At 33.7% G+C, this 57,671-nt stretch carries 47 protein-coding genes, 1 tRNA gene and 1 pseudogene (2 of these 49 only partly in view); 30 read left to right on the top strand and 19 right to left on the bottom strand.

Features of this window, described 5'->3' with window-relative positions; all coding sequences use genetic code 11:
* Nucleotides 1-345, top strand: the 3' portion of a protein-coding gene (locus tag LPC23_RS06750; protein WP_229329050.1) for a hypothetical protein. 495 nt of this gene lie to the left of the window's left edge; the window shows 345 of its 840 coding nt (coding positions 496-840); the start codon falls outside the window, past its left edge; its stop codon occupies nucleotides 343-345.
* A gap of 47 nt (nucleotides 346-392) precedes the next feature.
* Here the strand turns inward: LPC23_RS06750 and LPC23_RS06745 are convergent, their stop codons facing one another.
* The 3 genes from LPC23_RS06745 to corA form a co-directional block, all read right to left on the bottom strand.
* Nucleotides 393-1,769, bottom strand: coding sequence for a M20/M25/M40 family metallo-hydrolase (locus LPC23_RS06745; RefSeq protein ID WP_229329048.1), 1,377 nt, complete (start codon nucleotides 1,767-1,769; stop codon nucleotides 393-395).
* Between the two features lie 103 nt (nucleotides 1,770-1,872).
* Entirely contained in the window at nucleotides 1,873-3,969 is a 2,097-nt protein-coding gene (locus tag LPC23_RS06740) for a glycoside hydrolase family 97 protein (protein WP_229329046.1), read from the bottom strand.
* A gap of 53 nt (nucleotides 3,970-4,022) precedes the next feature.
* Nucleotides 4,023-5,093, bottom strand: coding sequence for a magnesium/cobalt transporter CorA (gene corA / locus LPC23_RS06735; protein ID WP_229329043.1), 1,071 nt, complete (start codon nucleotides 5,091-5,093; stop codon nucleotides 4,023-4,025).
* Between the two features lie 238 nt (nucleotides 5,094-5,331).
* Between corA and LPC23_RS06730 the strand changes: the two genes are divergently transcribed.
* Nucleotides 5,332-7,893 (top strand): zinc-dependent metalloprotease, encoded by a 2,562-nt coding sequence (locus LPC23_RS06730; RefSeq protein WP_229329040.1) that lies wholly within the window; start codon nucleotides 5,332-5,334, stop codon nucleotides 7,891-7,893.
* A gap of 88 nt (nucleotides 7,894-7,981) precedes the next feature.
* On the opposite strand, the gene dnaK is transcribed toward LPC23_RS06730, so the two are convergent.
* Complete coding sequence (dnaK, locus tag LPC23_RS06725) at nucleotides 7,982-9,868, bottom strand: molecular chaperone DnaK (RefSeq protein ID WP_229329039.1); 1,887 nt, start codon at nucleotides 9,866-9,868, stop codon at nucleotides 7,982-7,984.
* Between the two features lie 422 nt (nucleotides 9,869-10,290).
* Between dnaK and LPC23_RS06720 the strand changes: the two genes are divergently transcribed.
* Nucleotides 10,291-11,268, top strand: coding sequence for a phytanoyl-CoA dioxygenase family protein (locus tag LPC23_RS06720; protein WP_229329038.1), 978 nt, complete (start codon nucleotides 10,291-10,293; stop codon nucleotides 11,266-11,268).
* A gap of 91 nt (nucleotides 11,269-11,359) precedes the next feature.
* On the opposite strand, the gene rocD is transcribed toward LPC23_RS06720, so the two are convergent.
* Complete coding sequence (rocD, locus tag LPC23_RS06715; protein WP_229329037.1) at nucleotides 11,360-12,643, bottom strand: ornithine--oxo-acid transaminase; 1,284 nt, start codon at nucleotides 12,641-12,643, stop codon at nucleotides 11,360-11,362.
* A gap of 235 nt (nucleotides 12,644-12,878) precedes the next feature.
* On the opposite strand from rocD, the gene LPC23_RS06710 reads away from it, so the two are divergent.
* From LPC23_RS06710 to LPC23_RS06690, 5 genes are read left to right on the top strand one after another with little or no spacing between them, the layout of a single operon-like run.
* On the top strand, nucleotides 12,879-13,331 hold the full coding sequence (locus tag LPC23_RS06710; protein ID WP_229329036.1) for an Lrp/AsnC family transcriptional regulator: 453 nt from the start codon (nucleotides 12,879-12,881) through the stop codon (nucleotides 13,329-13,331).
* Between the two features lie 10 nt (nucleotides 13,332-13,341).
* Nucleotides 13,342-14,217: a cyanophycinase gene (locus LPC23_RS06705; protein ID WP_229329035.1), complete on the top strand. Its 876-nt coding sequence runs from the start codon at nucleotides 13,342-13,344 to the stop codon at nucleotides 14,215-14,217.
* The gene (locus tag LPC23_RS06700) at nucleotides 14,214-16,409 is read left to right on the top strand and encodes a penicillin acylase family protein (RefSeq protein WP_229329034.1); all 2,196 of its coding nucleotides are present in this window, start codon (nucleotides 14,214-14,216) and stop codon (nucleotides 16,407-16,409) included. The genes LPC23_RS06705 and LPC23_RS06700 overlap by 4 nt, the downstream gene beginning before the upstream one ends.
* A gap of 47 nt (nucleotides 16,410-16,456) precedes the next feature.
* Entirely contained in the window at nucleotides 16,457-17,230 is a 774-nt protein-coding gene (locus tag LPC23_RS06695; protein WP_229329033.1) for a dienelactone hydrolase family protein, read from the top strand.
* Between the two features lie 22 nt (nucleotides 17,231-17,252).
* Complete coding sequence (locus LPC23_RS06690; RefSeq protein ID WP_229329031.1) at nucleotides 17,253-18,275, top strand: M28 family peptidase; 1,023 nt, start codon at nucleotides 17,253-17,255, stop codon at nucleotides 18,273-18,275.
* Nucleotides 18,276-18,638: 363 nt separating this feature from the next.
* Here the strand turns inward: LPC23_RS06690 and LPC23_RS06685 are convergent, their stop codons facing one another.
* The 6 genes and pseudogenes from LPC23_RS06685 to tnpA form a co-directional block, all read right to left on the bottom strand.
* Complete coding sequence (locus LPC23_RS06685; protein WP_229329029.1) at nucleotides 18,639-19,478, bottom strand: sulfurtransferase; 840 nt, start codon at nucleotides 19,476-19,478, stop codon at nucleotides 18,639-18,641.
* Between the two features lie 94 nt (nucleotides 19,479-19,572).
* Nucleotides 19,573-19,646, bottom strand: a tRNA-His gene (locus tag LPC23_RS06680).
* Nucleotides 19,647-19,720: 74 nt separating this feature from the next.
* The gene (bshB1, locus tag LPC23_RS06675; protein ID WP_229329027.1) at nucleotides 19,721-20,437 is read right to left on the bottom strand and encodes a bacillithiol biosynthesis deacetylase BshB1; all 717 of its coding nucleotides are present in this window, start codon (nucleotides 20,435-20,437) and stop codon (nucleotides 19,721-19,723) included.
* 38 nt (nucleotides 20,438-20,475) lie between these two features.
* Nucleotides 20,476-21,522 (bottom strand): isochorismate synthase, encoded by a 1,047-nt coding sequence (locus LPC23_RS06670; RefSeq protein ID WP_229329025.1) that lies wholly within the window; start codon nucleotides 21,520-21,522, stop codon nucleotides 20,476-20,478.
* 15 nt (nucleotides 21,523-21,537) lie between these two features.
* Nucleotides 21,538-21,969 carry a PaaI family thioesterase gene (locus tag LPC23_RS06665; RefSeq protein WP_229329023.1) on the bottom strand — a complete coding sequence of 144 codons (432 nt, stop codon included), beginning with the start codon at nucleotides 21,967-21,969 and terminating at the stop codon, nucleotides 21,538-21,540.
* A gap of 399 nt (nucleotides 21,970-22,368) precedes the next feature.
* Nucleotides 22,369-22,830: pseudogene (gene tnpA / locus LPC23_RS06660) on the bottom strand (IS200/IS605 family transposase).
* Between the two features lie 49 nt (nucleotides 22,831-22,879).
* Between tnpA and LPC23_RS06655 the strand changes: the two are divergent.
* The 3 genes from LPC23_RS06655 (at nucleotide 22,880) to LPC23_RS06645 (ending at nucleotide 29,032) form a co-directional block, all read left to right on the top strand.
* Complete coding sequence (locus tag LPC23_RS06655; RefSeq protein ID WP_229329021.1) at nucleotides 22,880-24,427, top strand: right-handed parallel beta-helix repeat-containing protein; 1,548 nt, start codon at nucleotides 22,880-22,882, stop codon at nucleotides 24,425-24,427.
* An 83-nt stretch (nucleotides 24,428-24,510) separates the two neighbouring features.
* Nucleotides 24,511-28,197: a phosphoribosylformylglycinamidine synthase gene (purL, locus tag LPC23_RS06650; protein ID WP_229329019.1), complete on the top strand. Its 3,687-nt coding sequence runs from the start codon at nucleotides 24,511-24,513 to the stop codon at nucleotides 28,195-28,197.
* Between the two features lie 61 nt (nucleotides 28,198-28,258).
* Nucleotides 28,259-29,032, top strand: a complete 774-nt coding sequence (locus LPC23_RS06645) for a DUF3667 domain-containing protein (protein ID WP_229329017.1) — start codon at nucleotides 28,259-28,261, stop codon at nucleotides 29,030-29,032.
* Nucleotides 29,033-29,041: 9 nt separating this feature from the next.
* Here LPC23_RS06645 and LPC23_RS06640 read toward each other — a convergent pair whose 3' ends face one another.
* The gene (locus tag LPC23_RS06640) at nucleotides 29,042-30,964 is read right to left on the bottom strand and encodes an LTA synthase family protein (protein ID WP_229329015.1); all 1,923 of its coding nucleotides are present in this window, start codon (nucleotides 30,962-30,964) and stop codon (nucleotides 29,042-29,044) included.
* Between the two features lie 117 nt (nucleotides 30,965-31,081).
* On the opposite strand from LPC23_RS06640, the gene LPC23_RS06635 reads away from it, so the two are divergent.
* The 7 genes from LPC23_RS06635 (at nucleotide 31,082) to LPC23_RS06605 (ending at nucleotide 40,863) form a co-directional block, all read left to right on the top strand.
* The gene (locus LPC23_RS06635) at nucleotides 31,082-32,854 is read left to right on the top strand and encodes an AMP-dependent synthetase/ligase (protein WP_229329013.1); all 1,773 of its coding nucleotides are present in this window, start codon (nucleotides 31,082-31,084) and stop codon (nucleotides 32,852-32,854) included.
* Between the two features lie 125 nt (nucleotides 32,855-32,979).
* Nucleotides 32,980-33,447, top strand: a complete 468-nt coding sequence (locus LPC23_RS06630) for a MarR family winged helix-turn-helix transcriptional regulator (RefSeq protein WP_229329011.1) — start codon at nucleotides 32,980-32,982, stop codon at nucleotides 33,445-33,447.
* Nucleotides 33,431-35,821, top strand: a complete 2,391-nt coding sequence (locus tag LPC23_RS06625; protein ID WP_229329009.1) for a 3-hydroxyacyl-CoA dehydrogenase/enoyl-CoA hydratase family protein — start codon at nucleotides 33,431-33,433, stop codon at nucleotides 35,819-35,821. Before LPC23_RS06630 ends, LPC23_RS06625 begins: the two co-directional genes overlap by 17 nt.
* A 53-nt stretch (nucleotides 35,822-35,874) precedes the next feature.
* Nucleotides 35,875-37,056: an acetyl-CoA C-acyltransferase gene (locus LPC23_RS06620; protein WP_229329007.1), complete on the top strand. Its 1,182-nt coding sequence runs from the start codon at nucleotides 35,875-35,877 to the stop codon at nucleotides 37,054-37,056.
* A gap of 43 nt (nucleotides 37,057-37,099) precedes the next feature.
* Nucleotides 37,100-38,890, top strand: a complete 1,791-nt coding sequence (locus tag LPC23_RS06615) for an acyl-CoA dehydrogenase family protein (protein WP_229329005.1) — start codon at nucleotides 37,100-37,102, stop codon at nucleotides 38,888-38,890.
* Nucleotides 38,891-39,027: 137 nt separating this feature from the next.
* Nucleotides 39,028-39,549, top strand: coding sequence for a superoxide dismutase family protein (locus LPC23_RS06610; protein ID WP_229329004.1), 522 nt, complete (start codon nucleotides 39,028-39,030; stop codon nucleotides 39,547-39,549).
* A gap of 117 nt (nucleotides 39,550-39,666) precedes the next feature.
* The gene (locus LPC23_RS06605; protein WP_229329001.1) at nucleotides 39,667-40,863 is read left to right on the top strand and encodes an LETM1-related biofilm-associated protein; all 1,197 of its coding nucleotides are present in this window, start codon (nucleotides 39,667-39,669) and stop codon (nucleotides 40,861-40,863) included.
* Here LPC23_RS06605 and LPC23_RS06600 read toward each other — a convergent pair.
* Nucleotides 40,860-41,783, bottom strand: a complete 924-nt coding sequence (locus LPC23_RS06600) for a LysR family transcriptional regulator (RefSeq protein WP_229323816.1) — start codon at nucleotides 41,781-41,783, stop codon at nucleotides 40,860-40,862. The genes LPC23_RS06605 and LPC23_RS06600 overlap by 4 nt on opposite strands.
* Before the next feature lie 295 nt (nucleotides 41,784-42,078).
* On the opposite strand from LPC23_RS06600, the gene LPC23_RS06595 reads away from it, so the two are divergent.
* From LPC23_RS06595 to LPC23_RS06570, 6 genes are all read left to right on the top strand, one after another.
* Entirely contained in the window at nucleotides 42,079-42,354 is a 276-nt protein-coding gene (locus LPC23_RS06595; RefSeq protein ID WP_229329000.1) for a hypothetical protein, read from the top strand.
* Nucleotides 42,355-42,356: 2 nt separating this feature from the next.
* On the top strand, nucleotides 42,357-43,193 hold the full coding sequence (locus tag LPC23_RS06590) for a DUF6671 family protein (protein WP_229328999.1): 837 nt from the start codon (nucleotides 42,357-42,359) through the stop codon (nucleotides 43,191-43,193).
* Between the two features lie 6 nt (nucleotides 43,194-43,199).
* Nucleotides 43,200-44,162, top strand: a complete 963-nt coding sequence (locus LPC23_RS06585; RefSeq protein WP_229328998.1) for an L-threonylcarbamoyladenylate synthase — start codon at nucleotides 43,200-43,202, stop codon at nucleotides 44,160-44,162.
* Nucleotides 44,159-45,511, top strand: a complete 1,353-nt coding sequence (locus LPC23_RS06580) for a dihydroorotase (protein ID WP_229328997.1) — start codon at nucleotides 44,159-44,161, stop codon at nucleotides 45,509-45,511. Before LPC23_RS06585 ends, LPC23_RS06580 begins: the two co-directional genes overlap by 4 nt.
* Nucleotides 45,512-45,532: 21 nt before the next feature.
* The gene (locus LPC23_RS06575) at nucleotides 45,533-46,498 is read left to right on the top strand and encodes a sodium-dependent bicarbonate transport family permease (protein WP_229323805.1); all 966 of its coding nucleotides are present in this window, start codon (nucleotides 45,533-45,535) and stop codon (nucleotides 46,496-46,498) included.
* Nucleotides 46,499-46,637: 139 nt separating this feature from the next.
* The gene (locus tag LPC23_RS06570; protein ID WP_229323803.1) at nucleotides 46,638-47,579 is read left to right on the top strand and encodes a LysR substrate-binding domain-containing protein; all 942 of its coding nucleotides are present in this window, start codon (nucleotides 46,638-46,640) and stop codon (nucleotides 47,577-47,579) included.
* Between the two features lie 23 nt (nucleotides 47,580-47,602).
* On the opposite strand, the gene LPC23_RS06565 is transcribed toward LPC23_RS06570, so the two are convergent.
* Together LPC23_RS06565 and mnmC2 are read right to left on the bottom strand one after the other, a co-directional pair.
* Nucleotides 47,603-47,797: a hypothetical protein gene (locus LPC23_RS06565; protein WP_229323801.1), complete on the bottom strand. Its 195-nt coding sequence runs from the start codon at nucleotides 47,795-47,797 to the stop codon at nucleotides 47,603-47,605.
* A 106-nt stretch (nucleotides 47,798-47,903) separates the two neighbouring features.
* On the bottom strand, nucleotides 47,904-48,569 hold the full coding sequence (gene mnmC2, locus LPC23_RS06560) for a tRNA (5-methylaminomethyl-2-thiouridine)(34)-methyltransferase MnmC2 (RefSeq protein ID WP_229323799.1): 666 nt from the start codon (nucleotides 48,567-48,569) through the stop codon (nucleotides 47,904-47,906).
* A gap of 261 nt (nucleotides 48,570-48,830) precedes the next feature.
* On the opposite strand from mnmC2, the gene LPC23_RS06555 reads away from it, so the two are divergent.
* Nucleotides 48,831-49,874, top strand: coding sequence for a branched-chain amino acid aminotransferase (locus LPC23_RS06555; protein ID WP_229323797.1), 1,044 nt, complete (start codon nucleotides 48,831-48,833; stop codon nucleotides 49,872-49,874).
* Between the two features lie 55 nt (nucleotides 49,875-49,929).
* Here LPC23_RS06555 and LPC23_RS06550 read toward each other — a convergent pair whose 3' ends face one another.
* Nucleotides 49,930-50,316: a nucleoside triphosphate pyrophosphohydrolase family protein gene (locus LPC23_RS06550; protein ID WP_229323795.1), complete on the bottom strand. Its 387-nt coding sequence runs from the start codon at nucleotides 50,314-50,316 to the stop codon at nucleotides 49,930-49,932.
* 341 nt (nucleotides 50,317-50,657) lie between these two features.
* On the opposite strand from LPC23_RS06550, the gene LPC23_RS06540 reads away from it, so the two are divergent.
* The 4 genes from LPC23_RS06540 to LPC23_RS06525 are packed head-to-tail and all read left to right on the top strand — an operon-like array spanning nucleotide 50,658 to nucleotide 53,276.
* On the top strand, nucleotides 50,658-51,752 hold the full coding sequence (locus LPC23_RS06540) for a transcriptional regulator (protein WP_229328996.1): 1,095 nt from the start codon (nucleotides 50,658-50,660) through the stop codon (nucleotides 51,750-51,752).
* A gap of 54 nt (nucleotides 51,753-51,806) precedes the next feature.
* Entirely contained in the window at nucleotides 51,807-52,349 is a 543-nt protein-coding gene (locus LPC23_RS06535; protein ID WP_229323790.1) for an RNA polymerase sigma factor, read from the top strand.
* Nucleotides 52,350-52,382: 33 nt separating this feature from the next.
* Complete coding sequence (locus LPC23_RS06530) at nucleotides 52,383-52,796, top strand: hypothetical protein (protein ID WP_229328995.1); 414 nt, start codon at nucleotides 52,383-52,385, stop codon at nucleotides 52,794-52,796.
* An 18-nt stretch (nucleotides 52,797-52,814) separates the two neighbouring features.
* The gene (locus LPC23_RS06525) at nucleotides 52,815-53,276 is read left to right on the top strand and encodes a sensor of ECF-type sigma factor (RefSeq protein ID WP_229328993.1); all 462 of its coding nucleotides are present in this window, start codon (nucleotides 52,815-52,817) and stop codon (nucleotides 53,274-53,276) included.
* Between the two features lie 32 nt (nucleotides 53,277-53,308).
* On the opposite strand, the gene LPC23_RS06520 is transcribed toward LPC23_RS06525, so the two are convergent.
* The 3 genes from LPC23_RS06520 to LPC23_RS06510 all read right to left on the bottom strand — a co-directional run bounded on the left by LPC23_RS06520 (nucleotide 53,309) and on the right by LPC23_RS06510 (nucleotide 56,771).
* On the bottom strand, nucleotides 53,309-54,373 hold the full coding sequence (locus tag LPC23_RS06520; protein WP_229328991.1) for a WD40/YVTN/BNR-like repeat-containing protein: 1,065 nt from the start codon (nucleotides 54,371-54,373) through the stop codon (nucleotides 53,309-53,311).
* Between the two features lie 78 nt (nucleotides 54,374-54,451).
* Nucleotides 54,452-55,582: a 4-hydroxyphenylpyruvate dioxygenase gene (gene hppD, locus LPC23_RS06515; protein ID WP_229328989.1), complete on the bottom strand. Its 1,131-nt coding sequence runs from the start codon at nucleotides 55,580-55,582 to the stop codon at nucleotides 54,452-54,454.
* 31 nt (nucleotides 55,583-55,613) lie between these two features.
* Nucleotides 55,614-56,771 (bottom strand): homogentisate 1,2-dioxygenase, encoded by a 1,158-nt coding sequence (locus LPC23_RS06510; protein WP_229328987.1) that lies wholly within the window; start codon nucleotides 56,769-56,771, stop codon nucleotides 55,614-55,616.
* Nucleotides 56,772-57,010: 239 nt separating this feature from the next.
* Between LPC23_RS06510 and LPC23_RS06505 the strand changes: the two genes are divergently transcribed.
* On the top strand, nucleotides 57,011-57,671 hold the 5' portion of the coding sequence (locus tag LPC23_RS06505; protein WP_229328985.1) for a fumarylacetoacetate hydrolase family protein. Its footprint extends 338 nt past the window's final position; only the first 661 of its 999 coding nucleotides appear in the window; the start codon lies at nucleotides 57,011-57,013; its stop codon lies beyond the right edge, outside the window.

Genomic DNA, 57,671 nt, shown 5'->3' with positions numbered 1-57,671 from the left:
TCTCGACATGATGATATTTCAAAATTATTTAAAATTATTGATACCGATAAAATTCAAGTTAATGTAACAGAAGGAATTGGTTTAGGTGTACTGTATCCAAAAACAAATGCAAAAGTATTCAACAAGCAAAGACATGATGATTTCCATCTGTCTGGATATGGAGCATCAATCAAAGCAGGTTTAAATCTAACTTTTTTCAAACATTTTTATATTCAAACTGAAGTGAAAGGAGGCTATATCAATATGCCTGATATTCAAACTACTTTTAGCAATAGTGATTCGGCTTCACAAAAATTCTTTTTCTTCCAAAAAATTATTGCTTTTGGAGGTATATTCAGAGTTTAATACAAAATCTATAAATACAAAAAAGGCTTCTTACGAAGCCTTTTTTATTATTCCATAATTCCGTTTTGATCTATTAAATATAGTAATGAGGTCATTGTTGCAGCACCTAATTCTAACTCTCTTTTGTTGATTGCATCAAAATTATCATTTAATGCGTGATGGTAATCAAAATAGCGTTGTGAATCGGGTTTTAATCCCGCTTTGACAATTTTACCAGAACTAAGCGGATTAATATCTGCACCAGCACCTCCTTTTACAAAGCTATGAATCAGATACGGCTCAAATAGATTTTTCCAAGAGGAAATACGTTGAAAATTAGCATCATCAGCTTCTATAGAAAATCCTCTAGGGCTAAATCCACCCGAATCACTTTCTAATGCAAAAATATGGTTTTCGTTATTTGTTTTCGCTAATTCAGCATACTTTTTTCCTCCTCTACCTCCATTCTCTTCATTCATAAACAATACTACACGTATCGTGTTTTTTGGTTTATAACCTAACCTTTTAAAAATATGAAGTGCTTCCATACTTTGCACCACTCCTGCACCATCATCGTGGGAACCATCGGCTAAATCCCAAGAATCCAAATGACCTCCAACAACCATTATGTTATCCGGATGCTCTGTTCCCTTAATTTCGCCAACGACATTATACGACAAAACATCTTCCATTTGCTCACAGGATTGCTTAAAGTAGAATTTTAACCCAGGATTAGCTTTTAATTTTTGACTTAATAATTCAGCTCCATTAGTACTAATAGCTGCAGTTGGAATGTATTCAGAAGGTTGTAAATCACCATAACTTTGGGTTCCCGTATGCGGATAATCATCTAATCGCAAATTCATAGAACGTACAATTGTTCCTACTGCACCAAATTTAGCCGCTTCTTTAGCTCCAGCATAGCGTTGATCCACGCAACCTCCATACGACTTAAATGTTTCAATAAAAGTAGGATCCATAGGTCGGTTATAAAAAACGATTTTTCCTTTGATTTTGTCTCCCCATTTTTTTAGATCCTCAATTCCTTGCACTTCAATAACCTCAGCTGTCAAACCATTTTTAGGAGTGGCAACAGATCCACCTAATGCAGCAATTGGAACAGTAATTTTTGTCTTATTATCCAAAATATAAGCAGTCTCTTTTTCACCACGAACCCATTTTGGCACCATCACTTCTTGCAAATAAACTTTGTCTAAACCTAAAGCTTCAAGTTGTGCTTTGGTATATTGAACTGCTTTTTCCGCATTTTCAGAACCCGATAATCTTGACCCTATTTTATTGGATAAATGCTCTAACCAAGAGTAACATTTTCCATTAGTTAAACTTGAATTATAAATATCTTTCAACATTTTTTCGTCTGAAGTTTGAGCCAAAACACTCATTCCACTCAAGAAAAAAGCTCCTATAATTACTATTTTTTTCATTTTGAATTGATTTATTGATTGGGCAATTTCGGAATTCTTTTTTAAACTTGGTTAAACAAAGGGTATAAAAAAACCTGCTTATTCAGAAAGCAGGTTTTAAATTTTATTGAATTGGCTCAAAACTAATAGCGGTTCCTCCGCCAGGTGCTAAATTCAATTGTATTTTTGAAGCATTCGAAACTTCTATTGAACGAATTTTATAGGCTTTTGGATTGTTTTTCCAATCAGCGCCTTTTGCATCTTCATAAATCGTCGCTTTGTATTTTTTCCCTTTGGTTAAAAAGTCCAATTTGATTTGAGTTTTTCTTGCATTTTCATCTGTAATAGCGCCTAAAAACCAAGATTGTTTTCCTTTTGTTTTTCTTGCAACAGTTAAATAATCGCCAGGTTCAGCTTCTAAATACTTAGTTTCGTCCCAATCTACGGCAACATCTTTAATAAACTGAAAAGCGTCCGAATATTTCTCATAATTTTCAGGTAAGTCAGCTGCCATTTGAATTGGAGAATACATTGTCACATACAAAGCCAATTGTTTTGCCAAAGTAGTATGCACTTGCTCCGTTTTATTTTTGTCGTAATAACTCATTTTTATTTCAAAAATTCCTGGTGTGTAATCCATTGGTCCGCCTAACTGACGAGTAAAAGGCAAAATAGTTTCGTGCATTGGCGGATTACCAATACTCCAAGCGTTGAACTCGTTACCACGAGCAGCCTCTGCAGCCACGTAATTAGGATACGTTCTTCCAAGACCTGTCGGATGAGAGGATTCATGAGAATTGACCATCAATTTATAATCAGCAGCACGTTTAACTACATGTGCAAAATGATTCACCATGGTTTGTCCATCGTGCATTTCTCCACGCGGAATAATCTTCCCAACATAGCCTGTTTTCACAGCAGGATAATTGTATTTCACCATGTTTTCAAATGCACGATCCAAACGTCTTTCATAATTCGCCACCGATCCCGAAGTTTCGTGGTGCATAATCATTTTTACATTCTTCGCTTTGGCGTAGGCCGAAATTCCAGCAATATCAAAATCAGGATAAGGAGTAACAAAGTCAAATACTTCTTCTTTCCAATTGCCCGACCAGTCTTCCCAACCTTCGTTCCAACCTTCTACTAAAACGCCATCAAAACCATGTTTTGCAGCAAAATCAATATAACGCTTGGTGTTCTCAGTAGTCGCTCCGTGTCCCACGGATTTCTTCAATTCGGTTCCGAAATTAGTTGCATTTTGAGAACCTGCATAATCCCAAGTCGAATTTCCTACGTGCATTTCCCACCAAATTCCAACATATTTCATTGGTTTTATCCACGAAGTATCTTCTATTTTCGAAGGCTCATTCAAATTCAAAATCATTTTAGACCCCACGATATCACGAGCATCATCACTAATCATAATCGTTCTCCAAGGCGTCACGCAAGGTGTTTGCAAATAGGCTTTGTCTCCAATAGCATTTGGCACTAATTCTGATTTCAGTTTATAATTCGTCACATCTGCTTTTAAGTGCATCACTGGATAATTAATAACTGCCGCTTCAAAAATATTTACATACAAACCGGATGGAGACTTCATCATCAAAGGCGTTTGAATAGTATATTTTCCAGGAATGGACTTCACTCCAATTCCATTGTTCATATTGATTTTTGAATTGTCAATTTCAGAAAATTGGGTTTCGTTGTATTCGTATTCATTGCTATCAAAATCGCCTGGTAACCAGAATACTTTATTGTTTTCGTTCAAATTGAATTCTGTCAATTCATCCGAAATAATAAAATAATTTAGCTCTTTTTGCTTTGGGAAATCATATCGTAAAGCAACTCCTTCATCAAACGCTCTAAACACTAGATTCAGTTTTATATTCGTTCCTTTTTGAACTAAACTAACAACTAGTTCATTATAGTGATTTACAATCGAAGCTTGTTCACCTAAAACGGGATTCCACGATTCATTGAATGTGCTATTCTTTGAAGATTGGATTTCAAAATTGGCATCCAATCCAGGTTTGTCCTTTAGTTTAATTCCTAAATTACTTGTCGTTACCACTGTTTTTGCCTTATAATTGACTGCATAAGTTGGCTGTCCAGTTGAAGATAATGTAAATGTTAAAGCGATTTTTCCAGAAGGAGAATTGACTGTTTGCGCTTGTGTAAATCCAAAAGTAAACAAGGCAAAAAGAGAAAATAAATGTTTCATTATACTAAATTTAAGAATGCGAATATACTTGAATTTTTACTTACATTATACAATCAAAACCACCTTCTTTTTTTGAAATAAATCACCATAGCGATTCCTAAGAAAACCATACCTCCTATAACAGTATGATAACCATAAGGATATTTCAATTCAGGCATATTCTGAAAATTCATTCCATATACACCTGCAATAAACGTAAGCGGAATAAAAATGGAAGACACTATCGTTAGAGTTTTCATAATCTCATTCATTTTTTGAGTTTGAGCCGAAAAAAAGAAATTAGAAGCGCTATCTAAAGCAATCCTATCCGATTCAATTTGTTCCAATAATTCCAAACTTTTTTGGTATAATCTTGAAAAAAAACTAAAATTATCGTTTTCAATTAAATTAAACACATTGTCGTCTTTAATGGTTTTAATGTCATACAATGAATCACGTAAAGGAATGATGGAACGTTTTAAGAAATTATAATTATCACGATGTTTTTCAATTCGTTCTAAAATGATAGGATTATCACTATTCTTGGATAAATTAATCAATTCTTCTACTTTATGTTCCTCATGTTCTAAAGTAATGTAGAAGTTTTCCATAATTGCATCTAACAAAACGTACAATAAAAAATCGGCTTTTTTAGTTCTCACAATTCCAGAATGAGATCGAATTCGTTCTCTAATATGAGTAAAAAAATCACTTCGTTTTTCTTGGAAGGAAATTAAAACTCCTTCTTTAATTAAAAAACTGATTTGTTCCGTTTGAATATTATCTGAATTGTCTTTCGGTAAAAGCGATTTAATATTAAAAAACAAGACATCTTGTTGTTCTTCTAATTTAGTTCTTTTGGTAGTATTTAAAATATCGGCCAACATATAGGTATCTATTTCAAAATAATTACCTACTGATTGAAGTAATTCAATATTGTTCAAACCGTGAATATTTATCCAGTTCGTTTTTTGACGTATTAAAGATTGATCAAAATCAGCCACTTCAATTTTTTCATATTCTGTCAAATCAGTATCATTATAAACAAACAATTGCATTTCTGAATCGTTATTCTTATGTATACCAGTATACTCAAAATGCAAGGGTTGTACTTTTCTACCCTTCTTATAAACTATTTTTCTCATTTGCATAAACTAAAAATAAAAACTTGAAAATCCGTCTCGGCAATAAATGGAGAGAAGATTACTTTTCCAGTTAATTCAATTTAGTATAAAGATAAAAGAAAAAGTAGTTGTTGAATTTAAAAAAAATAAAATTCGCATTTGTATATAAATTAATATGTATAGATTTGATTTTCGTTTCCTAAACGAAAACTATTGCCTTATTCTATACTAACAATTATTAATTAAAAAGAGGAATGAAATGGTACAACTTAAATCAAGTTTAATTTTAGCAAGTTTGTTTTTGTGTTTTAGCCAAGGAGCTATAGGCCAAAACAAAAAAAAGAAAGATGCAGCAAAACCTGCTGTTACAGCTTCAGAGACCCCAAAACCTGATGCGAAAAAAGGTCCTAAACCCTACAATAAAGTAATTGATACCACAGCGGTTACACAAAAAGGATTGATAGATATTCATAAAATGGATGCTAAATACCTTTTTGAAATTCCAGCAACACTATTAGATACTGAAATCATGACCATTACCCGATTTTCTAAAACTCCTGCTGGAGGTGGAATTTTTGGTGGTGAAGAAGTTAACCGACAAGTGATTCAATTTGAAAAAGGATTGAACAACACGATGTTATTGCGATCTATCAGTTATGTTATCATGTCTCCAGATGGGGATAAGCCATTGGCTCAAGCTGTAAAAAACTCTTCAGCGAATCCAATTATTGGTAACTATGATATTCTAGCAATCAAGAAGGACAAGGATGGCAAAGAAGTAGCTTATGTTATTGACATGACACCAACCTTTGATGCGGATGTACAAACATTTTCACTGGATCCTGTAAAAAAACAAACATTGAGTATTCAGGCGTTTCAAAAGGAAAAATCATTTATTCAAAAAATAAGCAGTTTCCCTATCAATACTGAAATTAGAACGGTAAAAACCTATTCTACTGTTCCAGCTTTATTATCATTAAATCCTACGCCAAAAATTGGCACTAATTTACCTGCAGGATTGGATTCAGGATTTTTAACTGTGGAATTGAATACATCGATGATTGCTTTACCAAAAAATCCGATGCGCAAAAGAACATTTGATGCGCGTGTAGGTTATTTTGCTAATCAATATGGTGTTTTTGAAGAAGAATCACACAAATCTGACACAGAGGTTTTTGCTGTAAGATGGCGTTTAGAACCAAAATCAAAAGAAGATGCTGCAAAGCAAAAAAGAGGTGAATTGATCGAACCAGCTAAGCCTATTGTATATTACATTGACCCTGCAACACCAGACAAATGGAAAAAATACATCAAACAAGGTATTGACGATTGGCAAGTAGCTTTTGAACATGCAGGGTGGAAAAATGCCATTCGTGGAGAATATTGGCCAGAAAATGATCCAACAATGAGTTTGGAAGACGCTCGTTTTTCAGTATTGCGTTATTTTGCTGCTGAAATCCAAAATGCATACGGACCAAACGTTCACGATCCAAGAACAGGTGAGATTTTAGAAAGTCACATTGGTTGGTACCACAACATTATGAGTTTGTTGCGCAATTGGTACTTAATACAAACGGCTGCTGTAGATCCTGCTGCTAGAAAAAAACAATTTGATGACAATTTAATGGGCGAATTAATTCGTTTTGTATCTTCTCATGAAGTAGGTCATACTTTAGGATTGCGTCATAATATGGGAGCTAGTTCAGCTACTCCTGTGGAGAAATTGAGAGATCCTGCCTTCCAAGAGAAAAACGGACATACTTCTTCTATCATGGACTATGCTCGTTTCAATTATGTGGCACAACCTGAAGACGGTGTAAAACATTTGTTCCCAAAAATTGGGGATTATGACAAATGGGCAATCAAATGGGGGTATTCTTATTTTGATGATGCCAAAACTGACAAAGAAGAGAAAGCGATTCTGAACGAGATGACCAAAGAAGCTTACAAAAATCGTCGTCTTTGGTTTGGAACAGAAACCAGTCCGTATGATCCAAGATATCAGACTGAAGATATTGGAGACAATGCTATGAAAGCATCGGCTTACGGAATTAAAAACTTACAACGTATTCTTCCTAAATTAGTAGAATGGAGTGCTGAAAAAGGAGAAAGTTATGCTGAATTAGATGAATTATATTCAGCACTAACGGGTCAATTCAGACGTTATTTAGGACACGTAACCAAAAATGTTGGTGGTATTTATGATACACCAAAAACCTACGATATGGGTGGAAATCAATTTGAAGTAGTCCCAAGAAGTATCCAAAAAGAAGCTGTTAGTTTTTTAAATAGCCAATTATTTGCTACGCCAAAATGGTTAATGAATCAAAGCGTTTTAGCTAAAATCAATCCAGATAATGGCGTAGAGGCAATCAAAGCGATGCAAGAATCTACATTGAGTAATTTATTGGCTGGAGACAGAATGGTTCGTTTGTTTGAAGGTTCTTCTATCAACAAAAACAACTACACAGTAGATGAATTAATGACAGATGTTCGCAACGGAATTTTTGCTGAATTAAAATCCAATACACCTATCGATATACACAGAAGAAATCTTCAAAAAGTATTTATCGATAAAGTAACTGGATTATTAAAACCAGGAAATGCAACTGTTCGTTCAGTACCTGTTGGAGTGACTTATGGTTTCAATACAAGAACAGTTAATTTGAATCAAACTGATTTACCTTCTATCGCTAGAGGACAATTAGTAGGATTAAAAGCTAGTGTAAAAGCAGCTGCGGCTCGTTCAACTGATAGATTAAGTAAGTTACACTTATTAGATTTAGCAGCTCGAATTGAGAATGCATTAGATCCTAAATAATACAATTCGACTTGTAAGAGTCGGATAGAATACTATAAAAAAACCGAGCTATTTCTAGCTCGGTTTTTTGTTGATATAAATGAAATTATTATTTCACTTCTTCGAAGTCAACGTCTTCTACATTGTCACCTGATTGCGCATCCCCTTGAGGTTGTGCATCTGCTTGACCTTGTTCTCCCTGAGCATACATCGCTTCAGTAGCCTTTTTCCAAGCTGCATTGATGTTGTCCAAAGCAGTTTGAATAGCTGGAATGTCTTGAGATTGGTGTGCTATTCTCAATTCAGTTAAAGCATACTCGATAGCCACTTTGTTGTCATCAGATAATTTATCACCCAATTCTTTCAATTGACTTTCAGTTTGGAAGATCATTCCGTCTGCTTCGTTCAATTTTTCTGCTTTTTCTCTTGCTATTTTATCAGATTCAGCATTCGCTTCAGCATCTTTTTTCATTTTCTCGATTTCTTCAGCTGTTAATCCAGAAGAAGCTTCGATACGAATGTCGTGCGATTTTCCAGTTCCTTTATCAGTAGCCGAAACTTTTATGATACCATTAGCATCAATATCAAAAGTTACTTCAATTTGAGGAACTCCTCTTGGTGCTGGTGGAATACCATCTAAATGGAAACGACCGATAGTTTTGTTATCTGCAGCCATTGCTCTAGCTCCTTGCAATACGTGAATTTCAACAGATGGTTGAGAATCAGCAGCTGTAGAGAATACTTGCGATTTTTTAGTTGGAATCGTTGTGTTAGACTCAATTAATGTAGTCATTACACCACCCATAGTTTCGATACCTAAAGAAAGAGGAGTTACGTCAAGTAACAATACATCTTTTACATCTCCAGATAAAACTCCACCTTGAATAGCAGCTCCAATAGCAACTACTTCATCAGGATTAACTCCTTTAGACGCTTTTTTACCAAAGAATTTTTCTACTTCGTCAGCAATTCTTGGCATACGAGTAGAACCTCCTACTAAGATTACTTCGTCAATATCAGATGTAGATAAACCTGCATCTTTTAATGCTTTAGCAACTGGCTCCATAGAACGTTTTACTAAAGTATCAGACAATTTTTCGAATTGTGCTCTAGTTAATTTTTTCACTAAGTGTTTAGGTCCTGAAGCCGTAGCAGTAACATATGGTAAGTTGATTTCAGTTTCAGCTGAAGATGACAACTCAATTTTAGCTTTCTCAGCAGCTTCTTTGATACGTTGTAATGACATTGGGTCTAAACGCAAGTCAATTCCTTCTTCTGCTTTAAATTCGTCTGCCAACCAGTCAATGATTGTTTGGTCAAAGTCATCTCCACCTAAGTGCGTATCTCCATTTGTAGACAATACTTCAAAAACTCCGTCTCCTAATTCTAGGATAGAAATATCAAAAGTACCACCACCTAAATCGTAAACAGCAATTTTTTGATCTTTACCTTTTTTATCCAAACCATAAGCTAAAGCAGCAGCAGTTGGTTCGTTGATAATACGCATTACTTTCAAACCAGCGATTTCACCCGCTTCTTTTGTAGCTTGACGTTGTGCATCGTTAAAATAAGCTGGAACAGTAATAACTGCTTCAGTAACTGTTTGACCTAAATAGTCTTCGGCAGTTTTTTTCATTTTTTGAAGTGTCATAGCTGACAATTCTTGAGCAGTGTATAAACGACCGTCAATATCCACACGTGGCGTATTGTTGTCACCTTTTACAACTGAATAAGGAACACGTTTTGCTTCTGAAGTGGTTTCGCTGAAAGATTGTCCCATGAAACGTTTAATAGAAGCAATAGTTTTGGTAGGATTTGTTACCGCTTGTCTTTTTGCAGGATCTCCTACTTTAATTTCTCCGCCTTCAACAAAAGCGATAATAGAAGGTGTTGTTCTTTTTCCTTCCGCATTAGGTATTACAACTGCCTCGTTACCTTCCATTACAGAAACACAAGAGTTGGTTGTACCTAAATCAATTCCGATGATTTTACCCATTTTGATTATATTTAATTTATTTGATATTCATTAATCACTCGAACTCGACAAGTCAATCTTTGTGCCAAGTCCCTGACAGCATAGAAATTGTCAGTTTTTGGTCTGTTTGACGTAAAAATGGCTGACAAGATGACATTTTAAAGTTTTTTTTACGTTACTTATTAATATTGAAAATATAGAGCAATTGATATAATAGTAAATTGATAGAATTGAAAAGAAAAACGAATTGGAACAATTTAAATATTAAAATACAATTATGAATGGAGTTTCAATTGCAAAAATAAAAAATAGTAAAGTGATTATTATTTTTTAACAAAAAAAATTGTTCAATAGTAATTACTTCTTACCTTTAACTTAGCAATGGATACTATAGAACTGAATTGAATTCCATTATCAATAAGCTTATAAACAATTACATTATCATGAATACACCTTGGGTAGAATCGCCTTTTTTTAAAGAACTATTAGACAGTAAAAATCTCTCAGAAAAAAATAAACAATTAGCCATTGATTATAACGAAAATGGATTTATTGTCATTCCTAATTTAATCCCTGAATCATTAATTGATGAAATTAAATCAGATATGGATAACAAAGGGTATAATCCTGAATTCAAGATGGAGAATCAACGAGATCATGTCCGAATTCAAGATTTATGGATGTATTCAGAAAGCACCAAAAATGTGGCTTGTAATACTGAAATCGCCTCGATTTTGGAAATGCTATACGAACGTGAGCCTATCCCTTTTCAAACCTTGAATTTTAGAGTAGGTTCCCAACAAAGAGCGCACTCAGATACCATTCACTTTAGTTCTATTCCAGCCAAGTTCATGTGCGGGGTTTGGGTGGCATTAGAAGACATCACCCCAGAAAACGGAGCAGTTTTTTATTATCCAAAATCACAAAACCTACCTGAATATAATTTTTCCCATTTTAAATCCACTCCAGTAGATACCGCCTATTCTGATTATATTGAGTATGAGGATTTTATTGAAAAAATTGTGGAAGTGCACCAATTCGAGAAGAAACCGTTTTATGCAAAAAAAGGGGATGTTTTAATTTGGTCTTCCAATATTATCCATGGAGGTTCCAAAGTATTGAATGAACAAGCATCTCGATATTCTATGGTAACCCATTACTATTTCAAAGATTGTATTTATTATACACCTATGTTATCCAATATGGTGACCAATGAACTATTTCTTAGAAATAATTTAGTAGATATTAAAACTGGAGAAAAAGTGGTTCAATCGTTTAACGGCACTATTATTAATTCCTATAAAACAGGGCCAGACAAGTATATTTTAAATGATCGTTTACAAACTAGCCCTCAATTCAATCCACCTACAAAAAAATCAAAAATACATCAGTTATTAAACCAATTAGGTTTAGTTGAATGACATTAATTATTCAATCCTTTAGTTTTTTTTAAAGCTGAATTAAGTTCAAAAACAAACCTCAAAAACGAATTCGCTTTTGGGGTTTGCTTTTTTATCTAAACTCATTCAACGAACGTTCAATTATTCCGAGACATTCGTGAATTTGGCTTTCGGTAATGACCAATGGTGGCGCCAATCGGATTTTATTACCATGAGTTGGTTTAGCCAGCAATCCATTGTCTCTGAATTTCAAGCAAATATCCCAAGCTAAATCGGAATCTTCCTCGCTATCAATCACAATTGCATTCAGTAATCCTTTTCCTCTAACCAATTGAATTAACGGATTTCGAGAAGCGATTTCGTTCAGTCCATGACGGAATACTTCGCCTAAATAAGCGGCATTTTGAGCTAAATTTTCGTCTTTAATGACTTCCAAAGCCGCTACCGCAACTGCTGCTGCAATTGGGTTGCCACCAAAAGTAGATCCGTGCTGTCCAGGATGAATTACATTCATAATCGCATCATTCGCCAAAACCGCCGATACTGGAAAAACGCCACCTGAAAGGGCTTTTCCTAAAATCAAAATATCGGGTTTTACTTCCGGTTTGTTTTCGCAACCTTTTTTACATTCGCAATTGCCACAAGTGGCTAATAAGCGTCCTGTACGCGCAATTCCTGTTTGTACCTCGTCGGCAATAAACAAAACATTGTTAGCTGCACACAAAGCTTTGGCTTGTGCCAAATACCCTTCTGATGGCACATATACTCCAGCCTCGCCTTGAATAGGTTCGACCAAGAAGCCAGCAATGTTTTTAGAAGAATCCAAGGCTTTCGCCAAAGCATCAACATCATCATAAGGTATTTTGATAAATCCATTGGTAAACGGTCCAAAATTTTTACGTGCCGATTCGTCATTGGAAAAAGAAATAATAGTAGTCGTTCTTCCGTGGAAATTATTTTCACACACAATAATTTGCGCTTCATTTTCAGGAATTCCTTTCACTTCATACGCCCATTTTCTACACAATTTCAAAGCGGTTTCTACTGCCTCTGCCCCAGTATTCATAGGTAATACTTTGTCAAAACCAAAATAGTTCGTCACATACTCCTCATACGGACCTAGTTGATCATTGAAAAAAGCTCTAGATGTCAAGGTTAATTTTTGAGCTTGTTGCACCATAGCGTTGACAATCTTTGGATGACAATGCCCTTGATTCACTGCTGAATAGGCCGACAAAAAGTCGAAATATTGTTTTCCATCTACGTCCCAAACATAGACTCCTTCTCCTCTTTCTAAAACGACTGGCAACGGATGGTAATTGTGTGCTCCGTATTGATTTTCTTTAGCTATTAGTGCTTCTGATATAGCAGATAAAGTAGAAGTATCGTAACTCATAGTAATTGGTTTTAATGTAAAATTTAACAAAACAAATTTAGTCAATACAACCAATAAATTATAGTATAATGTAATTTTTGACTTATAAATTTACAATAAAAGTCAATTATTAAATTTTAAAACAAAATTAAAGTCAATTATATTAAATTAATACTGAAAAATACAATTCGAAATGAAAAATAACTTACTTTTATTGGCCGCAAAAAAGTAAATTTAACTTTTAAAATACCTTTCAATGGAAAAATTAGATGAATTCGACATCAAAATAATCAAGGAATTAGAAAAAGATGGACGCATTGCCTACTCCACCATTGCGGCTAATTTGAAAATATCCAATACAATGGTGCACCAACGCATCCATAAATTAACGGAGCAAGGAATTTTAGCAGGTATTCAACCCATAATCAATGAGAAAAAAGTGGGGTATGATTGGGGGGCATTTACCGGAATCACACTCAACAAAGACCACGATTCTGATCGAGTGATTGAAGAACTCAAAAGGATTCCTGAAATCACGGAATGCTACTATATAACAGGATCTTATACTTTATACGTCAAAATGATTGCTAAAAATCACGAACACATGCGTAAAATTCTGTACGAACAAATTGACTCCATTCCTGGAATTGCCAAAACCGATTCGATTATAGAATTGGGTTGTGCTTTCAAACGAAATATTTCACTTTAATTCAACAACCATGAAACTTACTATCCAAAATCAATTGCAAAAAGGAATTCAAATTGCGCTTACTCTATTTTTTATTCTTTGTTTTTCTTTGGCGAATGCCCAAAAACCAAAAGGAAAATTATTTATCATAGGTGGCGGAAATCGCTCGGATCAATTAATGCAACATGTGGTAGACCTAGCTCAATTTAAAAAAACAGATTACATCGTGGTTTTACCCATGTCGAGTGAAGAACCCGATAGCGCATACATTTATTTTAGAGATCAGTTTCAAAAATTGGCGCCCAATCCTATTGTGATGCTGAATTTTGACAAAACAACAGTTCAAAATCCTAAATTAAACGACTCTTTACAAAAAGCAAAATTGATTTTTATTAGTGGTGGAGACCAAACGCGTTTTATGAATGTAGTCGCCAATACTCCTGTATATAATTCCATTCACAAAGCATTTCAAAATGGAAGTATTATTGCCGGAACTAGTGCAGGTGCGGCTGTTATGTCGGAAAAAATGATTACCGGAAATCAAAAATTAGAAAAAGAATATTCTGGAACTTTTGACAATATTCGATTTGATAATTTAGAAACTAGTCCGGGTTTAGGATTGGTGACTACCGCGATTATTGACCAACATTTTTTGAGAAGAAGTCGCTATAACCGTTTAATTTCAGCCATGGTAGAATTTCCTCATCTCACCGGAATTGGCATCGACGAAAGCACTGCTATTATTGTTGATGACAACACGATTAGTGTCGTTGGCGAAAGCGAAGTTATTGTGATGAAAAATCCAAAAGGAATTCAAAAACTGAAACAGAATAAATTGATTTCAATGGAAAAAATGGAAATGAGTATTTATGTGGCAGGGCAACAATTTAAAATAGGAAACGAATGAAAAAAGCAAACGTAATTGTTATTCTATTACTACTAATTGGAACTAGCTTTTCAGGATGGTCACAAATCAGAAATAAAGAAATTATTCGATTAGCAGAATTAGCAAAACGAGTAAGCATAATTAGAGATAATTGGGGAATTGCACACGTATATGGAAAAACGGATGCCGATGCCGTTTTTGGGATGTTGTACGCCCAATGCGAAGACGATTTCCAACGCGTTGAAATGAATTACATCGAAAAATTAGGACGTTTGTCTGAAATTAAAGGTTCGGCTTCATTGTACAATGATTTAGAAACTCGTTTATTGATTGATCGCGAAGAAGCTAAAGCTGATTATAAAAAAGCAGCGCCTTGGCTGAAAAAACTACTCAACAGCTATGCCGATGGAATCAATTATTACTTGTACAAAAACCCAAAAGTGAAACCTCTGATGCTAACGCATTTTGAACCTTGGTTTCCTTTGCTTTGGACAGATGGAAGTATTGGCGCGATAAGTACTGCCGATTTAACCACACAAGAATTAAAAGATTTTTACGGAAAACCGGATGACAAAATCGCTTTTGTAGCCAAAGAAAAGGATATGCAAACGGGTTCGAACGGTTTTGCGTTAGCACCAAATAAAACAGCATCTGGAAATGCTATTTTGTACATCAATCCGCATACTACTTTTTATTTCAGACCTGAAATCCAAATCAGTAGTGAGGAAGGATTGCAAGCTTACGGTGCAGTCACTTGGGGACAATTTTTTATCTATCAAGGATTTAACGAAAATTGTGGTTGGATGCATACCTCGTGTAATGTGGATGTGGCCGACACTTATATCGAAAAAATAGTGCGTCAAAAAGAGGGATTATTTTACGAATACGAGAATAAATTACTTCCTCTAAAAGAGAAAAAAATCACTATCAATTATCTTGACAACGGAAAATTAGTTCCTAAATCATTCACCACTTATTTCACCCATCACGGACCCATTATGGCAAAACGCGACGGAAAATGGATTAGTTTAAAATCAAACAATCGCTCTATGAATAGTTTGATTCAGAGTTGGGAACGCACCAAATCGAAAAATTTTGCCGACTATCAAAAAGCCATGGATCGGAAAGCCAATACCTCTAACAATACCGTTTATGCTGACAATAAAGGTAATATTGCCTATTGGCATGGTAATTTTGTACCCAAGCGCGATCCAAAATTTAATTGGGCAAAACCCGTTGATGGTACAACTGCTGTAACAGAATGGAAAGGGCTACACCAAGTTTCAGAAACGGTGCATCTCTTTAACCCAAAAAATGGCTGGTTGCAAAACTGTAATTCTACTCCGTTCTCCGTTTCAGGAAATGAAAGTCCGAAAGAAGAAAATTATCCACTATACATGGCGCCAGACGGAGAATCTTTTAGAGGAATTAATGCCGTTCGTACTTTAGAAAAAGGGAAACAATACACTTTAGACCAAATTATTTCAGACGGCTACAACGATCAATTGCCGTTCTTTGAAGAACTTATTCCAGCATTGGTAAAACAATTTGAAAAAAGTATACAATCTGGAGAAACGCGATACGCAAACTTAGCTGAACCTATTCAGGTTTTAAAAGCATGGGATTATAGAAGTAGTGAGAATTCAGTTGCTTTGACTTTGGCAAACGAGTGGGGATTTAAATTGGATCCTTTGGTGCGTAAAACGTATATTGATCAAGGCGAATTGGATCAGGTAGAAAATACAAGAAACTTTATACAAAATATGCAAGCCGAACAAGTTCTCCCACAATTGCAAGAAGTCATTTCGGAATTGACAACCAAATTTGGCACATGGAAAATGCCTTGGGGGGAAATCAACCGTTTTCAACGACTTTCAGGAGACATTGACAATCGCTTTGATGATACAGCTGCGAGTTTACCAATTGGCTACACATCAGTACTTTGGGGCGCTTTGCCTGCTTTCAAAAGCGCGTACCAAAAAGACACTATAAAACGCTATGGTTTCAGTGGAAACAGTTTTGTTTGTGCGGTGGAATTTGGTGCCAAAGTAAAAGCCAAGTCGTTATTAGCAGGAGGAAATAGTGGCGATTCAACTTCCAAACACTTCAATGATCAAGCTGAAATGTACCAAAAAGCAAGGTTTAAAGACGTACTTTTTTACAGAGAAGATGTAGAAAAAAATATGGAACGTAAATACCATCCAGGAGAATAGCAATCGTTTCAATTATTAATTCGATATTTGTTGTAAACAAACCAAAAATGAAAAAAATACAATACTTTTTAATTGGACTCACATTTTTTACTGCTAATGTATTTGCTCAACTAAAAGCAGTTCAGTACAAAGATGCAGCACAAGTGCTTAATGGTATGGCTATTCAGCCCACCAAAGCTAGCGCTCAAAAACCAGGAATCTTAGTATTACCTGCTTGGAAAGGAATCGATGTCCATGCCAAAGCAACTGCTGAAAAGTTATCCCAATTAGGTTATCATGCATTTGTGGCTGATATTTATGGAGAAGGAAATTACCCTCAAACCACTGCTGATGCAGCAAAGATGTCAGGTTTTTATAAAAAAAATACCAATCTGTATCAAAAGCGTATTGAATTGGCTTTGGAACAATTAATTCAATCAGGAGCTAATCCAGATAACATAGCCGTAATTGGTTTCTGCTTTGGAGGAACTGGCGCTTTGGAAGCCGCAAGAAAAAATTTAAAAGTAAAAGGAGTTGTTTCTTTTCATGGAGGTTTAGGTAGAGACATTGCACTTCCAATAACTCCAATTAACGCTAAAATATTAGCTTGTCACGGTGCTGATGATCCATTTGTATCGAAAGAAGAAATTGCAGGTTTCCAACAAGAAATGCGAGATGCAAAAGCGGATTGGGAAATGGTGTATTATGCCAATGCAGTACATTCATTTACAGATATTGATGCTGGAAATGACAATTCTAAAGGAGCAGCTTATAATGAAAAAGCAGCCAAACGTTCATTTGAACACATGCAATTATTCTTAAACGAAGTATTAAATAAATAGATTAACCTACACTTAAATTAAAATGAAAAAACTACTTTTCCTTTCCCTAATTGCTTTGGGAACTTCATGTAAAAATGGAGCTTTAGTAAGCTCTAACAGCAAGAGTGACCCTACTAAATACATGAAAACTATTACTGCAGAAGATTTAAAAAAACACCTTTACATCATTGCTGCTGATTCAATGGAAGGCCGCGAAACTGGTTCGGCAGGCCAAAAAAAAGCAGGTCGTTACCTAATTAGTGAATACCAAAAAAACAATGTGTCGTTTCCAAAAGGAGCTTCAGATTTTTACCAAGCTGTTCCTGCATCTTTTTTAAATGGCAAACGAAATAGAAATTTACCCAATTCTGAAAACATTTGGGCTTTTATTGAAGGTACCGAAAAGCCTGAGGAAGTAATCGTAATCTCAGCGCATTACGATCATGTGGGTATTGAAAATGGAGAGATTTACAATGGTGCAGATGATGACGGATCGGGAACTTCTGCTTTATTAGAAATAGCTCAAGCTTTTCAATTGGCAAAAAAAGAGGGTAACGGACCAAAACGTTCTATTTTGTTTTTACATGTTACCGGTGAAGAACACGGCTTGTTGGGTTCACGTTATTATTCAGAAAATCCTTTATTTCCTTTAGCTAATACTGTTGCAGATGTGAATATTGATATGATAGGTCGTCGCGACGAACTACATGCAAATACAAACAATTATGTATATATCATTGGAGCCAATCGTTTGTCTGCAGAATTAGATCATATTAGCGCTATAATGAACCAAAAATATGTAGGTCTTGATTTGGATTATCGCTTTAACGACCCTAAAGATCCGAATCGTTTTTACGAGCGTTCTGACCATTATAATTTTGCAAAACACGGTATTCCATCTGTATTTTTCTTTAATGGAGTACACGCAGATTACCACAAAAAATCAGATGAAGCTCATAAAATTGAATACGATGCTTTAGAAAAAAGAACACAATTGGCTTTTGTTGTGGCTTGGGAATTAGCCAACAGAAAAAATCGAATTCTAGTGGATGCGGATAAAAAATAACTTATTTGTTAAGTAGTACAAAAAAGCGCTTTGAAAATTCAAAGCGCTTTTTTTATGAACCATTAAGATATTAAGTTTCATTAAGCCTTAATTCTCTTACTATCTTAATGCTTTTGAGTTAAATACACTAGTTGAGTATAATCATTATATTTTTTAACCACATAGAAACATAGACTTGATAGTTATTACAAAGATGAGGATAGACGTTTTACTATTCACATAGCTATGTGAAAAACAGTGCTGTTTCTATCCATTCTTTAGGTTTAATGAATAACCTATGTTTCTATGTGGTTAAATTTTATTTACAATTTCGAAAAATAGTAGAACTTAAACTTAAAAATTATTTTTAGTTTTCAGCAGACCTTAGTTTTCAACATCAATTTCTCTGTTGTTCCTAGACCATTCGCTCCAAGAACCCACATACAATTTAGGTAGTGGTAAATCAGCGACAGCTAGTGCTAAAAGTGTATGACAAGCCGTAACTCCCGAACCACAATGTACGACTCTATGTTCTTGTGGAATATTTTCAAATGCTTTTTCATACTTCGTTTTCAATGCTTCAGGAGACAAAAAGAAACCTTTGGCGTCTAAGTTAGCCGTAAACGGAATATTAGTCGCACCTGGAATATGTCCCGCAACCAAATCAATTGGTTCTGTTGCTCCTTTAAAGCGGGCTGACTCGCGCACATCAATCACTACAAAATGTTCTTTTTGTATCATTTCATCCATTCCTTGCAAATCAATAGTAGGCCATTGCCAATGTGAGATAGGATACGATTCAACTTGAGTTGGAACTTCAACGGCTGAACTAGTTGGAAACCCCGCTTGAATCGCCGCTTGAATACCACCACTCAATACTTGTACTTTTTGATGTCCAGTAGAACGTAACATCCACCAAAAACGGGCTGCTGCATTCGCTCCATTTTTATCATCATACACCACCACCCAAGTTTCGAGTGTGATGCCTAAATGACTTAGTGTTTTAGAAAACTGTTCGAGCGTTGGTAACGGATGGCGACCACCTATGGAAACATCTTCTTTGATGTCTGCTAGTTGAGTATTGACATCCACAAATAAAGCGCCCTGTAAATGGTATTGTTGGTAATTCTGATAAGCAGTCGGACTATTAGTGGCGTCAACCAAAACTATCGAGTTGGTTTGTACAGTTTCAAGTAATTGATTTGGAGTAATTATTGGAGTCATATTGATGTCGAATTGATGAATATAAACTTAGCTATTTTATTTCAATTATTTCCACAAAAAAAGCCCCGAATTGCTTCGAGGCTTTTGCTTTTTGGGTGGATGACCGGGTTCGAACCGGCGACCCTCGGCACCACAAACCGATGCTCTAACCAGCTGAGCTACAACCACCATTTGTATAACGGGTGCAAATATAGCACAATTGTTCACTTTCGCAAAGAAAATTTTAAAAAAATATCCCGATTTTATATCAAATCTCCTAAGCTATTGACAGCCAAACACCTTTCTACTGTAAAACCTTCTGCATGCTCTACTCCTACTAAACGTCCTAAATCTCTAGAACGGTAATTTAAGCTTTCCAAAAAGTTTTTACTCGTTATTGGAGATTCTGGCTCATTGGAATTTGGGTCGTAAAATTGAGAACTATAGGCTAAAATAGCTGCTACTTTTTTATCAGTAAAACCAGTAATATCCACTACAAAATCAGGTTTGATATCGTTCCATTGGATGTAATGATAGACTAATTTAGGTCGCCACGCTTTTTGATTTTCTCCATCCAGCTGCGTTTCAATCTTCATTAAACCCGATAAAAAACAAGCATCCGAAACCAATTGACTTCCTTTGCCATGATCAATATGTCGGTCCTCAATAGCATTGCACAAAACAATTTCAGGTTGGTATTTTCGAATCATTTTGATTACTTCCAATTGGTGCGCCTCATCATTCGCAAAAAAACCATCTCTAAAACGAAGATTCTCACGTACTGCAACACCCAAAATTTGAGCCGAAGCTGCTGCTTCTTGGTCTCGCAAATCTGCCGAACCACGCGTACCCAATTCGCCACGAGTCAAATCGACAATACCCACTGTTTTGCCCAAAGAAATTTCTTTTAAAATTGTCCCCGCGCAACCCAATTCAACATCGTCAGGATGTGCTCCAAAAGCTAGTATATCTAATTTCATCTTAGTTTTATTTTGATATTGTTAATGTAATTGTATTTCTACAATATTCGTTTCATAATCATGGACTTATTCACGCTTTCCTTCCATTCTTTTTCAGGATCACTGTCTTTCGTAATGCCGCAACCCATATACAAATGCGCTTGATTATTTTCAATTTGCATACAACGCAAATTTACAAACAAATCCGATGCAAAATTCCGATTCAATTCACCTAAAAAACCCGTATAAAAACTACGATTGTAATTTTCATTGGCTACAATAAAAGCTTTCGAAATAGCCTTAGGTACACCACAAACCGCCGGAGTGGGATGCAATAACTGAATCGCTTTTTTTAAATTCAGCTCTTGTCCAAACACACCTGAAATATCCGTTTTAATATGCCAAAGAGTACCAGCTTTTACACTATATGCCTCCGAAACTTGAATTTCGGCACTCGCCTCCTTTAATTTTGAGACAATATAATCCGTTACAAATTGTTGTTCTTCTTGTTCTTTTTGTTGCCAAATAACAGTCTCGCCTCCTGCAACTTTTTGCGTTCCCGCTAACGCCATCGTTTCAAATGAATCAACATTTGCTTTAAGCAATTGTTCCGGACTAGCGCCTAACCAAATACCAATTTTTGGATGGTGAAAACAATACACAAATGCCGAACGATACTGCTGCACCAATTTTTGAAAAGTAGCAACCAAATCAAAGTGAGTTACAGACACAATTTCCTTTCTTGACAAAACTACTTTTTGAAATTCATTATTCTGTATGGCTTGAATACCTTTACCCACTAAATCCTGAAAATTAGTTTTTGCTGATTCATCCTCTTTTACATCAAAATCGTTTAGCAAAATACTTTCATAATTGCTCATCCAATCTTCGCTCCATTGTTCCGATTCATTCTCTGGAATAATGTAATTATGACTTCCGTCAAAAGAAGCAAAAACAAAGCCTTTTTCGATAAAATCGTTTACTTTAAACAGCTTATCATTTTGCTGAAACAAACCCAAAACGGTATCCGAATTAGGCTTACAATACACCACAAAAGGAAAATTTTGCTGATGATGAAGAGCAATTTTATCGACTAATGAAATCATAGGAATGTTTTCTTATTATTGGGTTTTTCGTTTTGGCAACACCATATTTGTCAATTTGCAAATCGAAATTAGATTGTCATTCTCATCAACTATTCGGATTTCCCAAAGATGAATGCTTTTCCCTTTGTGGATAATTTTGGCAGTAGCAGTAACTATTCCGTTGCGTTTTGACTTCAAATGATTGGCAGCGATTTCTATTCCGCGAACTTCAAACAAATCCGAATTAACAAACAACATCGAAGCCGCACTACCCACACTTTCTGCCAAAGCAACTGTCGCTCCGCCGTGCAACAATCCCATAGGTTGATGAACTGAAGGGTTTACAGGCATGGTGGCTACTAAAAAATCTTCTCCTGCGTCTACGTATTCAATATTTAAAGTTCCCATCAATGTGGTCGCAGCAAACTCATTGCAATATGCTAATATCTTTTGTTTATCAAATGTCATAGTCTTGTGTTTGAAGATGTAAAAATAGCCAATTTTATCGAAATCAAACAATACAAATATCGCCCCTATGGGGGCTACCAAAATACAACTCCTACGGAGTTAATGATATTTGATATCGTCCTTACGGGACTAATTGGTTGGGCGATAATCAATTTCCTACCGAAATTTAACTCCTACGGAGTTTATTATGATATAATTAGATATCCCGTTAGGGATTTTATTTCGGTAACATTAAGCAATAATAAGAGAAAATCCCGTTAGGGATGACATTTTACCCAAATGTAACACCTACGGAGTTATCAATAATAAAATTGAATATCTCTGTTTTTAATCCCGTTAGGGATTTAATATTGGTAACAAAAAATAGTAACGAGAGAAAAATCCCGTTAGGGATGACATTTAAATTAGATCTTTAAAAACATATCTTTCATCATAATCAATTTCAAAAGCATTCAAAAAATCTAAATATTCTTCGTTAAACGATTTTACTTTATGTTTTTCTTCTTGATTCTGAATGTAATGAATAACATTTTGAACGTGTGATTTAGAATACGAGAAAGCACCATAGCCTTCTTGCCATTCAAACTTTACCTTTAAAAACTTTTTCTCATTGATCCATTTTGATGAATTCGCTTTAATATCTTGCATCAAATCAGAAACCGATTGGGAGGGTCACATACCTACCAAAATATGAAGATGATCCGGCATTCCATTTATAGCTAATAATTTATGATTATTCGCTTTAATTATTCCTGAAATGTATTGATACAGTTCTTGTTTAAAGGAAGAATGAATAAGTCCGTTTCTGTATTTTACTGCAAATACAAATTGGAGGTGAATTTGGGTATAGGTATTCGCCATAGATTTGGATTCAATTGGGATTGGACATAAAGTTAAAAAATATGTTGTTATGGCATATGAAATTATTCGTTATTTTTACCAAAAAACTAAACCCATGCAATTGAATCGGTTGTTCTTTCTTATCGGAATCCTAGTTACGGTTTGTGCCTGCCGTTCCGATTTTGAGACGGTTGCCAGCAAAGGAGATTTAGTTTTTTCTCAAGACACCATTTATTTAGATACTGTTTTCAGTACCATAGGTTCCAGTACATTCCAACTCAAAGTGTACAACAAAAGTAACGAAGATATCTCGATTCCTTCGATTCAATTAGGCAAAGGACTGAATTCCAAATACCGAATGACGGTGGATGGTATATCTGGAAATCAAGGAAAACTTTTTCAAAATGTGACACTTTTAGCCAAAGACAGTCTGTATATTTTCATTGAAACTACCGTCAATGCAGCAGATGCTAATTCAACCGACTTTTTATACACTGACCAAATTGAATTTGACAGCGGTGTAAACCTTCAAAAAGTAGCATTGGTAACTTTAGTCAAAGATGCTATTTTCCTTTTTCCAAAGCGCTTACCCAACGGAAGTAAAGAAACGATATCTGTTGGAAACAAAACCGTAGAAGGTTTTTATTTAGACGATTCTCAATTGCGCTTTACCAATCAAAAAGCTTATGTTGTTTATGGATATGCTGGCGTTCCTTCAGGAAAAACAGCTATTTTTGACGCGGGTGCTAGAGTCTATTTTCATGCCAATTCAGGATTGATTGTGGGTAACAATGCTTCGCTTCAAATTAACGGAAGTAAATCTTCAACTAGCCAACTCGAAAATGAAGTTGTTTTTCAAGGTGACCGACTCCAATCTGACTATGACAATGTGCCTGGACAATGGGAAACTGTTTGGATCAATGAAGGAGCTATCAATAACAATATCAATCACCTAACAATTAAAAACGCATCCATCGGCTTGTTAATACAAAACAATAATGGAAGTAATACAAGCATCAAAAACTCACAGATTTACAATTCTACTCACTATGGAGTATTAGCCCAAAACGCAAAAATAACCGCAGAAAATTTGGTAATTAATAATGCAGGACAAGCTGCGTTAGCTTGTATTTATGGCGGAAATTATACCTTTACCCATTGTACGTTTAATAACAATTGGAATAATCCCAATCAAATGGCAGTTACCTTGAGCAATTTCAAATTAGGTAGCGTTCCAGAAACGAATGCGCTTAGTAAAGCGACTTTCAACAATTGCATTATTTATGGTGCCTACTCTAACGAATTGGAACTGAATAAAAAAACAGGTACCGCTTTTGAATACCAATTTAATAATTGCTTGATTAAATTTGATTCGAAATCAGCAGCTGCAAATCCGTTATATCAATTTACAACAGATGCGACGCATTATAATGCCATTATCTTAAACCAGGATCCTAAATTTCAAAGTATTACTAAAAACAAACTCAATATCGATGGAAGTTCATCGGCTGTTGCCAAAGGAAATGCTACTTATTTAATTCCGCTAGACATTAAGGGAAATACTAGAACATTACCACCTGATTTAGGAGCCTACCAAAACAAACCTTTTGTTAACTAATTTTTAATAAGTCTTTCTATTTGGTGTTTGTCTGAACTGTTTATTTACATTAAATTTGCAGTACAATACAACAAACTTATATAATGATTCATTTCTTTGAAAACCAAAGCAAAACTGTTTTTGCCGTTCAAACAAACAATACTGTAGCTTCAGGAGAAATTTCGGCTGAAGACATTTCAAAACTAAACTGGCTTTTTGCCGACGCGCATAAAATTGAAAAATCCGTTCTAGCGGATTTTTTTGTTGGGCCACGCGCCACAATGATTACGCCTTGGAGTACCAATGCTGTTGAGATTACCCAGAATATGGGAATTACAGGAATCATTCGAATTGAAGAATTTCATTACGCTACAGAAGATTTTACGGATTTCGACCCGATGCTTTCGCAAAAATACACTGAATTACACCAAGATATATTTACCATCAATGTTACGCCAGAACCTATTTTGGATATTGACGATATTGATGCGTATAACAAAACAGAAGGTTTGGCTTTAAGCCCAGAAGAAGTAGAATACTTGGATAATTTATCGACTAAATTAGGTCGTAAATTAACCGATTCAGAAATTTTTGCCTTTTCTCAAGCCAATTCAGAACACTGTCGTCATAAAATTTTCAATGGAACTTTCGTAATTGATGGGGAAGAAAAAGAAACTTCTTTATTCAAATTAATCAAGAAAACGTCTCAAGAAAATCCAAATGATATTGTTTCGGCTTACAAGGACAATGTGGCATTTATAAAAGGACCAAAAGTGACACAATTTGCACCAAAAAGTGCTGATAAACCTGATTTTTATCAAGAAAAAGAATTTAATTCGGTGCTTTCATTAAAAGCAGAAACACATAATTTTCCAACAACCGTAGAGCCTTTTAACGGAGCTGCAACGGGTTCAGGAGGAGAAATTCGAGACCGTTTGGCAGGTGGTCAAGGTTCATTGCCTTTAGCAGGAACTGCAGTATATATGACTTCCTACTCTCGATTGGAAAATAATAGAAATTGGGAAAATGGTGTTGCCGAGAGAAAATGGTTGTACCAAACTCCAATGGATATTTTAATTAAAGCCTCGAATGGTGCTTCTGATTTTGGAAATAAATTTGGGCAACCCCTAATTACAGGTTCGGTTTTAACTTTTGAACACCAAGAAAATAACCGCAAAATTGGTTACGATAAAGTAATCATGCAAGCGGGCGGAATTGGCTACGGAAAGTTAGATCAAGCAATAAAACACAAACCTTCAGCAGGCGACAAAATCGTTATTTTGGGTGGTGAAAATTATAGAATTGGTATGGGTGGTGCTGCCGTTTCTTCTGCAGATACAGGAGCTTTTGGTTCAGGAATTGAATTGAATGCCATTCAACGTTCGAATCCAGAAATGCAAAAACGTGCTGCCAATGCCATTCGTGGTTTAGTGGAAAGCGACTCAAACCCTATCGTATCGATTCATGATCACGGTGCGGGTGGACACTTGAATTGCCTTTCAGAATTAGTAGAAGAAACGGGAGGTCTGATTGATTTAGACCAATTACCTGTAGGAGATCCAACGCTTTCGGCTAAAGAAATTATTGGAAACGAATCGCAAGAAAGAATGGGATTGGTTATTGGTCAAAAAGACATCGATACCTTACAACGCATTGCCGACAGAGAACGTTCTCCTATGTACCAAGTGGGTGATGTAACTGCTGATCATCGTTTTACTTTCGAATCAAAATCGACTGGGTTGAAACCAATGGATTATGCTTTGGAAGATTTCTTCGGTAGTTCACCAAAAACCATAATGAACGATAAAACCGTTACTTATAATTATAAAGACGTTCAATACGACGCAACTCAATTCACTTCCTATTTAAAAGAAGTATTGCAGTTAGAAGCAGTAGCTTGTAAAGACTGGTTGACCAATAAAGTTGATCGTTGTGTAGGCGGAAAAGTAGCCAAACAACAATGTGCAGGTCCGTTACAATTGCCTTTAAACAATTGTGGTGTAATGGCTTTGGATTACAATGGTAAAGAAGGAATTGCAACCTCTATTGGTCACGCACCAATTGCTGCCTTGATTGATCCTGTAGCCGGAAGTAGAAATGCTATTGCCGAATCCTTATCCAATATTATCTGGGCGCCAATCAAAGACGGATTAAAAGGAATTTCATTGTCAGCCAACTGGATGTGGGCCTGTAAAAACGAAGGAGAAGATGCCCGTTTGTATGCTGCTGTAGAAGGCTGTTCGGATTTTGCTATCCAATTAGGAATCAATATCCCAACAGGGAAAGATTCACTTTCGATGAAGCAAAAATACCCTAACGACGAAGTAATCGCGCCAGGAACAGTGATCATTTCAGCAGGTGGAAATTGTACAGATATTAGAAAAGTAGTAGAACCAGTATTCAGATTCCCTGGCGAGGGAATTACAGCTGGTTCTATTTATTATATCAATTTGTCACAAGATGAATTTAAATTAGGTGGTTCTTCTTTTGCACAGATTTTAAATACCATTGGTACTGAAACTTCAACTATTAAAGATGCCGCTTTCTTCAAAAAAGCATTCAATACCATTCAGGAATTAATTGGCGACAACCAAATTGTAGCTGGACATGATATTGGAAGTGGTGGATTAATCACTACGCTTTTAGAACTATGTTTTGCTGATGTGAATTTAGGAGCACAATTGGATTTTAGTGCTTTCGCAGAAAAAGACCTAGTTAAAATTCTTTTTGCTGAAAATATCGGATTGGTGTTGCAAGCGAAATCTGATGCAGAAGTTGAAGCAAAATTAAATGCCAATCAAATTGAATTTTTCAAAATTGGTAATGTAACCAATACCCCTACTTTAGAAATCGCTAATTGGAAATTAGACATTGCTGAATATAGAGATGTTTGGTTCAAAACTTCCTATTTATTAGATCAAAAACAAGCTAAAAACGGAACGGCAAAAGAACGTTTCGACAATTATAAAAACCATGCGTTACAATTTAGTTTTCCAACTCATTTTACAGGGAAAAAACCAGTTATTGACGCAAGTAAACCACGTCCAAAAGCAGCTATTATTCGTGAAAAAGGAAGTAATTCGGAACGCGAAATGGCGAATGCGATGTACCTAGCTGGATTTGACGTGAAAGACGTTCACATGACCGATTTGATTTCGGGCCGTGAGAATTTGGAAGACATTCAATTCATTGGAGCCGTTGGTGGTTTTTCTAATTCAGATGTTTTAGGATCAGCCAAAGGTTGGGCTGGAGCCTTTTTATACAATGAAAAAGCAAAAACGGCATTAACCAATTTCTACAAAAGAGAAGATACTTTATCTGTTGGGATTTGTAATGGATGCCAGTTGTTGATGGAATTGGAATTAATCAATCCAGAGCACGAAGTACACGGAAAAATGCTTCACAACAACAGCCACAAACACGAAAGCATTTTTACTTCAGTGAAAGTGCAAGAAAACAATTCGGTGATGCTATCTAGTTTGGCCGGAAGTACTTTAGGAGTTTGGGTATCGCATGGTGAAGGAAAATTCAACTTACCAATGGGAGAAGAAAATTACAACATAGTAGCCAAATACGGTTACGAAGGCTACCCCGCTAATCCAAATGGTTCTGATTACAATACTGCCATGTTATGTGATACCACAGGTCGTCACTTAGTGATGATGCCTCATATTGAACGTTCTACATTCCCGTGGAACTGGGCTAATTATCCAAAAGATAGAAACGACGAAGTTTCGCCTTGGGAAGAAGCCTTTGTTAATGCCAGAAAATGGATTGAAAACAAAAAATAATCTTTAAAATCAGCCTTATTTGGCTGATTTTTTTTTATTATTGTAAACCAAATTTTAATTTATGAGCCTTCCTAATAAATGTTTAAATTGTAATTTTGAAACTAATGGTAATTTCTGTAGTAATTGTGGACAAAAAACAAACATCCACAGAATAACCTTTAAGCATTTTATTTTTCATGATGTACTTCATGGATTATTTCATTTTGATAAAGGGATGCTGTTTACTGCAAAAGAATCCTTAATTAGACCTGGAAAAGCTGCGATTGATTATATTGAAGGGAAAAGAATTCGTTACTATAATGTATTTTATCTAATTCTACTTCTCATAGGGCTTAATATTTTTCTATCCTCTTACTATGATAATCTTTCTGAAATTTATAATCCAAAAATTAATGAGAGAGTAAGTAATGCTTTAGGAGAAAAAATAGAGCAGTTTTTCAGTGATTATGCCAAAATAATTATTTTTTCATTTGTGCCTTTGTTTGCTATCAATGGATATGTTTTGTTTAGAAAACGTAAATTGAATTTAAGTGAACATTTTATTATTGCAGGTATTACTTTTTTAGGAATTCTATTGGTAAATACTTTTAGCTCTATAATTTCATTTTTAGATTTTACAATCTACTTTGATTTTTTAAGTGATATAATGTCTTTCGCAAGTTTTATAGTCATTTTATCCCTTCCGATTTACAGTTACTATCAAACATTCAAAGGCTTCTATAACAAAAAATACTTCACAATTCGAATGTTAATTTTTTCTTTATTATTACTGTTTGAACTTGTACTTATTGTAATCTTTATTGTTGGAATTGTCAGTAATTGGAAATTTAAATAATTAAGAATTCTAATGCTGCGCTAATTTTTTATCCATTATTCTCGCCATATAATCTTGTATATAAGCTTTACATTTTAATTCAATTAGATCCATTTCGGCATTTCTTTTAGCAATTAAATTGTATTTTAAGTCTTTATCTTTTTTATCATAAAAGCCAACCACTTTAGTACCGTCAAATGTGCAGATGTAATTACCACTCATGAATTGGTACAAATTAGAAGAATAACGAATTACAAAGGGTTGTATTTTCTTATCTCCTACCAAACTTCTGCCCCAACTTCTAAATGGCTTATTGTAACCCATCAAGTCTAAAATAGTAGGATACAAATCGATTTGCTGAGCATATTCTTTACTCTCCCCTACCAAATCAGAATTAGGTTTATATATCATCATAGCTACCGCATTCTTATTCATTTCTTTCTTGTATTCGTCGTAATAAATAGTATTACCATGATCACCTACAAAAACAAAAATTGTATTCTTAAACCATGCTTCTTTTTTAGCAGAAGCAAAAAATTGTTTCAAAGCATAATCGGTGTAGCCAATACATTGATGAATATTAACATCCCCTTTGGGAAATTTCCCTTTGTATTTATCTGGAACTTGATACGGTTCGTGAGAACTAACTGAAAATAGTGTAGCCATAAAGGGCTGTTTTTCTTTGCTAATAGTAGTATTAAAGTATTGGAAAAAGGGTTCGTCCCAAATTCCCCAAACGCCATCAAAATCTGCATCATTATTATATTCGTTTTTACCATAATAATGATCAAATCCTAAAATGTTGGCATAGCCTAAAAATCCCATCGAACCATTAGGTGCACCATGAAAAAAAGAAGTAGCGTATCCTTCACTTTTTAATGTAGAAACTAAGGACTCTGTTTTTTGTTTTGGATACGGAGATGATGTGAATGCATCTTTAAATGAAGGAATCCCAGCTAAAACAGAAGACATTGCATGTATGGATTTATAACCATTGGCATACGCATTTGTATATATCATACTATGTTGTGCCAAAGAATCTACAAAAGGCGTATAGCCCTTGAAATTAGGAATTTTCATATCTTTATTAAAAGAACCAAAATACTCTTTAGCATTACTTTCCAAAATAAATATAACCACGTTGGGTTTTGATTTTGGATTGTTTTTGTATTGTTTTATGGGCTGAACCAATGAGTCAATTGTAATTGAATTAACAAAATTCACTTTCTTGAAATTATTACTAAACATAGTTCTAATTAATGCGAATGGGGTGTTTAGCACAACATCTGCCTGAGAAGAATTTTTAACATTACGACTGGCATCAATCATATTGATTGGACGTGTACTTTTTTTGAAATCACCACGAATACCTCCAATTATTAATGTACTAGTTAGTAAGAAACTGATAAGAGAACTTCCGAAATAAACCTTTCCTGAATGATGCTGAACTTCAGAAATTGTTACTTTCCTATACAAATACACCCAAAAAAATGAAATCAATACAAACAATACAAAAACATGCCAGTAATTCATTAAAAAATTAACAAATAATATAGTCTTATTACTTTCGTTTTTTAAAGAATCTAGTGCTGCAATAGTAGAACGCCCAAAATTAAATCGATAATAAATGAAATCAATGAAGTTAGTAGCGTAGCCAAATAAATTGGGTATGAAATACAAATAAAATAAAAACGATTGGTACTTTTTGGTGTGATTAATTCGGAGTGGAAGTATTGAAAATACAATAAAAAGCATATTTAAATATAGGATGGCAGCAGTATCAAAAGCCAATCCATAAAAACACATTGATGCGACATCACCAATTCCATCAATTTGAATTAAATTTTTATTGTAGAAGTAAAATAAAAGTCGAGATAAAAAATAAAAAAAATAGATTAGCACAATTCTGTATGCTACTACTTTATATTCGCTATATCTTGGTAATCGTTTCATTTTAACTCTAAAAATTAAGTAAGTGCCAAAAATAATCATTTCCTATTTACCAATACAGCTAAAAATAAATTTTGATATTACATTATAAATTAATTAAATTGCATAAAAATTTTTAATATGATAACAATTACTAGGCTTTTTGATTTTCCGTATTACCAAAAAGAAAATTTTAATATTTCAGATTCTTTGGTAACCAAACAAGGTGGAGAATGGATAAAGACATCTACTGAAGAGTATATTAGTAAAGCTAACGCTATCTCTCGCGCTTTGTTGAAAATTGGAGTTCAAAAAAACGATAAAATTGCTATCATATCAACCAACAATAGAACCGAATGGAATGTAATGGATATTGGCATACTCCAAACTGGTGCCCAAACCATTCCAATCTATCCAACAATTTCTGAAGAAGATTATGAATACATTTTAAATCATTCAGAATCAATATATTGTTTTGTTTCTGATGAGGAGGTATTAAAAAAAGTCAATGCTATTAAAAAGAATGTAAGTTCTTTAAAAGAAGTTTATTCTTTTAATAGTATAGAAGGTTGTAAAAACTGGACTGAATTATTGGAATTAGGAAAAGATGAAAGTAATCAAAGTGATGTAGAAAATTGCAAAAATAAGGTTAAGCCAGGAGATTTAGCGACTATAATTTACACTTCTGGAACAACTGGAAAGCCTAAAGGGGTGATGCTTTCTCATAAAAATATTGTTTCAAACGTAATCAGCAGTGCACCTAGAATTCCTTTTGAAAAAGGAAATAGTCGCGCATTAAGCTTTTTACCGGTTTGTCATATTTTTGAAAGAATGATTTTATATTTATACCAATATTATGGTGTATCTATTTATTTTGGAGAGTCTATAGAAAAAATCAGTGATAATATCAAAGAAGTACAACCTAACGTAATGTCGGCTGTTCCTAGACTTTTAGAAAAAGTGTATGACAGTATATATGCAAAAGGAACTCAATTAACTGGAATTAAAAAGAAATTATTCTTTTGGGCAATTGAACTTGGCTTACGATATGAGCCATACGGAGCAAACGGTTGGTGGTACGAATTCCAACTTAAAATAGCTCGTAAATTGATTTTCAGCAAATGGAAAGAAGGATTAGGTGGTAATCTAGATCTAATGGTTTCTGGAAGTGCAGCATTACAACCTAGATTAGCAAGAGTATTTGCTGCGGCTCAAATACCTGTTATGGAAGGTTATGGTTTAACAGAAACATCTCCTGTTATTACCGTAAACGATATGAGGAATTTTGGGTTTAAAGTAGGTACAGTTGGTAAAGTAATTGAAGGAGTAAAAATCAAAATTGCTAAAGATGGCGAAGTTCTTTGCAAAGGCCCGAATGTAATGATGGGGTACTACAAAAACGAAGAACTTACAGCTGAAGTTATTAGTAAAAATTATTTTCATACAGGAGACATCGGGGAAATTGATGCTGAAGGATTCTTAAAAATCACAGACAGAAAAAAGGAAATGTTCAAAACTTCTGGAGGTAAATATATTGCTCCTCAGATTATAGAGAATACGATGAAACAGTCCCGATTTATTGAACAAATAATGGTTGTTGGTGAAGGTCAAAAAATGCCAGGAGCAATAATTCAACCAAGTTTTGATTTCATTAAAGAATGGGCTAAAATGCATCAAATAAGTATTGGAAACTCAAATGAAGAAATTGTTACTAATGAAAAAGTAATTGAGCGCATTCAAGAAGAAGTCGATAAATTGAATGAGAAATTTGGAAATTGGGAAAAAATCAAACGTTTTGAACTTACACCAGATGTTTGGTCAATAGATGGAGGACATTTAACTCCAACGCTAAAACTTAAACGAAAAATTGTGATGGAAAAGTATTCCGATTTATTTCAAAAAATATACAATTAAGAATCTATTTTTTATTATTCAATCCCCTGTTCAAAACGACAGGGGATTTTTTTTTGAAAAAAAATAATAAATTTATTATGCACGCATAGTATTTTTATTTATATTTGAAATCGATATAGTTTAAAATGAAAGATAAAACAATTGATTACTTATTAAGAGCCACTTGGCAAGCGGTTTCTAGAATGTATAATGAAGAAGCTTCAAAATATGAAGCAACAATGGCAACAGGATTTGTATTGTTAAGTATAGATAAAGATAAAGGAACACCATCAACCACTCTTGGTCCAAAAATGGGAATGGAGGCCACGAGCTTAACAAGAACTTTAAAGTCTATGGAGGATAAGGGTTTGTTAATTCGGAAAAAAAATCCTGATGATGGAAGAGGTGTTTTAATATACCTTACTAAACTTGGAAAGGAAAAAAGAGAACTTTCTAAAAGTACAGTATTAAAATTTAATGAAGCAGTAAAAGAATATGTAACTGAAGAGAAATTAAATCATTTTAAAGAGGTTACAGAAATTATTAATGAGTTAATTCAAAACAAAAGAATTTTTAATCAAACGGATACAATAAACAATGAAACGAATCATTAAAAAAGTAGCAGTAGTAGGTTCTGGAATAATGGGTTCTGGGATTGCATGTCATTTGGCTAACATTGGATTAGAAGTCCTTCTTCTAGACATTGTCCCAAATACATTAACAGAAGCTGAAGAAAAAAAGGGACTTACTTTAGAAAATAAAGTTGTTCGTAATCGAATAGTAAATGACCATTTAGCGAATGCTTTAAAATCAAAGCCCTCTCCTATTTATCATACAAAATTTGCGAACCGAATCACGACTGGAAATACTTCAGACGACATGTCTAAAATTGCTTCTTATGATTGGATTATTGAAGTGGTTGTTGAACGTTTAGATATTAAAAAACTAGTCTTTGAACAAATTGATAAGTACAGAAAACCAGGTACTTTGGTAACCTCTAACACTTCTGGAATTCCAATTCATTTTATGAGCGAAGGACGTTCTGAAGATTTTCAAGTACATTTCTGTGGAACGCACTTTTTTAATCCGGCACGTTACTTAAAATTATTCGAAATCATTCCTGGTCCAAAAACCAATCCTGAAGTATTGGATTTCTTGACTGAATATGGTTCTAAGTTTTTAGGAAAAACTTCGGTTGTTGCTAAAGATACTCCAGCTTTTATTGGAAACCGAATCGGAATTTTTGGAATCCAAAGTCTATTTCATTTAGTAAAAGAAATGGGATTGACTATTGAAGAAGTAGATAAATTAACTGGCCCTGTTATTGGACGACCAAAATCAGCAACTTTTAGAACAGTAGATGTGGTTGGATTAGATACATTAGTTCATGTAGCAAATGGTATCTATGAAAACTGTCCAAACGACGAAGCTCACCACTTATTTCAACTTCCCGATTTTATTTCCAAAATGATGAAAAACAAATGGTTAGGGAGTAAAACAGGTCAAGGTTTTTACAAAAAAGAAGGTAAAGAGATTTTATCTTTAGACTTAAATACATTAGAGTACAGAGCTTCGAAAAGAGCATCTTTTGCTACTTTAGAATTAACCAAAACGATTGATAAACCAATCGACCGTTTCAAGGTTTTAGTTAAAGGAAAAGATAAAGCTGGTGAATTTTACAGAAAAAATTTCGCTGCCATGTTCGCCTATTGTTCCAATAGAATTCCGGAGATTTCAGATGATTTCTATAAAATTGATGATGCTATGAAAGCTGGTTTTGGATGGGAAAATGGACCATTCGAAATTTGGGATGCGATTGGCGTTGCAAAAGGAATCGAATTGATGAAGGCAGAAGGATATGAACCAGCAGCATGGGTTAACGAAATGATTGCGTCAGGAAATACAAGTTTTTATACTGTAAAAGAAGGGGCTACTTATTATTACAACATTCCATCAAAATCAGCAACAAAAGTTCCTGGACAAGATGCTTTCATTATTTTAGATAATATAAGAGAAAGTAAAAAAGTTTGGAGTAATAGTGGTGCTGTAATTCAGCATTTGGGTGACGGAATTTTGAATCTTGAATTCCAATCTAAAATGAATACCATTGGTGGTGATGTGCTACAAGCTATCAACAAAGCCATTGATTTAGCCGAAAAAGAATACAACGGTTTGGTTATTGGAAATCAAGGCGCGAATTTCTCTGTAGGTGCCAATATCGGAATGATTTTTATGATGGCAGTAGAGCAAGAATACGACGAGTTGAACATGGCTATTAAAATGTTTCAAGATACTATGATGCGTGTACGTTACTCTGCAGCTCCTGTAATTGTCGCTCCACACGGAATGACATTAGGAGGTGGATGTGAAATGACTATGCACGCCGACCGAGTAGTTGCTGCGGCAGAAACTTATATTGGTTTAGTAGAATTCGGAGTAGGTGTTATTCCTGGTGGAGGTGGTTCTAAAGAAATGGCATTGCGTGCTTCGGATTTATTTCACAAAAATGATGTTGAATTGAATGTATTGCAAGAATATTTCTTAACAGTCGGAATGGCAAAAGTAGCAACATCTGCTTATGAAGCCTTTGATATGGGTGTATTACAAAAAGGAAAAGATATAGTTGTAGTCAATAAAGACCGACAAATTGCAGTGGCTAAACAAGTGGCACTTCAAATGGCAGAACAAGGCTATACGCAACCAATGCAACGAAAAGACGTAAAAGTACTTGGAAAGCAAGCGTTAGGAATGTTTTTAGTAGGAACAGATCAAATGCAAGCAGGTAAATACATTTCAGAACATGATAGAAAAATTGCCAATAAATTAGCTTATGTGATGGCTGGTGGTGATTTATCAGAACCAACCTTGGTAAGCGAGCAATACTTATTGGATATTGAACGTGAGGCTTTCTTAAGTTTATGTACTGAGAGAAAAACATTGGAAAGAATCCAATTTATGTTAACTAAAGGGAAACCATTACGTAATTAATTTTCTTAATCCACACTGATTGAAATTCTATCTGTGTACCAAAAAAATAAAAGATGAAAACAGCATATATTGTAAAAGCATACAGAACCGCAGTGGGCAAGGCTCCAAAAGGCGTGTTTAGATTTAAAAGACCTGATGAATTGGCTGCAGAAACCATCCAATTTATGATGAATGAGTTGCCTGATTTTGACAAAACTCGTATTGACGACGTGATGGTAGGTAATGCCATGCCGGAAGCAGAACAAGGATTAAACGTAGGTAGATTAATTTCGTTAATGGGATTGAAAGTTACTGATGTTCCTGGTGTAACTGTAAATAGATATTGTGCCTCAGGATTAGAAACAATCGGAATGGCAACTGCTAAAATTCAAAGTGGAATGGCGCATTGCATTATTGCAGGTGGAGCAGAAAGTATGTCCTTTATTCCAATGGGAGGTTACAAACCTACTCCTGATTACGGTGTCGCTGCGGCAGGAAACGAGGATTACTATTGGGGAATGGGTTTGACCGCTGAAGCTGTTGCAAAACAATACAATGTATCTCGTGAGGACCAAGATGAATTTGCTTTCAACTCTCACCAAAAAGCTTTGAAAGCTCAAGCTGAAGGTAAATTTGATAAACAAATAGTTCCTATTACTGTAGAACAAACATTTATAAACGAAAACGGTAAAAAAGAAACTAAAACCTATACCGTATCGAAAGATGAAGGGCCAAGAGCCGACACCAACATTGCTGCTTTAGGTAAATTAAAACCTGTTTTTTCTGCTGATGGAAGTGTAACTGCTGGAAACTCATCTCAAATGAGTGATGGTGCTGCCTTTGTTTTGGTAATGAGTGAAGAAATGGTTAAAGAATTAGGCATTACTCCAATTGCACGATTAGTCAATTATGCCTCAGCTGGTGTAGAACCAAGAATTATGGGTATTGGACCTGTAAAAGCAATCCCGAAAGCGTTGAAACAAGCAGGATTGACATTAAACGATATTGACTTAATCGAGCTAAACGAAGCTTTTGCATCTCAATCATTAGCAGTTGTTCGCGAATTAGGTTTGAACCCAGACATCGTAAACGTGAATGGTGGCGCTATTGCTTTAGGTCACCCACTAGGTTGTACTGGAGCTAAATTATCGGTGCAATTATTTGATGAAATGAAAAATCGAGGTAGCAAATACGGTATTGTAAGTATGTGTGTTGGAACTGGTCAAGGTTCAGCAGGTATCTACGAAATTTTATAATTAAACAATATTGATTTATCAAACAACAGTAAAAAAATAAATTATGGAAGATATTACTAGAGGAGGACAATTCCTTGTAAAAGAAACTAAATGTGAAAATATATTCACACCAGAAGATTTTTCTGAGGAGCAAATCATGATGCGTGATTCGGTTAAAGAATTTGTAGACAAAGAAATTTGGCCGTTCAAAGATCGTTTTGAAAAGAAAGATTATGCTTTAACCGAAGAAACTATGCGTAAAGCAGGGGAAATGGGTTTCTTAAGTATTGCAGTTCCTGAATCGTATGGCGGAATGGGAATGGGATTTGTAGATACTTGTTTAGTTTGCGATTATATTTCGGGAGCAACGGGTTCGTTTTCAACAGCTTTTGGTGCGCATACAGGAATTGGAACTATGCCAATTACTTTATATGGAACAGAAGAACAAAAGCAAAAATACGTTCCGAAATTAGCTTCTGGCGAATGGTTTGGAGCCTATTGTTTAACTGAACCAGGAGCAGGAAGTGACGCCAATTCAGGTAAAACAAAAGCGGTTTTGTCTGAAGATGGAACACATTACAAAATCACAGGACAAAAAATGTGGATTTCTAATGCTGGTTTTTGTTCACTTTTTATCGTTTTTGCAAGAATTGAAGACGATAAAAACATTACTGGTTTCATCCTAGAAAACACAGCTGACAATGGAATTTCTTTTGGAGAAGAAGAACATAAATTAGGAATTCGTGCTTCATCAACTCGTCAGGTATTCTTTAACGAAACGAAAGTGCCAGTTGAAAACATGTTATCTGAAAGAGGAAACGGGTTTAAAATTGCTATGAACGCTTTGAATGTTGGTCGTATTAAATTAGCGGCTGCATGTTTGGATGCACAACGCCGAGTAGTTTCAAATGCAGTAAACTATGCTAATGAAAGAGTTCAATTTAACACTCCGATTTCAAGTTTTGGTGCTATTCGTGCTAAATTAGCTGAAATGGCTACCTCTACTTATGCGGGAGAAAGTGCAACTTATCGTGCAGCGCAAGATATTGAAACTCGAATCAAACTTCGTGAAGCGGAAGGTATTTCACACCAAGAAGCTGAATTAAAAGGAGTTGAAGAGTTTGCCATTGAATGTTCTATCTTAAAAGTAGCCGTTTCAGAAGACGTACAAAATTGTGCTGATGAAGGTATTCAAGTATATGGCGGAATGGGATTCTCTGAAGATACTCCAATGGAATCGGCTTGGAGAGATGCTCGTATTGCACGTATTTATGAAGGAACTAACGAAATCAACAGAATGCTTGCTGTGGGTATGCTAATCAAAAAAGCCATGAAAGGTCAGGTAGATTTATTAGGCCCTGCAATGAAAGTGCAAGAAGAGTTAATGGGTATTCCTTCTTTTGACACACCAGATTATTCTGAATTATTTTCAGAAGAAAAAGAAATGATTGGTAAATTGAAAAAAGCATTCTTAATGGTTGCGGGTGGTGCTATTCAGAAATTTGGAACTGATTTAGAAGCACACCAACAATTATTGATGGCTGCCGCTGATATGCTAATTGAAATTTACATGGCTGAAAGTACAGTTTTGAGAACTGAAAAATTAGCAAAAAAACAAGGCGAAGCTAATGTTCAAGAACAAATAGCAATGGCTAGATTATACTTATATCAAGCTGTTGATATTGTAACTCAAAAAGGAAAAGAAGGTATTGTATCTTTTGCTGAAGGAGATGAACAACGAATGATGTTAATGGGGCTACGTCGTTTTACTAAATATACTAATATGCCAAATGTAGTAGCGCTAAGAGAAGTAATTACTTCAAAATTAGTTTCAGAAAACACTTACTGTTACTAAGCATAAAGATAGTTTTTAGTTTGAATTTAATTTGTTTTGAAAACCGCTTCTGATTTAATTCAGAGCGGTTTTTGATTTTTAAATTATTTAACTTAAATTATAATTTTATGTGTAACTTTATGCAATAAATAAAAATCATGAAAAAAATAATCTTTTCAATTGTCTTAATTATCGTTGTAATTATTGGTTGCAAAACAGTGTCGAAAAACACCAAACAATTGCGATTAAATTTTGAAGCTAAAAGCAATAGTAATGTAACGGGAACTGCAACTTTTATTGAAAATAAAGGTAAAGTTACTTTTGAAGCTAAACTTTCAGGATTACAGCCAGGTGTTCATGCAATACACATCCATGAAAAATCAGATTGTTCAGCAGCAGATGGTAGTTCGGCAGGTGGACATTGGAATCCTACTTTTAAAAAGCATGGAAAATGGGCCGAAGGAGAATACCACAAAGGAGATATAGGTAACTTTACAGCTGATGAAAATGGAAATGGAACAATAACTTTAACTACTGATGAGTGGTGTATTGGTTGTGATGATCCAACTAAAGATGTTACAGGCAAGAGTCTTATTGTTCATAAAGACAAAGATGATTTTGTATCACAACCTACAGGAAATTCTGGAGCACGAATAGCTTGCTCAGCTATAATAAAATAGTTGCATTTGTAAATCGTATATAAAACCGTTTTGTGAATTGATACAAAACGGTTTTTTATTTTTTATTTCATCTTTGGAACAAGAAAAAAACATAGCTTTGTATTTTAATTTGCATTAATGATTAACCCTTCAGTTCCAGGATGGATTGCTAAATTTTATAGCGAACAAAAAATTTCAGAAATGGAATTGGTTTCCGATAGTAGTTCATTTTATGAATCCCTACAAACATCGGGTTTTATCTACGGTCATATCATTGCACTTCATACCAACACTCCTATTCCAATTCAAGGTTGGTTTAAAGAAGAGGTTTCAAAAGTAGCGTTATTCAACTCGCTTTTGGAAGTATATTTATTAACTAATGATACGTTAAACTGGTCTGAATTCATTGAGAAAACTGTATCATATTACAACGAAATGCATCCTGAAGGTTTTAACTTATTCAAAAAGTTACTTCCGAAAAATAGTCCTTCGCTAACACTTGAAAAATTCATTGATGAAAGAGTGCAAACTAATGAGAATAGTATCATCAAAAATTTCTCTCACTTAGTTACAAATGCACTTTTATTTATTGATGTTTTAGGATTTCGTCAATTTTTAATTCACGGCAATATACCTGAAAAATATCTCAAAAGAATTGAAGAAACCATTGTGAATATTGTGACTTTGGCATTAAAGGTGAAATCAGATAAATCTCAATATGATGACTTGCTGATCAAACTTTTTGAAGCATCAATTCGCTACAGCAAATTTTCTGCTCCAACCAAATTAAATCTAGATAGTTTTCAACTAGAGTACTTTACCGATGAACTTGAAAAAAAATATTTAATTGATATTGCGGGTATGGCAATGTGGAATGACGGCGTATTAGATTCCAATGAGTTATTCTTTTTAAAGGAATTAGCTGCAAAACTCTCAATATCAGAAGAATTTGTAGATCAAAGTGTTCTCAAAACAAATCAATTCATTTCTAAGCACAAGAAAAATATCCCATACTTTAATTATTCTAATCCTGTAAAGCATTTTTACGAGCATACTACTCAAAGTGTCCTCACATTACTTGCTAGAAACAAAACTAGATTGGTAAAAGAAATTGTTCAAAGTAAAGAATTAATGATGCTTATAGCTATTTCAACCACAAGAGATTTAGACGAAAAGGAGAAAAAGAAGATAAAAAAACAAATTCTTGATGTTTGTAAAACTATTCCATCGCTAACTATATTTCTTTTACCAGGAGGAAGTTTACTATTGCCATTGCTGATTAAATTTATTCCAACAATGCTTCCTTCGTCATTTAATGAAAATTTAGAGGACTAGTAATTATTAATCCAAGAAAAAACACTTTCATTAATTCTTAATTTTTCTGCTTGTAAATAAGTTAGATAAGCTTGTGCTACAGGGCTCATTTTTTTATCCTTTAGCCATATTAATTTCCAATTAGAAATCATAGGTAAATCTTCAAACTGAATTATTTTTATGTCACCTCTTTCTAGCTCATTCTTCAACCCAATCAAAGGCATAATGGAAACTCCTAAACCGGATATTACTGCTTGTTTTACAGCTTCATTTGATGTGAGTTGGAGTTTGCTTTTTACAACTAACCCTTTATTTTTAATGTATTCTTCCATATACAATCTAGTAGCCGAACCCTCTTCTCTAAAAATTAATGGAATGTCTTGAAGAAGAGTTTTCATCTTAAACTCATCACTATATCGTATTTGCTTTCCCCCAACAAGAAATAATTTATTTTCCATTAAGGATTCAAATTCTAAATTGATATCATCTGGAATGCTAGACACTAATGCAAAATCGATTTCATTATTCTTTAGAGCTGTAATTACTTTTGTTTTATTTGTTACATCCATTTCTAATTCAATCCCTTTATTGGCATTCATAAAATCAGATAAATAAAATGGCATTACGTACTTACCGGTAGAAACAACTGAAATTTTTAAAACACCAGACATAATCCCTTTATATGCCAGTGACTTATAATTAATTTTATTAACCTCATTTACGATTTGCTCAACAGCAATTGCAATTTCTTTTCCAAAATCAGTTATATAAAGCTGTCTACCAATAACTTCTGTTAAAGGTATCTCAAATTGATCTTGTAAATTTTTTAATTGAATGGATACCGCCGGTTGAGAAAGATTTAACTCCTCTGCAGCCTTAGTAATACTTCTAGTTTTTGAAACTTTCAAAAAAACTTTTAATTGATGTAGAGTATAATTCATAAGATTAATTTATAAGTTTTATAACAAATATAAATAAAAATATATACATAAAAAAAAGGAAATTTGTCAAAAATAGGAATTGATGAAAAATATTGTTTCAAAAATTAAAAAAATTATTTTAAACTATTTGATAACAAACTCAAAATTTACCTATTTATTAATCCTTTTCGTTTTAATAATTGGGTTAATTACAAACATTCTGTTTGAATTTTCTTTATGGTCAATTAGTATTCTTGGAACATCCTTGCTTATTGCAACCTACTTATTAAAAATCTTAAAAATTAAACTTTAACTAATGGAAAATGAATTTGAATTTGAATTAGTAAATGGAAATTTCAATCCTGAAGAAGCCAAAACAGTAATTAATTCATTGATAAATAGTAAAATTAACTTTCACAATTTAGAAGATTTTAGTAATAGTATTCGATTCAATTCTGATAGTTCACATTCTAAAATTAGAATTGAACAATTGAATGAAATTAAGACTAAAATAAATCAATTATTGACTGAAGCGAATTCAAAAAACTTAAGTGTTGAACTCAATTGTCATTTCGAAGTAAAATTTAAATAAGAATGTTTCAAGGTCGTAAACTACTTATTGCAACAAAACATAAAAAAGAGAAAGTAATTTCTCCTATAATTGAAAGTGAGTTAGGAGTAATTAGTGAAATCAACACACTTTTCGATACCGATAGTTTGGGGACTTTTAGTGGGGAAATCGATAGAAAGGATGACGTAATCACTACTCTCAAAAAAAAATGTTTACAAGCTATGGATCTTCATAATGTTGATCTAGCTATAGCAAGTGAAGGCTCTTTTGGAGCTCATCCTTCAGTATTTTTTTTACCTGGCAATGAGGAGTTTTTAATATTAATTGATTTAAAAAACAATTTAGAAATTACGGCTAGTGAATTAGTAACAGATACTAATTTCAATGCTCAATTTGTTTCAGAAAAAGACGAATTACTAGAATTTGCCAAACGGGTTCATTTTCCATCGCATGGATTAATTTTAAAATCTGATAAGGAAAAATGGGAAAAAATATACAAAGGAATTACAAACGAGGATGAACTTATTGAAACATTTGAAAATCTAAAACAAGAATTTGGCAAGGCTTATGTTGAAACTGATATGAGAGCCAATTACAATCCAACTAGAATGAATGTAATTGAAAAAACTACTCGAAAACTGGTTGATAAAATTAAGAATGAATGTCCTCAATGCGCTTGTCCGGGATTTGATGTTGCTAGTGTAAAAAGAGGGTTAGCTTGTAGCCAATGTAATTCTGCAACTCAATCCATACTTAGTCTATTGTATTGCTGCAAAAAATGCAACTACTCATTAGAAAAAATGTACCCAAATAATAAAAAATCAGAAGATCCAATGTATTGTGACTATTGCAATCCTTAACTATTTATGACACTAATCACTAAAGATATTCAAAAAGCTGTAGCCGCTTTAAACAAAGGGCAAGTAATTGCTATACCGACTGAAACTGTATATGGATTAGCGGCCAATATTTATGATGACAATGCCGTAAATTCTATTTTTGAAATTAAAAAAAGACCGAATAATAACCCATTAATTGTACACATTAAGTCAATAGATCAGTTAGCTAGTGTTGCAAGAGAAGTCCCTCCTATTGCAGAAAAACTCGCAAGTCACTTTTGGCCAGGACCTTTAACACTTGTTTTAAAAAAACAAAAAACAATTTCCAATCTTATCAGTTCTGGGAAAGATACCGTAGCAGTAAGAGTTCCAAACCATAAAGTGACACTCAATTTACTTGAAAATTTAAATTATCCACTTGCTGCTCCAAGCGCAAATCCATTTGGTTCAATTAGTCCAACAAATACTAACCATGTATTTCAATATTTTAACGATCAAATTGATATCATTTTAGAGGGGGGAAGTTGTAGTAATGGAATTGAATCTACTATTATTGGTTTTGATAACAATGAAGCTATACTTTACCGACATGGTTCAATCGCCATAGAAGAAATTGAAAAAATCACTGGACCTCTTACAATTGTGACTAAAGATAATACTGCCCCAAGTGCTCCTGGAATGTTCACAAGACACTACGCACCGTCAACCAAATCATTTCTGGTAGACGATAGTCGCAAAGAATTGGAATCATTTGGTACTGAAAAAATAGGTGTGCTTCAATTTCAACATAAAATAGAAACAGATAGACCTATAACTCAATATGTTTTATCCCCAACTGGAGATTTTATGGAAGCTTCAAAAAACTTATATGCGTATTTACATGAAATGGATTCTCTTCAATTAGACATCCTTTTGATTGAAAAATTACCAAACATCAATTTAGGGAAATCAATTAACGATCGATTAAACAGAGCAGTTGCAGAATCATGAGACTAATTATTAGAAACGCCAAAATTGTAAATGAAGGTACAATTGTAACAAAGGATATCTTAATCAACAATGAAAGAATAGAGAAAATTGACCATTCGATTTCTTTAGATGCTGGACATTTATATGAAGAAATTAACGCAGAAGGTCTGTATGTACTTCCAGGTTTTATTGACGACCAAGTTCATTTTAGAGAACCTGGATTAACACATAAAGCAACCATTTTCTCAGAATCTAGGGCAGCTGTAGCGGGAGGAATTACATCCTTTATGGATATGCCTAATACGGTGCCAAATACACTCACCAATGAACTACTTGAAGAAAAATATGCGTTAGCTTCTAAAAGCTCATTGGCAAACTATTCTTTTTTTATGGGATTAACCAAAGACAATTGGGAAAAAACTTTAAAAACTGATACAGAAAATGTTTGTGGAGTTACTGATGACGGTTTATATTTTTCTAAAGAGGATGGAATAATAGCAAATTACCCTGACTATATTGAGAAAATATTTGCTAATTCAAATACATTAATTGCTTTGCACAGTGAAAATGATGCCATTATTAAAAACAACACAGCGCTTTACAGACAACAATTTAACAATGACATTCCTTTTAAATACCATTCCTTAATTCGAAGTGAAGAAGCTTGTTATGAAACAACAAAAAATGTAATTGATATAGCAAAAAAGTACGATAATCGATTGCATCTTTTTCACATTTCGACAAGTGCAGAAACTGAGTTGTTTGAAAATTCAATACCATTACATAAAAAACGAATTACTGCAGAAGCTTGTGTCCATCATTTATGGTTTTCAGATAAAGATTACGATAATCTTGGCGCAAAAATTAAATGGAATCCATCAATTAAGTCCGAAAGCAATCAAATTGGGTTATTCAATGCATTACATAGTGGAAAGATAGATATAATTGCTACCGATCATGCGCCACATACTTTGGAAGAAAAAAGTGGAAATTATTTTGAAGCGATGTCGGGCGGACCACTAGTTCAGCACGCCTTACCTGCTTTACTTGAATTTTACCATGAAAACAAAATGTCGTTAGAGATGATAGCGGCTAAAACAGCTCACAATGTAGCCGAAATATATAAAGTAAAAGAGCGAGGCTATATTAGAGAAGGCTACTACGCTGACTTAGTGTTAGTCGATTTGAATAATCCATGGCAGGTTACACCAAATTCTATTTTGTACAAGTGTGATTGGTCGCCATTTGAAAATCAAATATTCAAGAGCAAAATAATATCTACAATTGTCAATGGTCAGGTTGTCTATTCCAATGGAAAATTCAATGAGATCAAAAACGGAATCAGATTAAAATTCGATAAAATTCGATAACATATTAAACTAATTAAAATAATGAACACAAATTTACTGATTGAAAACCTCACAAATCCAGCCCTTCTTTTCTTTGTACTAGGAATTATTGCCGTTTACTTAAAAAGTGATTTGGAAATTCCAGAGAACTCATCAAAATTTATATCACTCTACTTACTTTTTGCAATTGGATTTAAAGGGGGGCAAGAACTTTCGCATGAAGAATTTACTAGTGAAATTATTTGGTCCATGCTTTTTGGAATCGGAATTTCAGCTTTCATACCGTGTTACACCTTTTTTATATTAAAACGTAAATTAAATGTATTTGACGCAGGAGCTATTGCGGCGGCTTACGGTTCGGTTAGTGCAGTGACTTTTGTAACTGCAGTGTCATATCTTGAGGCACATCAATTGGAGCTACACGGCCATATGGTTGCAATAATGGCTTTAATGGAATCCCCAGCAATAATCATTGGACTATTGCTAATATCAAATTATGACAATTCAGAAAAGAAAAAAATTAATCAGAAGTCAATTTTAAAGCATTCACTTACTAATGGAAGTGTGCTATTAATTTTAGGAAGTTTAATTATTGGCTTCTTTGCTGATGCTAAACAAGCTGAGGGAATAAAGCCTTTTACTAATGATTTGTTTAAAGGATTTTTAGCTATTTTTCTTCTAGATATGGGAATTTCTAGCGGTAAAAAATTAAAATCATTCTTTAACTGTGGATGGTTTCCATTCGTTTTTGCAATTGTGATTCCAATCCTCAATGGATGCCTTTTTGCTGTGCTAAGTTCCTTTGTCACTGATGAAATTACCAATCGATTTATTTTTGCAATACTTGCTGCGAGTGCTTCTTACATAGCTGTTCCAGCAACAATGAAAATTACTGTTCCTAAAGCTAATCCTGGTTTGTATTTACCAATGGCTTTAGCAGTAACATTTCCAGTAAATATTACTATAGGAATGCCTATCTATTTGTCCGTCATCTATAATACTATGTAAAATAGAACGCAACTTTTTGGTTGACTTTTAAAAATTCATTTTCATTAGATAACAATTCTACATTTTTTTAAAATTATTAGAAAACGTTATATAAGACAAACTTATTGTTTTTATATTTGCATAAATAAATACTATTATAATGACAATCACTCAATTGAAATACGTACTGGCTGTTGCCGAATACAAGAATTTTACAGTAGCAGCAGATAAATGTTTTGTAACTCAGCCAACACTAAGTATGCAAATTCAAAAAATTGAAGAAGAACTTAGCATTCAAATTTTTGACCGTACAAAAAAACCGATTCAATTGACAGATATTGGTCTTAAAATAGTATCACAAGCTAAGAATATTGTGAATGAGGCTGACAGAATTCAAGATATCGTTGAACAACAAAAAGGATTTATTGGGGGTGAATTTAGATTAGGAATAATTCCAACGATTATGCCTACGTTGTTACCTATGTTCTTAAATAATTTTATCAAAAAATATCCCAAAGTTAAATTAATAATTGAGGAATTAAATACTGACGAAATTATCACTAAATTAAATAACGGACATTTAGATGCCGCTATTGCTGCTACACCTCTACAAGAAGAAAAAATTAAAGAAATTGTGTTGTACTTTGAGCCATTTGTGGCTTATATCCCTGAACAACATCATCATTTTAATAAACAAGAAATTGAAGTTGCAGATTTGAATATAGATGAAATTCTTTTACTACAAGACGGACATTGTTTTAGAGATGGGATACTTAATCTATGTAAAAATAACAGCAAAAATGACATTAATCATTTTCAAATCGAAAGTGGAAGTTTTGAAACTTTAATAAAATTAGCAGACGAAGGATTAGGTACTACTCTATTACCATACTTACATACCTTGGATTTAAAAGATGCAGACAAGTTAAAATTACGTCATTTTAAAGAGCCCAAACCAGCTAGAGAAGTGAGTTTAATTTATCCAAAAAGTGAATTAAAAATACACATCATCGATGCATTACGTACAACCATCTCTGGAGTCATAAAAGGAGCTATTACATTTCAAAATGTTGAAATAATTAGTCCGCTACAAAAAAAATAAAAAGGCAGAAATTCTCCTTTTTTTTATTTGATTACCTCTAAACAAGGTTTTAATTCTGGTTTTTCTTTTGTGAAATTTAACAACCATACTTTAAGTTGCTCCATTTCATAAGGAAGTAAGGAGCGAATAGCTTTTTGCAATTCTTTATAAAAAAGTGCTGGGTCAAAACTCACTCTTTCTAAAATTGATTTTGTGTAGTCAAGCATAACTTTGGTCATAATGAATTCAATTTGGGTTAAACATTCATTTTAGTATAGTGTAAATATAAATCACAACTTTCAATTTCAAATGAGTTTTAACTTTGTTTTAAGTCATTATTAACTATCACTTATACTTAGTAGCCCTGAACATTTCTCTCTTCCCTGGAGGTCCCGGAAGTTTTTCTACAGTAAAACCTACTTCTATCATACTTCTTTTTACTACACCTCGTGCTGCATAGGTTACTAATTTTCCTCCCGGTCGCAATGCTGTATGCATTTTTTTAAATATAGAAGTACTCCATAAGTCGGGTTGAACTCTGTAACCAAAAGCGTCAAAATAAATTAAATCGTATTGTTCACAATCAGTAATTTCTTCAAAAAACTGTTGTCTTTTAGTAATGGTAAAAAAAGGATCAATCACTACCTTTTCCTCCCAGTTTGATTCATGAAATAAATTAAAAATCGCATTCTTATCATCCGCATTCAATTCTGAAACATAATTCATAGCACTTAATTCAGAAATACTTACAGGATATGCCTCTACTCCGACATAGTTAATTTCCAAATCTAACTTTTTAGATTCGAGATAGGTAATAAATGCATTCAGACCTGTCCCAAAGCCAATTTCAAGAATTGAAACTGATTGATTTTGATATAAAGCAAGTCCATTCTTAATAAATACATGTTGTGCTTCTTGAATAGCACCATGTTTGGAATGATAACATTCATCCCAATCTTTAATATGTATGGTAGTTGAGCCGTCTTTAGTTCTAATTATTTCTCTCTCCAAAAGGTACTATTTAAATTTAAATTCATTATTTCACGAATTTAAGTTAAAAACTTAAGGTGTACGCATTAGAAATCGGAATTTTGTTAGTGTATAATTAACAAATCGTCTGAAAATATAGGATTAAATTTAAAAATGTATAAATCTCAGTTATTTGACACTATTTCTGTTTATTTCATAAGTTTCGTGATGATTTTTTTTTAATTTTGCAACAGTTTATTTTGCTTAAAAACATTTAATTACATAAAACTAATCAAGCCTAAAATGGAAATAATAAAAGCAACTAGCACAAAAATTAAAGATGTTGATTTTGAAAATTTAAGCTTCGGCGCAATTTTTACAGATCATTTATTTGAATGTGACTTTATAAATGGCGAATGGCAAACTCCAACAATCAAGCCCTATGCCCCTTTCTTAGTTGATCCTTCGTTAAAAGTATTTCATTACGGACAAGCCATTTTTGAAGGTATGAAAGGATACAAAGATGAAAACAATGACATTTGGTTATTTCGTCCAGAAGAAAACTTCAAACGATTTAATAAATCTGCAGAAAGAATGGCTATGCCAGAAGTTCCTGAAGAAGTGTATATGAACGGTTTAGTTGAGCTATTACGCATTGATAGAGATTGGCTTCAAAAAGGAAAAAACCACTCTATGTACATTAGACCTTTTATGATAGGAACAGGTACCGGGGTTATTGCTAACCCGTCGAATAATTATAAATTCATGATTATAATGTCTCCAGTAAAATCCTATTATGCAGGAGAGGTTAAAGTTATAATTGCAGAACATTTCAGTAGAGCTGCGAATGGTGGTATTGGTTATGCTAAAGCTGCAGGAAATTATGCCGGACAGTTTTACCCTACCAATTTAGCTAACAAAGAAGGATTTCAACAAATTATTTGGACGGATGATGCTACACATACTAAGTTAGAAGAAGCCGGAACGATGAATGTTTTTTTCCGAATTAACAATACATTAATAACTGCTCCCGTAAGTGAACGAATTTTAGATGGTGTAACTAGAAAATCTTTGTTGGATTTAGCTAAAAGAAATGGAATGGATGTAGAAATTAGATCTGTTTTAGTGGACGAACTAGTTGAAGCAGCCAAAAACGGATCTCTTCAAGAAATATTTGGCGCAGGAACTGCGGCTGTTATTAGTCCAATTAGCGGTTTTTCATACAAAGACACCTATTATGAATTGCCAAAAAATGAAAATCCTTGGTCGTTACAACTAAAAGAAGAGTTAACCAATATTCAACACAAAGTAAGTGAAGATCATTTTGGTTGGACTTTCAAAGTATAATTTTTTAAAAAGCGATTTTCATCAGAAAATCGCTTTTTTTTAATCAAAATTTCAATTATTCCATTATGATTTTAGAAAAGTCCGGTTTAAAATAATTGGGACCTTTCATTACTTTTCCATCTTCGCGATAAATTGGATTTCCATCTTCTCCTAACTTACTCATATTGGAGCGCTGAATTTCATCAAAAACAGCTTCTATTTTATGCTGCAACCCGTGTTCAATGATGGTGCCACAAAGAATATACAACATGTCTCCTAGGGCATCGGCAATTTCAACCAAATCGTTATTTAATACCGCTTCAAGATATTCCTCATTTTCTTCTTTCATTAAATTATATCGAAGCTGTTTTTTGGTTTCACCCAAATCAGCAATTGGAAATTCACTATGACCTATTCTAAAAGCCGTATGGAATTCTTTGACTGCGTTAATTTGTTTTTGCATGATTTTAATCTTTAAATGATTTCGAAAATTAATAACTATTCCTGAACAATTGACTAAATTTGCTTTAAAATTTTACACTATGTTTAGCACCGGACAATTAATCTTTGGAATTATTTTCTTTTTTGCCTTTTTAATTGCAATGTTTTTTGCCTATAAAAAAGATGCAAAACTACACCAGTTATTCTATAAAGGAAATTATAAGATACTTTTAGGATTTGCTCTTTTCATCGTTTTACTGTTTGTAATTAAGATTTTCTTCAAGCGCTAGTTTATCAGTATTCCTGCTTATAATTAGATTTAAATAGCTAACTTTACGTTAGTAACCCATTAGTATTCCCAAAATGAAAATCTTAAAATACATATTCCTATTACTAATTCTAAGCTTTATCTCTTTTTCTGTATTTATTGCTACCCAAAAAGGAACGTTTAAAGTAGAAAAAAGTAAATTAATTAAAACTACAAGGGCAAATGCGTTTGGTTATGTCAATGACTTTCAAAACTGGGAAGATTTTATGGTATTTATTGACGGAGAAAAAAGTGTTCAGTCCCGTTTTTCAAAAAAGTCAATCAGTCAAAATGCTCAATATTCATGGATTGGAACTGAAAATAGTGGATGGGTCGAAACCAATTCATTCCAAGAAAACTCCCGTATTGATCAAAAAATGAATATTGAAGGTTCTGAATTTTATATTACTTGGGTATTCAAAGACACTTTAGGTGGAACTAAAGTAACTTTAAAATCAGAAGGTGAAATGAGCTTTTCATACAAGATTTACAATGCACTTAATGGAGGTGCTGGAAAAATTATTGGGAATCTATTTGAAAAAAGCTTAGTTAATCTAGATAAAAATCTAGACTATGAAATCAATACCTACAAGATCAATATTAAAGGAGTAGTACAAAAGAAAGGTACTCCCTATTTGAAACAAACATTTACTTGTAAAATCAATACCGTTTTAAAAAACTCAAAAATTGTTTTTCCAAAATTAATTGCTTTTTGCGATCAAAATCAGATAGAGCGAAATGGAAAACCATTTATTATCTACCACACCTACGATACAAAAAATGGTCTAGCTAAAATCTCTCTATGCGTTCCAATCAAACAAGCTATAATGACAAGCGATGGAAGCGATATTTTGGCCGATGAGTTAGCTCCATTTAAAGCTATTAAAACTACTTTATACGGTGACTACTCGCATATTAAAGAAGCGTTGAAAAAAACCAATGCGTACATAAACCAAAAAATAATTACCATAGATTCCGATTTTTCTCATTTAGAAGTATTTAGTATTGGTAAATCTGAAAGTAAATACCCGTCCCAATGGAAAACAGAAATCTACTTTCCTATTCGCTCTAAAAAAACTAGTCCAAAAGTGGAAGTTAAAACTGAAGATACAAATCCAATCGAATCTGAAATTAATCCCACAACAATTTAATTGTTCATTTAAACCTTTTGATTGAATCAAAATCTAATTAGTTAAACCAAAGTTTTGGAAGAAGAAAAGGATTTTATTAAACTACTGTTGGATCCCAAAACGCAAAATGAAGCGTTTCAAAAACTCTTGAATACCTACCAAAAGCCTTTATATTTTCATATTAGAAACATTGTGTTAAATCATGACGATGCAGATGATGTATTGCAAAACACGTTTTTAAAAATATATCAATACTTAAAAAACTTCAAAGGAGATAGCAAACTCTTTTCTTGGATGTATCGAATTGCAACTAATGAAGCATTGACGTTTCTCAAACAAAAAGCACAACGCAATAAAGTTTCAGTCGAGGAGCTAAATTCCAAAATAATTGATAATCTTAGTGCAGATAGCTATTTTGATGGTGATGAAATCCAAATTAAATTACACAAAGCGATTGCGCTTCTTCCTACAAAACAACAATTGGTTTTTAAAATGAAATATTTTGAGGAATTGAAATATGAAGAAATTGCAAGTATTTTAGATACGTCTGTAGGAGCATTAAAAGCGTCTTACCATCACGCATCAAAAAAAATAGAAGCTTATATGCATCACAATTAAACCTTTACATCATTACAAAGTCTAATTAACGTTATGGAAAAAGATAAATTAAATACAAAATCAAAAATCACTTCTGGATTTTCTACTCCAGAAAATTATTTTGTTGATTTTTCAGATAAGATACTTTCAAAATTACCTCAGGAGGAAAGTAAAATAATCTCTTTGAAGACTGACAAAAAGTATTGGCTATTTGCAGCCGCTGCTGCAGTTTTAATTCTGCTTTCAATACCTGTTTTCAATTTAATTCAATCAAACTCAGCAGAATTAGATTCTGCCACTTATGAAGATCATTTTGTATACCACTCAGAAATTGATGCTTATGAACTTATCAATGATTTGGATGGAAAAGATCTAGACACACTTAAGTCTCAATTAATTGTTCAAGACGAAACATTAGAAACCATTTTAGCAACAAGTCCTTCTATAGAAATCTTACTATCAGAATAACCATTTAAAAATACCACCATGAAAATATCCTCTATTATAGCGCTGCTTTTTTTATTGATTTCTTTCAATTCTCAAGCTCAATCAGACAAAATGAAAGAAAAAAGAGAGCAAATTAAATCCATGAAAATTGAATTTCTAACTACTGAATTGGACTTAAGTCAAAGCGAGGCTGATAAATTTTGGCCTATCTACACTGCTTTTGAAGATAAAGAGTTTGAATTGAAACACTCTAAATCAAGAACATTGATCAAAAAATACAATGAGAGTAAAGATAAAATGACAGAAAAAGAGGCAAGTCTTTTATTGAACCAAATGGACAAAAACGAAGAAGAATTATTTTTGCTTAGAAAAAAATTTGCAGCTAATTTGAAAGGAGTTATCCCTCCATCAAAAATAATTCTCCTAAAAAAGTTAGAAGAAGATTTTAATAGAAAATTATTAGCCCAATACCGAAATAAAGGGCAACAACGAAAAGATTAAATGCAAAAAAAATAATGAAAAACTAATGTTCACTACTTCTTAAAATGAATTAGAATAATTTTATTTTTTCCAGTAGCAACAGCAGTAACGTCATTTATCATTCTAATAGTATACAATGTTTTATCTGAACTGAATTGTTTCCAAGTATGTCCGCGATCTCCAGAATAAAAAATTCCTGATGCGCCAACAGATACCAATTCGTTTCCTTTACTTCTTGGAACATACTGCACACAAGACGCATAACCAAACCCTAAATTTTGAGCTACTAAATTCCAAGTTTTACCGCCATCTAATGTGAGTGCTTTATTATCGTAATTTTGCTCTAAATTCTCATAGTTACCTCCAGAAATAAAACCAATTTTATCATTGTAAAAATCGGCAGTAAATATTCCTGTCATGGATTTACCTTGAACTATAGGAGTGGAATATACTTCCCAATTTTTTCCTTTATTATTTGAAAAAAACACCCTTGATTGTTTTCCTCCAGATACCACCCAAGTTTTTTCTTTTTTGGTAATAATACTCGTATTACTCGCAGCAAAAAAAGCTTCTCCTTCTTCTAATTTTGGCAATTGACTAGCTGGTATCTTTTGCCAAGTTTTACCGCTATCTTTGGTAACAATCAAAGAAAAACTTGATGCAATGGGATCGCCAATTGCAATTCCTTCTTTATCATTCCAAAATTGCATACTATCATAAAAGACTTTTTCATGCTGTTCATGATATACTAATTCATAACTTAAGTCTTGTTTATCAATTCGATACAATAATGCTGGATTGGCAACGCTTAACACAAAAATAAAGTGTTTTGTTTGAGCAATACTTCTAAACTCTGTTTGCTTATTGGAACCTATTTCGATTTCTTTTTTTTGTAACGATACTAAATCTATACAGCCAAATCGAGACTTATCAGCAGAATACCAAACTTTATCATTAGCGATTGTGATTGCTCTAATACTAATTTTATCCATTAACAATGTATCTACTCTTTCTATACCTGAAAGCGCAATAGATTGATTCTCTGAATGCCTTAGTCCTATAGAAGAACAGGAAGAAAGTGTTAGAAACACTAAAAAATAAACCAAAAATTGTTTCATAAAATGGAATTAAAATAAAAAAACAGTAGCTGGTTAAAACTACTGTTTTTAAATGAATTAGAATACATTAATTTTTTATTACAAATTTCCTCTTAATTCTTGTTCTCGTTCTAGAGACTCAAATAATGCTTTGAAATTTCCAGCACCAAATGATTGTGCTCCTTTTCTTTGAATAATCTCAAAAAATAAAGTAGGTCTATCCTCAACAGGTTTTGTAAAAATTTGCAACAAATACCCTTCCTCGTCACAATCAACTAAAATCCCAAGACTTTTTAAAACTGATACTTCTTCATCTATTGATCCTACTCTGTTAGATAACATTTCATAATAGGCATTGGGTGGAGCGCTTAAAAATTCGACTCCATTAGCTTTCAATTGTGTTACTGTAGAAATTATGTCATTAGTAGCCACTGCGATATGCTGTACTCCTTCCCCTTCATAGAAATCTAGATATTCCTCTATTTGAGATTTCTTTTTGCCAATAGCAGGTTCGTTAATTGGAAATTTTGAATAACCGTTTCCGTTACTCATTACTTTACTCATCAATGCAGAGTATTCAGTATTAATTTGTTTATCGTCAAAAGTTAGGATATTGACAAATCCCATTACCTCTTCGTACCACTTAACGGTTTCATTCATACGGTTCCAACCCACGTTTCCAACACAGTGATCAATATATAATAGACCTGCATCTTTTGGATTATAGTCTGATTTCCACTCTTGGTAACCTGGCATAAATAAACCTTTGTAATTTTTTCTTTCAATAAAAAGATGCACTGTCTCTCCGTAGGTGTAAATTCCTGACATGCGAATTTCTCCATTCTCATCTTTCAAAGTAGTAGGCTCTAAATAGGTCTTACCTCCTCTTTTTGTAGTTTCTTCAAAAGCTAAATAAGCATCATCCACCCATAAGGCAAGTACTTTAACACCATCGCCATGTTTTTTAGCATGTTCAGCAATAGGACTATCGGATTTTAAAGCTGTAGTTAATACCAAACGGATTTTCCCTTGTTGTAAAACATACGATGCTCTATCTCTAACTCCGGTTTCAGGACCCGCATAGGCAAGCGATTGAAACCCAAAAGCAGTCTTATAATAATGCGCTGCTTGTTTAGCATTTCCAACATATAATTCAATAAAATCAGTTCCATTGATAGGAAGAAAGTTTGGCGCTTTAGCGATCTTTTCAGCAAAAGTTTCAGTATTCATATATAGTATAAAAATTTAATTGTACATAATTTTAAGACTGCCAACTAGCAAAATAGTCTTCGTCTTCTATGGCTAAAGCCTCTTCAGTAATCATTAATGGCTTGAATGGGTCTATCATCACAGCGAGTTCTTCTGTACTTTCTTTTCCAATCGATTTCTCAACAGTTCCAGGATGAGGTCCGTGCGGAATTCCAGCAGGATGCAAAGTGATTTGACCTTTTTCTACACTTTTACGGCTCATGAAATCGCCATCAACATAGTACAATACTTCGTCACTATCTACATTACTATGATGGTAGGGCGCTGGAATTGACAAAGGGTGATAATCGTATTTTCTTGGAACAAATGAACAAATGACAAAATTATGCGCTTCAAAAGTTTGATGCACAGGAGGCGGTTGATGTAATCTACCAGTAATAGGTTCAAAATCATGTATTGATAAAGCCCAAGGATAATGAAAACCATCCCAACCCACAAAATCAAAAGGATGTGTTCCGTAAGTATAGGGATACATCATTCCTTGTTTTTTTATTAAGACTTTAAAATCTCCGATCTGATCTATCGTTTCTAAATCTTTAGGTTTTCTTATATCTCGCTCACAATAAGGAGAATGTTCTTGCAATTGACCAAATGCATTTCTATAACGCTTTGGAGTTTGAATGGAACTAAAACTTTCGACAATAAAAAGTCGGTTTTTTTCATCGTCAAATTCAATTTGATAAATAGTTCCTCTTGGAATAACTATATAATCGCCATAACCAAAACTAAGTTTACCAAAACCAGTTTTTAATACACCTGAACCTTCATGAATAAATAGGACCTCATCAGCTTGACTGTTCTTATAAAAATAGTCTGTCATCGATTTTTTTGGGGCAGCTAGAGAAATATGCAAATCATTATTTGCCAATATCACTTTTCTACTCTCTAAATAATCATCTACAGGCTGAATTTTAAATCCTTTTAAACTGGTATGCTTCAAATGTTTCTCACGCGCTATTTTAGGCTCTACAGAATAAGGAGTTCCCATAGATTTAACTATTGTAGGCGGATGGCAATGATACACTAAAGAATACAAACTCGAAAAACCCTCTGTAGAAACTAGCTCTTCTGCATAAAGTTCCCCGTCAGGTTTGCGAAAAACGGTATGTCTTTTTAAAGGAATTTTTCCTAAAGAATGATATATTGGCATACTTCAAATATTTAAAAGTCAACTTAGTTAAAATAAATAAAAAAGAATCTAATTGCAATTACCAAAAGCAGATTTAGTAATATAAAATATTCAATTTAATTACGACATATCAATTTTTTTAATGATTTTCTGATGATATGACATATTCTCAAAAAGAAATCCAAATTTAATTAAAATATTCTTAATTTTACGTCGCTTTGATTTATTTTTACACATCACTAAATAATACCCATTTCAATATGAAATTAGTAAGTTACTCACAAGACAAAAAAATACATTTAGGAATTATGGTTCATAATTCTATTTATAATTTAAATGCTATTAATGAATTGATTCCAAATGATATGGCAACTTTTCTTGAAGGTGGCCAATCAATGATGGATAAAGCCAAATTAGTTGAAACATCAATTCTTAATGATAGTAGTATTGCAACACCAATTTCTAATTTCAATCTCCTAGCGCCAGTTCCAAAGCCTAGCTCTTGTAGAGATGGATATGCTTTTAGACAGCACGTTGCTTCGGCAAGAAAGAATCGTAAATTAGATATGATTCCGGAGTTTGATCAATATCCAATATTCTATTTCACAAACCACAATGCGATCCAGGGGCCAGGAGATATAGAATGTATGCCCGATCACTTTGAAAAATTAGATTTCGAATTGGAAGTAGCAGTAGTAATTGGTAAAAAAGGTAGAAATATCTCTGCCAAGGATGCTGATTCTTATATAGCTGGCTATATGATAATGAACGATATGAGCGCAAGAACGCTTCAAATGGAAGAAATGATTTTGAATTTAGGACCTGCAAAAGGGAAGGATTTTAGCACAGTGATTGGACCTTGGTTAGTAACTCCTGACGAGTTAGAACCCTATAAAGTTCCAGCCAAACCAAATCACGTTG

It is taken from the genome of Flavobacterium ammonificans, assembly GCF_020885975.1.
Lineage (GTDB): Bacteria > Bacteroidota > Bacteroidia > Flavobacteriales > Flavobacteriaceae > Flavobacterium > Flavobacterium ammonificans.
This window is presented reverse-complemented; position numbering and strand designations above follow the sequence as displayed.

Excerpts from the sequence above, each read along its gene's own strand:
- LPC23_RS06745 (WP_229329048.1), bottom strand. The coding sequence starts at position 1,769 with ATGAAAAAAATAGTAATTATAGGAGCTTTTTTCTTGAGTGGAATGAGT.
- LPC23_RS06740 (WP_229329046.1), bottom strand. The coding sequence starts at position 3,969 with ATGAAACATTTATTTTCTCTTTTTGCCTTGTTTACTTTTGGATTTACA.
- corA (WP_229329043.1), bottom strand. The coding sequence starts at position 5,093 with ATGAGAAAAATAGTTTATAAGAAGGGTAGAAAAGTACAACCCTTGCAT.
- LPC23_RS06730 (WP_229329040.1), top strand. The coding sequence starts at position 5,332 with ATGGTACAACTTAAATCAAGTTTAATTTTAGCAAGTTTGTTTTTGTGT.
- dnaK (WP_229329039.1), bottom strand. The coding sequence starts at position 9,868 with ATGGGTAAAATCATCGGAATTGATTTAGGTACAACCAACTCTTGTGTT.
- LPC23_RS06720 (WP_229329038.1), top strand. The coding sequence starts at position 10,291 with ATGAATACACCTTGGGTAGAATCGCCTTTTTTTAAAGAACTATTAGAC.
- rocD (WP_229329037.1), bottom strand. The coding sequence starts at position 12,643 with ATGAGTTACGATACTTCTACTTTATCTGCTATATCAGAAGCACTAATA.
- LPC23_RS06710 (WP_229329036.1), top strand. The coding sequence starts at position 12,879 with ATGGAAAAATTAGATGAATTCGACATCAAAATAATCAAGGAATTAGAA.
- LPC23_RS06705 (WP_229329035.1), top strand. The coding sequence starts at position 13,342 with ATGAAACTTACTATCCAAAATCAATTGCAAAAAGGAATTCAAATTGCG.
- LPC23_RS06700 (WP_229329034.1), top strand. The coding sequence starts at position 14,214 with ATGAAAAAAGCAAACGTAATTGTTATTCTATTACTACTAATTGGAACT.
- LPC23_RS06695 (WP_229329033.1), top strand. The coding sequence starts at position 16,457 with ATGAAAAAAATACAATACTTTTTAATTGGACTCACATTTTTTACTGCT.
- LPC23_RS06690 (WP_229329031.1), top strand. The coding sequence starts at position 17,253 with ATGAAAAAACTACTTTTCCTTTCCCTAATTGCTTTGGGAACTTCATGT.
- LPC23_RS06685 (WP_229329029.1), bottom strand. The coding sequence starts at position 19,478 with ATGACTCCAATAATTACTCCAAATCAATTACTTGAAACTGTACAAACC.
- bshB1 (WP_229329027.1), bottom strand. The coding sequence starts at position 20,437 with ATGAAATTAGATATACTAGCTTTTGGAGCACATCCTGACGATGTTGAA.
- LPC23_RS06670 (WP_229329025.1), bottom strand. The coding sequence starts at position 21,522 with ATGATTTCATTAGTCGATAAAATTGCTCTTCATCATCAGCAAAATTTT.
- LPC23_RS06665 (WP_229329023.1), bottom strand. The coding sequence starts at position 21,969 with ATGACATTTGATAAACAAAAGATATTAGCATATTGCAATGAGTTTGCT.
- LPC23_RS06655 (WP_229329021.1), top strand. The coding sequence starts at position 22,880 with ATGGCATATGAAATTATTCGTTATTTTTACCAAAAAACTAAACCCATG.
- purL (WP_229329019.1), top strand. The coding sequence starts at position 24,511 with ATGATTCATTTCTTTGAAAACCAAAGCAAAACTGTTTTTGCCGTTCAA.
- LPC23_RS06645 (WP_229329017.1), top strand. The coding sequence starts at position 28,259 with ATGAGCCTTCCTAATAAATGTTTAAATTGTAATTTTGAAACTAATGGT.
- LPC23_RS06640 (WP_229329015.1), bottom strand. The coding sequence starts at position 30,964 with ATGAAACGATTACCAAGATATAGCGAATATAAAGTAGTAGCATACAGA.
- LPC23_RS06635 (WP_229329013.1), top strand. The coding sequence starts at position 31,082 with ATGATAACAATTACTAGGCTTTTTGATTTTCCGTATTACCAAAAAGAA.
- LPC23_RS06630 (WP_229329011.1), top strand. The coding sequence starts at position 32,980 with ATGAAAGATAAAACAATTGATTACTTATTAAGAGCCACTTGGCAAGCG.
- LPC23_RS06625 (WP_229329009.1), top strand. The coding sequence starts at position 33,431 with ATGAAACGAATCATTAAAAAAGTAGCAGTAGTAGGTTCTGGAATAATG.
- LPC23_RS06620 (WP_229329007.1), top strand. The coding sequence starts at position 35,875 with ATGAAAACAGCATATATTGTAAAAGCATACAGAACCGCAGTGGGCAAG.
- LPC23_RS06615 (WP_229329005.1), top strand. The coding sequence starts at position 37,100 with ATGGAAGATATTACTAGAGGAGGACAATTCCTTGTAAAAGAAACTAAA.
- LPC23_RS06610 (WP_229329004.1), top strand. The coding sequence starts at position 39,028 with ATGAAAAAAATAATCTTTTCAATTGTCTTAATTATCGTTGTAATTATT.
- LPC23_RS06605 (WP_229329001.1), top strand. The coding sequence starts at position 39,667 with ATGATTAACCCTTCAGTTCCAGGATGGATTGCTAAATTTTATAGCGAA.
- LPC23_RS06600 (WP_229323816.1), bottom strand. The coding sequence starts at position 41,783 with ATGAATTATACTCTACATCAATTAAAAGTTTTTTTGAAAGTTTCAAAA.
- LPC23_RS06595 (WP_229329000.1), top strand. The coding sequence starts at position 42,079 with ATGGAAAATGAATTTGAATTTGAATTAGTAAATGGAAATTTCAATCCT.
- LPC23_RS06590 (WP_229328999.1), top strand. The coding sequence starts at position 42,357 with ATGTTTCAAGGTCGTAAACTACTTATTGCAACAAAACATAAAAAAGAG.
- LPC23_RS06585 (WP_229328998.1), top strand. The coding sequence starts at position 43,200 with ATGACACTAATCACTAAAGATATTCAAAAAGCTGTAGCCGCTTTAAAC.
- LPC23_RS06580 (WP_229328997.1), top strand. The coding sequence starts at position 44,159 with ATGAGACTAATTATTAGAAACGCCAAAATTGTAAATGAAGGTACAATT.
- LPC23_RS06575 (WP_229323805.1), top strand. The coding sequence starts at position 45,533 with ATGAACACAAATTTACTGATTGAAAACCTCACAAATCCAGCCCTTCTT.
- LPC23_RS06570 (WP_229323803.1), top strand. The coding sequence starts at position 46,638 with ATGACAATCACTCAATTGAAATACGTACTGGCTGTTGCCGAATACAAG.
- LPC23_RS06565 (WP_229323801.1), bottom strand. The coding sequence starts at position 47,797 with ATGACCAAAGTTATGCTTGACTACACAAAATCAATTTTAGAAAGAGTG.
- LPC23_RS06555 (WP_229323797.1), top strand. The coding sequence starts at position 48,831 with ATGGAAATAATAAAAGCAACTAGCACAAAAATTAAAGATGTTGATTTT.
- LPC23_RS06550 (WP_229323795.1), bottom strand. The coding sequence starts at position 50,316 with ATGCAAAAACAAATTAACGCAGTCAAAGAATTCCATACGGCTTTTAGA.
- LPC23_RS06540 (WP_229328996.1), top strand. The coding sequence starts at position 50,658 with ATGAAAATCTTAAAATACATATTCCTATTACTAATTCTAAGCTTTATC.
- LPC23_RS06530 (WP_229328995.1), top strand. The coding sequence starts at position 52,383 with ATGGAAAAAGATAAATTAAATACAAAATCAAAAATCACTTCTGGATTT.
- LPC23_RS06525 (WP_229328993.1), top strand. The coding sequence starts at position 52,815 with ATGAAAATATCCTCTATTATAGCGCTGCTTTTTTTATTGATTTCTTTC.
- LPC23_RS06520 (WP_229328991.1), bottom strand. The coding sequence starts at position 54,373 with ATGAAACAATTTTTGGTTTATTTTTTAGTGTTTCTAACACTTTCTTCC.
- hppD (WP_229328989.1), bottom strand. The coding sequence starts at position 55,582 with ATGAATACTGAAACTTTTGCTGAAAAGATCGCTAAAGCGCCAAACTTT.
- LPC23_RS06510 (WP_229328987.1), bottom strand. The coding sequence starts at position 56,771 with ATGCCAATATATCATTCTTTAGGAAAAATTCCTTTAAAAAGACATACC.